49 protein-coding genes and 1 CRISPR repeat array (2 of these 50 cut by a window edge) are annotated in these 57671 nt (G+C 44.4%); of the genes, 10 read left to right on the top strand and 39 right to left on the bottom strand.

Annotated features, from left to right (window positions below; translation table 11 throughout):
* The 5 genes from B6N13_RS17555 to B6N13_RS17535 all read right to left on the bottom strand — a co-directional run.
* Positions 1-350 carry the 5' end (the start) of an ABC transporter permease subunit gene (locus B6N13_RS17555; protein ID WP_100187857.1) on the bottom strand. It extends 469 nt beyond the left edge of the window, so the window shows 350 of its 819 coding nt (coding positions 1-350); it begins with the start codon at positions 348-350; the stop codon falls past the left edge of the window.
* Positions 347-1237 carry an ABC transporter permease subunit gene (locus tag B6N13_RS17550; RefSeq protein ID WP_169460133.1) on the bottom strand — a complete coding sequence of 297 codons (891 nt, stop codon included), beginning with the start codon at positions 1235-1237 and terminating at the stop codon, positions 347-349. The genes B6N13_RS17555 and B6N13_RS17550 overlap by 4 nt, the downstream gene beginning before the upstream one ends.
* On the bottom strand, positions 1234-2388 hold the full coding sequence (locus tag B6N13_RS17545; protein WP_072841106.1) for an ABC transporter ATP-binding protein: 1155 nt from the start codon (positions 2386-2388) through the stop codon (positions 1234-1236). Before B6N13_RS17545 ends, B6N13_RS17550 begins: the two co-directional genes overlap by 4 nt.
* A 68-nt stretch (positions 2389-2456) precedes the next feature.
* Entirely contained in the window at positions 2457-3542 is a 1086-nt protein-coding gene (locus B6N13_RS17540; protein ID WP_169460132.1) for a polyamine ABC transporter substrate-binding protein, read from the bottom strand.
* A 66-nt stretch (positions 3543-3608) separates the two neighbouring features.
* Positions 3609-4943, bottom strand: a complete 1335-nt coding sequence (locus B6N13_RS17535) for a glutamine synthetase family protein (protein ID WP_072841108.1) — start codon at positions 4941-4943, stop codon at positions 3609-3611.
* Positions 4944-5303: 360 nt separating this feature from the next.
* Here B6N13_RS17535 and B6N13_RS17530 point away from each other — a divergent pair, with 360 nt between their 5' ends.
* Positions 5304-6128, top strand: a complete 825-nt coding sequence (locus B6N13_RS17530; RefSeq protein ID WP_169460131.1) for a helix-turn-helix transcriptional regulator — start codon at positions 5304-5306, stop codon at positions 6126-6128.
* A gap of 30 nt (positions 6129-6158) precedes the next feature.
* On the opposite strand, the gene B6N13_RS17525 is transcribed toward B6N13_RS17530, so the two are convergent.
* Complete coding sequence (locus tag B6N13_RS17525) at positions 6159-7442, bottom strand: FAD-binding oxidoreductase (protein ID WP_169460130.1); 1284 nt, start codon at positions 7440-7442, stop codon at positions 6159-6161.
* A gap of 45 nt (positions 7443-7487) precedes the next feature.
* A complete protein-coding gene (locus B6N13_RS17520) occupies positions 7488-8975 on the bottom strand; it encodes an aldehyde dehydrogenase (protein ID WP_169460129.1) in 1488 nt (495 codons plus the stop codon).
* Between the two features lie 329 nt (positions 8976-9304).
* Here B6N13_RS17520 and B6N13_RS17515 point away from each other — a divergent pair, with 329 nt between their 5' ends.
* Entirely contained in the window at positions 9305-10591 is a 1287-nt protein-coding gene (locus B6N13_RS17515) for an MFS transporter (protein WP_169460128.1), read from the top strand.
* A gap of 57 nt (positions 10592-10648) precedes the next feature.
* On the opposite strand, the gene B6N13_RS17510 is transcribed toward B6N13_RS17515, so the two are convergent.
* Complete coding sequence (locus B6N13_RS17510; RefSeq protein WP_169460127.1) at positions 10649-11257, bottom strand: LysE family transporter; 609 nt, start codon at positions 11255-11257, stop codon at positions 10649-10651.
* A gap of 99 nt (positions 11258-11356) precedes the next feature.
* Here B6N13_RS17510 and B6N13_RS17505 point away from each other — a divergent pair, with 99 nt between their 5' ends.
* Together B6N13_RS17505 and galU are read left to right on the top strand one after the other, a co-directional pair.
* Positions 11357-12235, top strand: a complete 879-nt coding sequence (locus B6N13_RS17505; protein WP_012071198.1) for an ArgP/LysG family DNA-binding transcriptional regulator — start codon at positions 11357-11359, stop codon at positions 12233-12235.
* Between the two features lie 86 nt (positions 12236-12321).
* A complete protein-coding gene (gene galU, locus B6N13_RS17500; RefSeq protein ID WP_169460126.1) occupies positions 12322-13158 on the top strand; it encodes a UTP--glucose-1-phosphate uridylyltransferase GalU in 837 nt (278 codons plus the stop codon).
* Positions 13159-13264: 106 nt separating this feature from the next.
* Here the strand turns inward: galU and yjfF are convergent, their stop codons facing one another.
* The 6 genes from yjfF to B6N13_RS17470 form a co-directional block, all read right to left on the bottom strand.
* Positions 13265-14233, bottom strand: a complete 969-nt coding sequence (gene yjfF, locus B6N13_RS17495; protein ID WP_012071200.1) for a galactofuranose ABC transporter, permease protein YjfF — start codon at positions 14231-14233, stop codon at positions 13265-13267.
* Positions 14230-15288, bottom strand: a complete 1059-nt coding sequence (locus B6N13_RS17490; protein WP_169460125.1) for an ABC transporter permease — start codon at positions 15286-15288, stop codon at positions 14230-14232. Before B6N13_RS17490 ends, yjfF begins: the two co-directional genes overlap by 4 nt.
* Positions 15289-15350: 62 nt before the next feature.
* A complete protein-coding gene (locus B6N13_RS17485) occupies positions 15351-16922 on the bottom strand; it encodes a sugar ABC transporter ATP-binding protein (protein ID WP_169460124.1) in 1572 nt (523 codons plus the stop codon).
* A gap of 84 nt (positions 16923-17006) precedes the next feature.
* Positions 17007-17993, bottom strand: coding sequence for an ABC transporter substrate-binding protein (locus tag B6N13_RS17480; protein WP_282434088.1), 987 nt, complete (start codon positions 17991-17993; stop codon positions 17007-17009).
* A gap of 240 nt (positions 17994-18233) precedes the next feature.
* Positions 18234-19181: an AEC family transporter gene (locus B6N13_RS17475; protein WP_012071204.1), complete on the bottom strand. Its 948-nt coding sequence runs from the start codon at positions 19179-19181 to the stop codon at positions 18234-18236.
* A 152-nt stretch (positions 19182-19333) separates the two neighbouring features.
* A complete protein-coding gene (locus B6N13_RS17470) occupies positions 19334-20254 on the bottom strand; it encodes a LysR substrate-binding domain-containing protein (RefSeq protein ID WP_169460123.1) in 921 nt (306 codons plus the stop codon).
* 133 nt (positions 20255-20387) lie between these two features.
* Between B6N13_RS17470 and B6N13_RS17465 the strand changes: the two genes are divergently transcribed.
* A complete protein-coding gene (locus B6N13_RS17465; RefSeq protein WP_169460122.1) occupies positions 20388-21086 on the top strand; it encodes a pirin family protein in 699 nt (232 codons plus the stop codon).
* 76 nt (positions 21087-21162) lie between these two features.
* Here the strand turns inward: B6N13_RS17465 and B6N13_RS17460 are convergent, their stop codons facing one another.
* The 11 genes from B6N13_RS17460 to B6N13_RS17415 form a co-directional block, all read right to left on the bottom strand.
* A complete protein-coding gene (locus B6N13_RS17460; RefSeq protein ID WP_169460121.1) occupies positions 21163-21693 on the bottom strand; it encodes a hypothetical protein in 531 nt (176 codons plus the stop codon).
* 67 nt (positions 21694-21760) lie between these two features.
* Positions 21761-28089: a CRISPR direct-repeat array (repeat unit 28 nt; unit sequence TTTCTAAGCCGCGTGCTCGGCGGCAAAC).
* Positions 28090-28219: 130 nt separating this feature from the next.
* Positions 28220-28819, bottom strand: a complete 600-nt coding sequence (gene cas6f, locus B6N13_RS17455; protein WP_169460120.1) for a type I-F CRISPR-associated endoribonuclease Cas6/Csy4 — start codon at positions 28817-28819, stop codon at positions 28220-28222.
* 10 nt (positions 28820-28829) lie between these two features.
* Positions 28830-29858 (bottom strand): type I-F CRISPR-associated protein Csy3, encoded by a 1029-nt coding sequence (csy3, locus tag B6N13_RS17450; protein WP_169460119.1) that lies wholly within the window; start codon positions 29856-29858, stop codon positions 28830-28832.
* A gap of 27 nt (positions 29859-29885) precedes the next feature.
* Positions 29886-30866, bottom strand: a complete 981-nt coding sequence (gene csy2 / locus B6N13_RS17445; protein ID WP_169460118.1) for a type I-F CRISPR-associated protein Csy2 — start codon at positions 30864-30866, stop codon at positions 29886-29888.
* Positions 30863-32143, bottom strand: a complete 1281-nt coding sequence (csy1, locus tag B6N13_RS17440) for a type I-F CRISPR-associated protein Csy1 (protein ID WP_169460117.1) — start codon at positions 32141-32143, stop codon at positions 30863-30865. Before csy1 ends, csy2 begins: the two co-directional genes overlap by 4 nt.
* A gap of 12 nt (positions 32144-32155) precedes the next feature.
* Positions 32156-35554 (bottom strand): type I-F CRISPR-associated helicase Cas3f, encoded by a 3399-nt coding sequence (gene cas3f / locus B6N13_RS17435; protein ID WP_169460116.1) that lies wholly within the window; start codon positions 35552-35554, stop codon positions 32156-32158.
* Positions 35551-36537 carry a type I-F CRISPR-associated endonuclease Cas1f gene (gene cas1f / locus B6N13_RS17430; RefSeq protein ID WP_169460115.1) on the bottom strand — a complete coding sequence of 329 codons (987 nt, stop codon included), beginning with the start codon at positions 36535-36537 and terminating at the stop codon, positions 35551-35553. The genes cas3f and cas1f overlap by 4 nt, the downstream gene beginning before the upstream one ends.
* A 235-nt stretch (positions 36538-36772) precedes the next feature.
* On the bottom strand, positions 36773-37015 hold the full coding sequence (locus B6N13_RS23220; protein ID WP_211172918.1) for a hypothetical protein: 243 nt from the start codon (positions 37013-37015) through the stop codon (positions 36773-36775).
* Between the two features lie 23 nt (positions 37016-37038).
* Positions 37039-37614: a BRO family protein gene (locus B6N13_RS17425; protein ID WP_211172917.1), complete on the bottom strand. Its 576-nt coding sequence runs from the start codon at positions 37612-37614 to the stop codon at positions 37039-37041.
* A 125-nt stretch (positions 37615-37739) separates the two neighbouring features.
* Positions 37740-38567, bottom strand: coding sequence for a WYL domain-containing protein (locus tag B6N13_RS17420; RefSeq protein ID WP_169460114.1), 828 nt, complete (start codon positions 38565-38567; stop codon positions 37740-37742).
* A gap of 124 nt (positions 38568-38691) precedes the next feature.
* A complete protein-coding gene (locus B6N13_RS17415; RefSeq protein WP_248280378.1) occupies positions 38692-39876 on the bottom strand; it encodes a methyltransferase in 1185 nt (394 codons plus the stop codon).
* A gap of 179 nt (positions 39877-40055) precedes the next feature.
* Here B6N13_RS17415 and B6N13_RS17410 point away from each other — a divergent pair, with 179 nt between their 5' ends.
* Positions 40056-41252 (top strand): amino acid aminotransferase, encoded by a 1197-nt coding sequence (locus tag B6N13_RS17410; RefSeq protein ID WP_169460112.1) that lies wholly within the window; start codon positions 40056-40058, stop codon positions 41250-41252.
* A gap of 146 nt (positions 41253-41398) precedes the next feature.
* On the opposite strand, the gene B6N13_RS17405 is transcribed toward B6N13_RS17410, so the two are convergent.
* The 6 genes from B6N13_RS17405 to B6N13_RS17380 all read right to left on the bottom strand — a co-directional run bounded on the left by B6N13_RS17405 (position 41399) and on the right by B6N13_RS17380 (position 46826).
* The gene (locus tag B6N13_RS17405; protein ID WP_169460111.1) at positions 41399-42013 is read right to left on the bottom strand and encodes a UPF0149 family protein; all 615 of its coding nucleotides are present in this window, start codon (positions 42011-42013) and stop codon (positions 41399-41401) included.
* Between the two features lie 66 nt (positions 42014-42079).
* Complete coding sequence (parE, locus tag B6N13_RS17400; protein ID WP_012071221.1) at positions 42080-43978, bottom strand: DNA topoisomerase IV subunit B; 1899 nt, start codon at positions 43976-43978, stop codon at positions 42080-42082.
* Positions 43979-44110: 132 nt separating this feature from the next.
* Complete coding sequence (locus B6N13_RS17395) at positions 44111-44692, bottom strand: YqiA/YcfP family alpha/beta fold hydrolase (RefSeq protein ID WP_048814107.1); 582 nt, start codon at positions 44690-44692, stop codon at positions 44111-44113.
* Positions 44693-44741: 49 nt separating this feature from the next.
* Positions 44742-45224: a DUF1249 domain-containing protein gene (locus B6N13_RS17390; protein ID WP_012071223.1), complete on the bottom strand. Its 483-nt coding sequence runs from the start codon at positions 45222-45224 to the stop codon at positions 44742-44744.
* Positions 45221-46201 (bottom strand): acyltransferase, encoded by a 981-nt coding sequence (locus B6N13_RS17385; RefSeq protein WP_169460110.1) that lies wholly within the window; start codon positions 46199-46201, stop codon positions 45221-45223. The genes B6N13_RS17390 and B6N13_RS17385 overlap by 4 nt, the downstream gene beginning before the upstream one ends.
* Positions 46202-46205: 4 nt before the next feature.
* Positions 46206-46826: an NUDIX domain-containing protein gene (locus B6N13_RS17380; protein ID WP_012071225.1), complete on the bottom strand. Its 621-nt coding sequence runs from the start codon at positions 46824-46826 to the stop codon at positions 46206-46208.
* A 126-nt stretch (positions 46827-46952) separates the two neighbouring features.
* Between B6N13_RS17380 and B6N13_RS17375 the strand changes: the two genes are divergently transcribed.
* The 4 genes from B6N13_RS17375 to pseF all read left to right on the top strand — a co-directional run bounded on the left by B6N13_RS17375 (position 46953) and on the right by pseF (position 50555).
* Entirely contained in the window at positions 46953-47516 is a 564-nt protein-coding gene (locus tag B6N13_RS17375; protein ID WP_169460109.1) for a DNA-3-methyladenine glycosylase I, read from the top strand.
* Between the two features lie 143 nt (positions 47517-47659).
* On the top strand, positions 47660-48655 hold the full coding sequence (pseB, locus tag B6N13_RS17370; protein ID WP_012071227.1) for a UDP-N-acetylglucosamine 4,6-dehydratase (inverting): 996 nt from the start codon (positions 47660-47662) through the stop codon (positions 48653-48655).
* Positions 48642-49829, top strand: coding sequence for a UDP-4-amino-4,6-dideoxy-N-acetyl-beta-L-altrosamine transaminase (pseC, locus tag B6N13_RS17365; RefSeq protein ID WP_169460108.1), 1188 nt, complete (start codon positions 48642-48644; stop codon positions 49827-49829). The genes pseB and pseC overlap by 14 nt, the downstream gene beginning before the upstream one ends.
* A 3-nt stretch (positions 49830-49832) precedes the next feature.
* Positions 49833-50555, top strand: coding sequence for a pseudaminic acid cytidylyltransferase (gene pseF, locus B6N13_RS17360; protein WP_169460107.1), 723 nt, complete (start codon positions 49833-49835; stop codon positions 50553-50555).
* Here the strand turns inward: pseF and pseG are convergent.
* From pseG to B6N13_RS17320, 8 genes are all read right to left on the bottom strand, one after another.
* A complete protein-coding gene (pseG, locus tag B6N13_RS17355; RefSeq protein ID WP_169460106.1) occupies positions 50530-51528 on the bottom strand; it encodes a UDP-2,4-diacetamido-2,4,6-trideoxy-beta-L-altropyranose hydrolase in 999 nt (332 codons plus the stop codon). The two genes, pseF and pseG, sit on opposite strands and share 26 nt — an antisense overlap.
* Complete coding sequence (gene pseI, locus B6N13_RS17350) at positions 51525-52556, bottom strand: pseudaminic acid synthase (RefSeq protein WP_012071231.1); 1032 nt, start codon at positions 52554-52556, stop codon at positions 51525-51527. The genes pseG and pseI overlap by 4 nt, the downstream gene beginning before the upstream one ends.
* Positions 52557-52558: 2 nt before the next feature.
* A complete protein-coding gene (locus B6N13_RS17345; protein WP_169460105.1) occupies positions 52559-54667 on the bottom strand; it encodes a 6-hydroxymethylpterin diphosphokinase MptE-like protein in 2109 nt (702 codons plus the stop codon).
* The gene (locus B6N13_RS17340; RefSeq protein WP_012071233.1) at positions 54657-54950 is read right to left on the bottom strand and encodes a hypothetical protein; all 294 of its coding nucleotides are present in this window, start codon (positions 54948-54950) and stop codon (positions 54657-54659) included. The genes B6N13_RS17345 and B6N13_RS17340 overlap by 11 nt, the downstream gene beginning before the upstream one ends.
* Positions 54950-55384, bottom strand: a complete 435-nt coding sequence (gene fliS / locus B6N13_RS17335) for a flagellar export chaperone FliS (RefSeq protein WP_012071234.1) — start codon at positions 55382-55384, stop codon at positions 54950-54952. The genes B6N13_RS17340 and fliS overlap by 1 nt, the downstream gene beginning before the upstream one ends.
* 41 nt (positions 55385-55425) lie before the next feature.
* Positions 55426-57066: a flagellar filament capping protein FliD gene (gene fliD / locus B6N13_RS17330; RefSeq protein WP_169460104.1), complete on the bottom strand. Its 1641-nt coding sequence runs from the start codon at positions 57064-57066 to the stop codon at positions 55426-55428.
* A 33-nt stretch (positions 57067-57099) separates the two neighbouring features.
* Positions 57100-57522 (bottom strand): flagellar protein FlaG, encoded by a 423-nt coding sequence (locus B6N13_RS17325; protein ID WP_012071236.1) that lies wholly within the window; start codon positions 57520-57522, stop codon positions 57100-57102.
* Positions 57523-57586: 64 nt separating this feature from the next.
* Positions 57587-57671, bottom strand: partial view of a flagellin gene (locus B6N13_RS17320; protein WP_012071237.1) — the 3' portion only. It continues 800 nt past the right edge of the window; 85 of the gene's 885 nt are visible here — the last part of the coding sequence; the start codon falls outside the window, past its right edge — the gene reads right to left on this strand; the stop codon is at positions 57587-57589.

Here is a 57671-nt window from a genome sequence, read left to right as displayed (position 1 = left end):
GACAAGCCTGTGATCACTTCTGGCATTACCAAAGGTGCCGTCACCCAGCCGGTTAACATAGCTTTGCCTGCGAACTTACGCATTCGACTCAAGACAAAACCCGCCAAGGTGCCCAATATAGACGCCATGGTCGCACTGATAAAAGCGATTTTCAGACTTACCCATGCCGCACTCATAATTTGCTCGTTACGGAACAATTCAACGTACCATTTTAACGACCAACCGCCCCACACTGTGACCAGTTTGGATTCATTAAAACTATACACAATCAAGGCAATAATCGGCGCATACAGAAACACAAAGCCCGCACCAGCCATTACTTTTAAAGCTACTGAACTGCCCTGTTTCATTCGGCCTCCTTATTGCTGTTTCGCATAAACATAATTGGCCCAACCAAAACAATCAGCATGACCACCGCCACGGCAGATGCCAAAGGCCAATCACGATTTAAAAAGAACTCATCCCACAACACACGGCCAATCATCAAGGTATCCGATCCACCCAACAAGGCCGGAATCACATATTCCCCAACCGCTGGAATAAACACTAACAAACAGCCAGCAATAATCCCCGGCTTCACCAATGGCAAGGTCACCAAGAAGAACGACTGATAAGGCTTCGCACCCAAATCTTGCGCAGCATCAAGCAGGTTTAAATCCATTTTTTCTAAAGTGGTGTACAGGGGCAGAATCATAAACGGCAAATAGGTATAAACAATGCCAAGATAAACGGCAAAGTCGGTTTGCAGAATTTGTATTGGCTGATCAATAATGCCCGTAGCCAATAAGAAATCGTTAACCAAGCCATTCTTTTTCAACAACGCCATCCAAGCGTAAACACGCAATAGAAAAGACGTCCAAAAAGGCAAAATAACCAAAGCGAGCAAAATCGTCCGCATGGTGGGACGACTGCGAGCAATCAAATAGGCTATCGGAAAACCAATTAGCAAAGCAAAAAACGTCGATATGGCCGCTATTTTTAACGAGCTTAAATACGCATCCAAATAAAAACGTGATTCAAACAAATACAGGTAGTTGCCAAACGTCACTTTAAAAGTGAGATAAGCATTGCTCGAATCCCATTGCAGCAAAGGTGAATACGGCGGCACCGCAATCATGGCTTCGGCTAGAGATATCTTGAAAACCACCAAAAAAGGAATAAAGAAAAACGCTGCCAACCACAACATTGGCACCAGAATAACCGCCGTTCGCCCCAAACGCAGCTTACTCAACATCATGCTACTAACACAACGCAGCTATCCGCGTCCCAAGAGAGAAAAACGCGATCTTCCCATGTTAAACGGTTGCCCATTTCGCGAGACACATTAGGCTGAGTAATGCGAATTTCTTTACCAGAATTAAGACGAACTTTGAATATCGACTGGCTGCCCATATAGGCCACATCTGAAATCACACCGGTTGTCGCATTTACTTCTAAGTCGATTGGCTCACGGCTAATACGGATTTTTTCGGGACGAATCGCCACGCTCACATCTTGGTTCGGCGCACAGCTGATGCCATGATCAACTTGTAATAACCCATCGATATCGGCACTACGCATCGATGTCGTATCGCGTTCATCATCAATCACAGTGCCATCAAACAAATTAACATTACCGATAAATTCGGCCACAAATCGATTCTGTGGATACTCATACACTTCGTGAGGTTCTGCCGTCTGAACAATATCGCCATTGTTCATCACACCAATACGCGTTGCCAAAGTCATGGCTTCCTCTTGATCATGAGTCACAACAATAAAGGTAATACCTAATTCATCCTGCAAGCGCATTAATTCAAACTGAGTTTCTTCACGCAGTTTTTTATCTAAAGCACCCAAAGGCTCGTCTAACAGCAAGAGTTTTGGACGCTTTACCAAGGAGCGAGCCAAGGCAACACGCTGACGTTGACCACCAGACAACATGTGAGGTTTGCGTTTCGCTAAATGACCTAACTGAACCATGCCTAAGATTTCAGCAACGCGCTTATTCACTTCTGCGCTTTTTAATCCTTCACGCTTCAAACCGAAAGCCACGTTGGCTTCGACCGATAAGTGCGGGAACAAGGCATAAGATTGAAACATCATATTAACCGGTCGTTCCCAAGGTGGAATTCCCGTCATATCAACGCCATCAATGAGAATACGACCGGACGTTGGCTCTTCGAATCCTGCCAACATACGTAACAAGGTACTTTTCCCTGAACCTGAACCACCCAATAAACAAAAAAGTTCATTGCGATAAATATCAAGCGATACCGAATTCACCGCAGTAAACTGGCCAAATTGCTTGGTGATTTGTTCAATTTGCACAAATGGTTTAGCGTCTTTTTGACGCCATGTCGGCACAGATTGCGTCTGTACAGTAGAAGTATTGGGAAAAGCAGACATAACCTACGACCTATCCAAATGATTGAGCGAAAAAATGGCGGAGCAAGAAAGCTCCGCCGATACGTCGATTAACGACCAGTTTTGATATTTGTCCATGCACGAGTCAAAGAACGATCAAAACGCGCCGTATGAGCAACTTGTACATAAAGCTTATCCTTCACCGCTTGCGTAGGATAAATACCCTTGTTGTTAACAACTTCATCGTCCAACAATGGCTCAGCAGCTTTATTCGGCACGGCATAATACACATAGTTAGAAATCGACGCAGCCACTTCTGGGCGCAAGGTATAATTAATAAATGCCAATGCCGCCGCTGGATGTGGTGCATCCGCTGGAATCGCCATCAAATCAAACCACACTAAGGTACCTTCTTTCGGAATCACGAAATTGATATCAACACCTTGATTGGCTTCTTCTGCTCGGCCTTGGGACTGAAGAATGTCGCCGTTATAACCGATAGCAACACAAATCTCGCCATTCGCTAGATCAGAAATATAGGTACTAGAATGGAAATATTTAATAAAAGGACGAGCTTGGCTCATCAATTTTGCCGATGCTTCCAATTCTTTCGTATCTTCAGTGTTTGGATCAACCTGACGGTAATTATTCGCGATAGACATCACTTCGGCTGGTGAATCTAATACTGCAATGCCGCAGTCTTTCAATTTAGCTGCGATCTCAGGATTGAATAAAATATCCCATGAATCAATATCACTGGTGCCCAAACGTTCTTCGATCATTTGCGTGTTGTAACCAATACCGATTGTTCCCCAAGCGTAAGGAATATTATGCTGGTTGCCCGCATCATGTTTTTCGATTTGTTTAAGTAAGGTGCCATCCAAATTACCAATGTTGCTTAACTTACTCTTATCGATAGTCTGATAAACACCCGCTTTTACTTGGCGTTCGAAAAAGGAGTTCGACGGCATAACAACATCGTAACCAGAACCCCCAGCCATCATTTTGGCTTCTAGAGCTTCGTTACTGTCGTACACATCGTAGTTCACTTTAATGCCAGTTTCAGCGGTAAACTGCTCCAAAGTACCTGGTGCCATATAGTCAGACCAGTTGTAAATATTAACGACGTCTTGTGCGTGAAGTGTTGCAGAGCTAGCCGCACATGCGAGCATAAAACCAAGCGTTTTGTTTTTCATTTAGGGATCTCCCACTATTAACTAATAAATAAGCTAATAACATTGGCCAAAGCCAACGTTTAAACTTTATAAGTACGCTTCGTATTCCACATCGGAAATACGCCCATAGATTTTTTCCTGCTCTTGCTCCTTCACCGCACTAAACACTCGGACAAAGGTGTCACCAAGATATTCACACATAAATGCACTGTCTTTAAACGCTTCCGTCGCCAATTCCCAACGATTTGGCAAGGCTTCATAGCGTTCATAAACGGCGTACGCGTCCCCTATAATTGGCTCAGGCGGTGACATTTTGGCTTCTATACCATGCAATGCCGCGCCCAATATTGCCGCCAACACAAGATAAGGGTTCGCATCCGCACCCGCGACTCGATGCTCTATACGACGAGCCTCGCATTCACTTTCCGGTATGCGTACCGCAACCGTGCGGTTCTCATAACCCCAACTTGCAAAAGTTGGCGCATGAGCACCATTTTGAAAACGACGGTAAGAGTTCATATGTGGCGCAAATACCAGCATAGATTCCGGCATGTGATCCAACAAACCTGCCACCGCTTGATGAAGCAGCAAAGAGCCATCTTCATCACCGTTATCAAATACGTTTTTGCCCGTTTCATCCAGCAAACTAAAATGCACATGCATCCCGCTGCCGCTTTTATTGGCGTAAGGTTTCGCCATAAAGGTGGAACCCAAGTCATGACGACGGGCAACACCTTTGACCAAGCGTTTAAAGAGGATCGCATGGTCGGCGGATAATACTGCGTCATTGGTGTGTTGCATATTAATTTCGAACTGTCCTGGGCCTAATTCTGACACTATCGTATCAGCTGGGATTCCTTGGGCTTCGCAAGCCTCACGAACCTCGGTAAAAAAGCCTTCCAAACCATCCATTTCATCGATCGAATAACAGTCTGTTTCGCTCAGTCTTCGGCCATTTCCATCGTTAATAATTGGCTCTTCTGGACGACGTTTAAATTCAGATTCACCATCCAATAAATAAAACTCCAGCTCAGTCGCCACTACTGGCGTTAGACCCAATGCTTTATAACGATCAACAATACGCACAAGAATCTGCCGTGGATCTGGGTAAAAAGGTGTGCCATCCATATTAAACATCATGGCTAACACTTGATCTCGGGGCGATTCCGCCCAAGGCACAGAAGTCGGCTCATCATAAACAGGCATGCAAACGCCGTCGGTATCTCCGGTTTCAAAAACCAAACCATTGGTAAGAACATCATCACCCCAGTTGTCAAAGCCAATAACCGATTGCGGCAATTTAACGCCTTGGGCCATAACAGTGTCTAAACCACTCGCAGGGATGCGCTTACCTCGAAGATTGCCATTCAAATCGGCAATAAATAAATCAAACTCTGTGTTCCCTTCGTTCATTTCCGACATATAAAATACTCTTCTAAAATGGGGCAACAGTTAGAAAGTCGCTGTATAAAAGCTGAACTTTGCGTCGATACCGATCATTTAATGGATTGTTTTTATTCACTCCTGATCACAATAATTTCACATTACCCTAAGCAAATGTTATGAGTAACTATCCCCAAGTGGGTATATGCAAAAATGATGGCAAGTCTTTATAAAATTTAAGTAATTATTCAACTGCTGCATTAGCATGTGATGGAAATCAATTTTTGAAATAAGACTCTCTCAGGAATATAGGCCAACGCATCAAGATGGATCGATAAAAATAAACATGGAAAAAAATCGCCCTAATTTGAAGCAAGAAAAAAATAAATCGAGGCAGGTATGCAAAAAAACATCACCTTAGAACATCCAAACATTTCAGAGCTAATTCGGGACTTGGCCACGCTAACCAACTACGTTCGTGTACCTAGTTTCCCAGCCATGTTAGATGTTTTTTTGAGTAAGCTTTGCCATTTCGACACCATTACCATCATCACTTACAAAAAAGCCCTCAAACCCATATTGATTCACCCACAAGACCCAGCACAACAAAGTGCTGCGCTGCGCTTTTATTTGAGTAAAGCCTATCTTTTAGATCCGGTTTTTAATGGTATTCAAACGGGGATTTCGCCAGGAATTTATCGTCTGGCAGATTTATCCCCTGACTCCTTTGAAGACACAGAGTACTACCAAACTTGTTATCGCGATTTCGACTTGGTAGATGAGATCAATCTGATCATTCCGCTGAATAAAGACACCACGTGCGCGATTTCATTGGGGAGAAAGAAGGCCATTGGCTCAATCCGCCGCACCGAACTGAATCACCTCAAAAGCCTGTTTCCTATGGTTGATGCGCTTGTTAGTCAATTTTGGTTATCCCAAGAAAGCGAATATGTAGAGAAAACCACCAGCTCTGGGCCGCTGAACTACGCATTAAAAACCTTTGCACGTGGTGTGCTCACTAATAGAGAGCAGGAAGTCCTGGAATTGTTGTTGCGTGGCCATTCGTCAAAATCCATTGCAGATCTATTGGAAATAAGTACGGGAACAGTGAAAGTCCATCGCAAGAATATCCACTCCCGACTCAATACTTCGACGCAATCGGAAATTTTCACGTTATTTCTGACTCATCTAGATCATCATGATGAAACTAGACGAGCCTCGTAGCGCTGATCGCTGATCGATAAACGCTAGAGGTTAAATGCCTAACTTATCTCTCAAACTATAATACGCTGCACCCATTGCCGTATAAGGCACACGCAATAAACGGCCACCTGGAAATTGATATTGCGGCATGCTGGCAAACACCTCATAGCGCGAAACATCACCTTCGATAGCGTCTGCCAAAATCTCGCCCATTAAATGAGAGTTTGTTACACCATGACCAGAATAACCTTGAGCGTAATACAGGTTATCGCCGATTTTACCCACTTGCGGCATACGCATCATGGTTAATAGGAAGTTCCCCGTCCAAGCAAAATCGATCTTAACGTCTTTCAACATGGGATAAGTTTTGAGCATTTTACGACCAATAATCGATTCGATTTTTTCCGGTTCACGAGCGCCATAGGTGGTACCACCACCGTAAATCAAACGTCCATCGCCAGATAATCGGTAATAATCCAATAAATAATTACCGTCTTCCACACAATGATCCGTAGGCAATAACCGCTTCTGTAAATCCTTAGAAAGCGGTTCAGTAGCAATGACCTGAGTGCCACAAGGCATGGCTTTTTTCTCCACTTCTGGAATCAAACCAAACACGTACGCATTTCCCGCCACAACAACAGTATCCGCGACAATCGAACCATTTTCCGTAATGATTTTGGCAGGCTTGCCTTGCTCGATCCGAATAACTTTCGAATCTTCATAGATCACACCACCTAAAGACTCGAACGCCCTCGCCTGACCCAAGACCAAATTCAAAGGCTGTATATGGCCGCCATGAATGTCTAGCAAACCACCAACATAACGTTCAGAGCCAATATGGTCTTGAATAGAAGACGCGGACAATAGCGTCAGGCCTTCGTGTCCATGAGCTTCCCAGAGGGCTTTTTTCGCTTTTAACGATTCGAACTGTTTAGAATTGCAAGCTGCGAAAATATTACCCGTTTTTAAATCGCAATCTATGTTGTATTTAGCCACGCGTTGACGAATCAAGGCTTGTCCCGAAAATGCCATCGCGGCCATTTTTTCACCGATAACCTCTCCGTATTGAGCAGTAATGTAGTCAATGTCGCGGTTAAAGCTGTTTACTATCTGACCACCATTACGACCAGAAGCACCAAAGCCAATTCGAGTGCCTTCTAATACCACCACTTTGTGACCCCTTTCAGCCAAACTCAACGCGGTCGAAATCCCCGTAAATCCGGCGCCAATCACACAAACATCAAAACGTTGCTCCTCCGTTAATTTAGGACGCAATACTTTATCGTTTGCAGAATCAGCGTAATACGAGTTCACATGAGTTGGCGAAGACATAAACTAGGTACTCCTCTCGAAAGCAATAGCCTTTAACAATTATGATTAAAGGCGTATCCAGGTGTTTTTGATTTCAGTGTATTTTTCGAGCGCATGCCAAGATTTATCACGGCCATTGCCCGACGCTTTCACGCCGCCAAACGGTACCGTGGTATCACCATCGCCCCAGGTATTTACCCACACCATGCCGGATTCAAGTTTGCGACTAACTCGGTGAGCGCGAGATAAATCATTGGTCCAAATCGCCGCTCCTAAGCCATATTTAGAATCATTGGCAAGCTCAATGGCTTCGTCTTCGGAATCAAAGGTCATCACCGCCAACACAGGGCCAAAAATTTCTTCTTGCACGAAACGCATCGAATGATCGGCATCGGAGAAAATCGTTGGATTCATAAAGAAGCCTTTGCCTTGCTGATATTCAGGCACACCGCCAAGCTCTAGCGTTGCTCCGTCATCGATGGCACTTTGAATAAAACCAGACACATTATCAAACTGAGCTTTGTCGACCATTGGCCCCATTTTCGTCGCTGGATCAAGTGGATCTGCTGGCACATATTCACGGGCTGCTTTTAGTAGCTCGACCATAAATTCTTCTTTGATACTGCGGTGCAAATACAAACGCGAGCAAGCAATACACACCTCACCTTGGTTAGTAAAAATCGCCGTTGCAGCGCCCTTTGCTGCGGCTTCTATGTCTTTGCAATCATCAAAGACCAAGCAAGGCGATTTGCCACCAGCTTCCAGCCAAACACGCTTCATGTTGGATTGACCTGCATACTGCATCAACATGCCAGCTACACGACTAGAACCAGTAAACGCCAAGGTACCAATATCATGATGTAACGCTAGCGCCTTGCCCGCCGTATGACCAAATCCTGGCAGTACATTAAACACACCATCTGGCATACCAGCTTCAGTCGCTAATTGCGCAATGCGTAACGCACTTAATGGTGATTTTTCGGAAGGTTTCAGAATGACGCTATTACCTGCGGCAAGTGCAGGAGCAATTTTCCACATCACCATCATCAATGGATAATTCCACGGCGTAATAATGGCAACCACACCAAGTGGCTCTCGGCTAATTAAGGCAAGGTTCTGTGGATTTGTTGGAGCAATTTCGCCATATAGCTTATCGATGCATTCTGCCGACCAGCGCAAGCAATCAAGTGAATCTGGCACATCAATGCCGACCATCTCAGAAATCGATTTCCCCATGTCGAGGGTATCTATTAAGGCTAACTCATCTTGATGTTGTTCCAACAAATCGGCCCATTTCTGCAAAATACGTTTGCGCTTGCCTGGAGCTAATTCCGACCAAACACCACTTTTGAAGCTCTGTTTTGCTGCAAACACAGCCAAATCTACATCAGCGCTATCGCAGCTGGCCACCTTGGCGAGCAAAGATTCATCGGTTGGATTAATACAGTCGAATGTCTCACCACTTTGCGCAGCAACAAACTGTCCATTGATGTAAGCGTTATGTGGCACCTTAACGTTAGCTCGTAACGCTTGCCATTCTTGATAGGTTTTCATTTTATATCCTTTCTTAAATGGTTTTTTCTCTCAGTGACTTTTGCGCGAAGTCACGAGCGTTGTTATCGTAAACAAGTCTCACTATGTACTCTAAATTAACTGAGCCAAGTAATAAAACACCATATCCCCTAAGAGGTATGTGATTTGCATCAGATATTGTCACCTCATAATCCGTACCACCACAATTTATGAGCTATGATAAAGTTTAGCCGAAGAATACCGGCTTATGATTGCAATAAGAGACTCATTCGGTATAGTCAGCCGAAATAATGATCAACTCAACCATGATGAATTTTATGTTTACTATAGAAATCCCAAAAGGACACTAAATGTTAAAGCAAACCCTGTTTCCAATCTGGAGTCTGCTCATAGGTATTGCCGTTCTCACCATGGCAAGTGCTTTGCAAAGCTCACTGATCGGTATTCGAGCCTCTATTGAGGGGTTTAATACAACGGCGACTGGTTTGATTATGTCCGCCTACTATCTTGGCTTTATCCTTGGTTCGCTTTTAGTACCAAGCTGGGTTAAGAACGTCGGCCACATTCGGGTGTTTGCCGCTGTGGCATCTTTGGCTTCTATTACCATTTTGATGCAATCCGTTGTGGTTAACCCATGGTTCTGGATGTTAATGCGGATGGGCACGGGCTTATGTTACGCAGGTCTATTTATTGTGACAGAAAGCTGGTTAAACGACATCGCGACCAACAAAACTCGCGGCCGTTTATTTTCGATTTATATTATCGAAATCTGGGCAAGCCAAACCATCAGTCAGCTCTTATTGAATCTATCATCTCCTAGCGGTTATGGTTTGTTCATCTTAACTTCGGTATTAATTTCCTTAGCCGTAGTACCACTATTGTTGGTTCGTACACCATCACCTACCATCAACGTACCAGAAAAACTCAACATTCTTGGTTTGATTAAAACCGCACCTCTTGGTGTTACGGGTGTCACCATAGCTGGGGCAACCTCGGGGGCGTTATTGGGGCTAGGCGCGCTCTATGCCAAAACCATCGGATTAAATATTGCTGAAATTTCGATTTTCATTGGTGCCAGCTATGTTGGCGGGATGCTGCTGCAATGGCCAATAGGTAAACTTTCTGATCGTCAAGATCGTCGTGTAACCATACTGTGGGTCGGTGTTGTCGGCGCATTAGCGGCCTTTATTGTGCCGCTAGGTGGCGGCATAAATAGCCAAATACTAATGATGATTGGTATGTTTGCGGTGGGGGCGTTTACCTTCCCTATGTATTCTCTTGCCTCTTCTCATATGAATGACCAATTACGCCCCGAGCAAATCCTCTCTGCTAGTAGTGGCATGATATTGCTGAACGGCATTGGCGGTATGTTAGGGCCTCTAATAGCTGCGGCATTAATGGATACGCTGCAAATAAACGCCTTATTCTGGTTTGTCGCTAGTCTTAATATGACGGTCGCACTAGTTGCGCTGTATCGTATCAACCGCAAGCCAGCTATGATCATCGAAGAGCAAGGGGATCAAATCCCTGTTGCCCTTACGGTATCTTCTGTCGCAACCGCAGAAATGCTTGTCGAGGCTGACTCTTCTAACACAACAGTAGAAGAAAAAAGCCACGAGGTGGAAATCAAGCTTTAACCAGCTAAGCTCTCAAAATAACTAATACTCAAAAACAACCACACAATGCTTGCGCTATTAAGACAAGGATTGTGTGGCGATTTTAAGTGCAATACTCCAGATCAAGATTGCATTAATGCGATTAAACCAACGCCAAAAAGCGGCTTTTTCTAGCCATTTAGCGCACAGCTTTCCTACCAGAGCTAAAGATAAAAACCACACTATTGACGCAAACACGCCACCAAACACAAACTGCCACTTTGCGTCCTGCCATTGATTCGCCAAACTGCCCATCAGGATCATGGTATCTAAATAAAAGTGTGGGTTAAGCCAAGTCACGGCAAAGCCCATCATCACTAAAGGCCACAAGGCAAGTCGCTTGCTATACTGCTCAAGAATCAAATGCTCTTCTTGAAACGACGCCCGCCATTTACCCAGTGCAAACCAGACTAAAAACGCCACGCCAGCCCAACGGGATACAGACAACAGCCAATCGTGGCTTTGCAAGAGCAAGCCTAAACCAAACGCCCCAAGGGCAATAGAAATAGCGTCACTTGCAATAAACAGCAAAGCAATTGGAAAAGCATAATGTCTCTTCAGTGCTTGCTCTAATAAAAAACTGTTCTGTGCGCCAACTGCGACAATCAACCCACCGCCCGTAATCGCTCCACTCAAAAAGGCCAACATAACTATCTCCAACAAGCCCCAAAATAAAAGTGGCTTGATCTTATCTAAGACAAGTTATAAATTTAAATTAATTAAACTAAAGTTATATTAGAAATATTTATGATGGATTATAAAGCGTTATCCTCTCTCCATGCTGTTTTAAAATTCCAAAGCTTTGATAAAGCCGCTGAATATCTGCATCTGACACAATCTGCCGTATCGCAAAATATCAAACGTTTGGAACAAGAATGCGGTCGCCCTTTACTTATTCGCGCAAGACCAGTGGTTGCTACACCGCTTGGTGAACAACTTCTGGCGCATTTCAACAAGGTCACCATGCTCGAAGAAGGCTTACAAGAAGCCATTCAAGGCAATCAGGCGACTCAACCAATCAGCATTGCGGTAAACAACGATACGCTCGCTACTTGGTTTACCGAGGTGGTCAGCCAATTTTCTGCAACCGATTCCACCAAGCTACATATCAAAGCCGCCGACCAAGCCAAAACTCGCGCCTTATTACAAACAGGTGAAGTGGTCGCTTGTATTAGTCAAATTGGTACGCCAGTGTCTGGTGGAGATTCAATATTTCTTGGCAATATGTATTACGAACTGGTTGCAACACCAAGCTTTATTAAAGAGCATTTAAAAGGTGACCTTAGCGCTGAAGCTGTTCTAAAATCCCCCTCTTTGATTTATGACGAACATGATGAACTTTGGGCGCGTTATCAGAATGAATGCTTAGAGGTCAAAACCGATATTAGCCACAGCCATTGGTATCCATCCTCCCATGGCTTTGTTGAGCTGGTAATGGGTGGCACAGTCTGTGCTTTAGTACCTAGTATTCAAATTAAACAGAAAATAAAAAGCAAGAAACTGGTATCCTTGCTGCCAAACAAGCGGCTGGCCTTGCCTCTTTATTGGCATTGGTACAAACTTAATTCACCTGTACTGGATCGGTTAACTAAGGTGATAAAAAGTGTCACACGAGATGCACTATAATGAGTGCATCGCCGAAACAGGCTGGCTATGTCGTATTTTTTAGACAGCCACTTAACAAAGCACAAAGCCATTTTTAAGGAAAAATTATGATTCGCAAATGTCTATTCCCTGTTGCTGGTTATGGCACACGTTTTTTGCCTGCCACTAAATCCATGCCAAAAGAAATGCTTCCGATTGTAAACAAGCCTTTGGTTCAATATGGCGTAGAAGAAGCGGTCAAAGCGGGTTTAGACAATGTTACTTTTGTAACGGGTCGTGGTAAACGTGCTATTGCTGACCATTTCGATATCAGCTACGAGCTTGAGCATCAAATTGCAGGCACCAACAAAGAAAAATACCTAAATGAGATTCGCTATCTAATCGACAACGTTAACTTCTCTTTTACTCGTCAAAACAACATGTTAGGTCTAGGCCATGCCATTTTGACTGGCGAGCCACTTATTGGTGATGAAGCTTTCGGTGTGGTACTAGCAGACGACCTTTGCTTCGGTGAAGACGATGGCGTAATGGCTCAAATGGTCAAGCTTTACAACCAGTTCCGTTGCACCATTGTTGCTATCGAAGAAGTGCCAGAAGACGAAGTACACAAATACGGCGTCATCAAAGGTGAGTCCATGATGGATGGCTTGTACCGAGTTACCGACATGGTAGAAAAACCAGCAAAAGAAGAAGCACCATCGAATCTTGCTATCATTGGCCGTTACATTCTAACGCCAGATATTTTTGACAAGATCCGTAACACACCTGCTGGCCGTAACGGCGAAGTTCAAATCACCGACGCCATTTTGCAACAAGCCAAAGAAGGCTGTGTATTGGCTTATAAATTTAAAGGCAAACGTTTTGACTGCGGTAGTGTTGATGGCTTCGTTGAAGCAACCAACTACTGCTACAAAAACATTTACCAAGATCCTACTGAAGTGTAATTTTCTCCATAACAGAAAATTGCACTAAAATAGAGCAAAAAAAACCAGTACTTCAAAAGTACTGGTTTTTTTATGTCTGATTAAGCCAATCAGCAATCAATAAAATCTAAGAGGCTGATCTCTTTTTCACCCAAACCACAATGCCCTTTTGCAGCAAGATAAAGAACAGCAACAACCCACCAACCGCTAACTTGGTCCACCAGCTATTCAACGAACCATCAAAGGTGATTAAGGTTTGGATAATGCCTTGAATCATTCCTCCCAAGAAAGTACCAAACACATAACCCACACCGCCAGTTAACAAAGTCCCCCCAATAACAACGGCTGCGATGGCATCTAACTCCACCCCAACCGCTGCTAACGGATACGCCGATCCTGTATAAATCGCAAAGATCACCCCAGACATGGCGCTGTAAAAGCCGCTCAACGCATATATTTTAATGATGGTCTTTTTAACGGGTACGCCCAACAAGGCGGCAGAATGACTGTCTCCACCCAAGGCATACACGCTCATGCCAAAACGCGTTCTACGAGCAATTAAAATCCCCAACGCAAGCAATACCAACATAGCCATAGCAATAAAGGTCAAACCACCACGTCCTGGCAGAGGCACATAAATATCGTATAACCCAGCAATAAAAGGATGATCAATCGGCACAGCGTCTAAGTTGATCAAATACGCCAAGCCACGAAACAAAAACATTCCTGCTAAGGTAACGATAAATGCCTGAATCTCGAAAAATGCAATAATTACTCCCATTGCGGCGCCAAAGGCAACACCGACAACCAAGGCAATACCAATAGCAAACAAAGGATGCATGCCCGTATTGGAAATCAGATACGCCATCAGCACGCCGATAAAGGCGATCATTGACCCAACCGATAAATCGATACCACCAGACAAGATAACAAATGTCATACCAATCGCAGTAATAATCAAAAACGCGTTATCAGTTAATAAATTTGAAAATACCAAGGTGTCACGAAAGCCTTGATATTGGTACATGCCAAAACCGTACAGCATGATGAAAACCAGTAAGGTTGCCAATATCGGCAAATTACGTTCGTTAATCATGGTTTTGCACTCCTCTTATCAGTACTCGCTTTACCAGTACTGCTTTTGCCTGCATTCTTATTCTTCGAGAAGAAGCCTGACAACCATTGACGTGTTTTAGGCGATTGAATCAACAATACCGCAAGAATAATGGTCGCTTTCACCACTAAATTATATTGAGCTGGCAAACCACTAGTGAGAATCGCTGTGGTTAAAGTTTGAATAATTAGCACACCAACAATCGTCAGTAACAAATAAATACGCCCGCCCGCTAACGATGCACCGGCCAAAACCACAGCTAAGATAGCATCCAGCTCTAACCACAATCCGGCGTTATTGGCATCCGCGCCACGGATGTCTGCCGCGAGAATAATACCGCTCATCGCCGCACAAAAACCCGAAAAGACATAAGCCGACAACACCAGCAGGCGCGCCTCAATACCAACCAAACGACTGGCTCGCACGTTGGCGCCAACCGCTTCAATAAACAAACCAAGCGCGGTTTTTCGCATCACTAGAACCGTCAGTACAATCATACCTATCGCAATCCATACACGAATAGGGAATGCTAAGAAATAGCCATTACCAATGGCATCCAAAACATCAGAATGAAAAGTGACGATTTGTCCTTCAGTAATCATCTGTGCGATACCGCGACCTGCCACCATCAAAATTAACGTGGCAACAATTGGCTGAATATTGAAAATTGACACCAAGATGCCATTCCATAAACCACACACAACACCAGTGCCCAGAGCACATAGAATGACTAGCCAGACAGGGAAGTCCGTATTCACCGTTAATACTGCCGTTACAGCACCGGAAATTGCAATCACCGCGCCTACGGACAAATCAATACCGCGAGTACCAATGACCACCGCCATGCCTAATGCCACCAAAGCTGTTGGCGTGGCGCGATGTAAAATATCCAACAGGCTACCAAACAAATGCCCATCAACGATTTTAATACTCAAAAAACCAGGCGTTATCGATGCGGTGACCAAAATAATCAGCACCAGCGACAACAAGGGCGCGAGTGTTTTTTGATGTTTATGCAGAAAATTATTCTTTTTCATAGAAACGGCTACTTTGAATACTTACTTATAAAAGAGACTAATCGAGAGGTTTTTATCGCGCTTTAACTCGCAATCGTGCGCAATATCGCTTGCTCTGAAACCTCATCCCCATCAAGCTCCGATATCTTATGATGGTCTTTCATTACCACCACCCGATGAGCAAACATAACCAACTCTTCCAACTCAGAAGATGCCACTAGTAAACCCATGCCTTGCTCACACAACTCTTTAATGATCTGGATGATTTCATGGTGAGCCCCAATATCGATACCACGGGTCGGCTCATCCAAAATCAGCAATTTCGGATGCGTAATCAACCAGCGGGCAAGAATCACTTTTTGCTGATTGCCACCGCTTAACTCGCCAATAGGTTTGTCCATATCTGGGGTTTTGATCGCCAAACGCTTAATCATTTCTTCAACAAGCTTTTGCTGCTCTGCCATGGAAATAGGCGACCACCAACCTTTGCTCGCTTGCAGCGCAAGAATCATATTTTCCCTAACACTCAGCTCCGCCACTATGCCGTCTTGCTTGCGGTCTTCTGGGCAATACCCCATGCCAACTTGGATCGCACGACGCAAAGAAGACTTAGCCAATGAATGCTTACCAAGCGTGACATCGCCTTGATCCGGCTTCACCGAGCCATAAGCCAGCTCACAAAGCTCAGTACGACCAGATCCCAACAAGCCCGCCACACCGACAATTTCCCCTGCTGCAATACTTAAATTTAACGGCTGAAGATAGCGTTGCTTGCCGACATTATTTAACTGCAAAAGCTCAGTACGCTCGCGTTTAATGGAGTGATCATGAGCCGTTGGTGCTAGATCTTCTAAGGATTTACCCACCATATGACTCACCAAATCGGAACGCGTCAGCTCGGCGGTTTTAAAAGTACCGATGCACTCGCCATTACGTAGCACAGTGATGCTATCGGTAATACTGTAAACTTGATCTAGGAAATGCGTTACAAAGATGATGCCTAACCCTTCGGATTTCAAACGTTCCATCAGATCAAACAACTGCTTGATTTCATCACTGTCTAAACTGGCCGTGGGCTCATCTAATATCAGCATTTTGGCTTGTGTACTTAAGGCACGAGCAATCGCCACTAATTGCTGAATCGCAATCGAATAAGTGTCTAACTGGCGCAATGGATCTATCTCTAAACCCACTTGTGCTAGTAACTCTCTGGCACGTATTTCAGCTTTCTTCCAGCTAATCAGACCAAAGGTTTTTTCTTGATGCTGTAATGTCAGGTTTTCCATCACAGACATGGTAGGAATAAGATTAACTTCTTGATAAACCGTACTGATACCTAAACGCTGCGCATGACCACTATCTGACGCATTGATCAAGCTACCATCTAATAGAATCTCACCACCATCTCGCGGATAAACACCGGTCAGTACTTTAATTAGGGTGGATTTACCGGCACCATTTTCGCCCAGCAAGGCGCGAATTTCCCCCTGTTGAATCTGCAAAGACACATCATTAAGAGCTTGAACACCGGTAAAAGATTTAGAGAGATTTTTGATTTCCAGTAAAGGACGAACCGCGCTTTGCGCTTCTTTGCCCCTTTCTTCAACTATCAAGGTTTCTTTGACTTGCACATTTTCTTTGACTAAATGCGACATGAACTGCAGTCTCCATTTTGACGAACATAAATAAGCAAAAACAAAACGTACCTAGACAGCTATAAGCCTAGGTACGTCGCTATATTATTTACGCTTCGCGTATTCCGCAGCAGCTGTATCAGGAAGGTACAATGGGCCGTTTGCTTTAATCCATTTATCTACTTTCTCACCTTTTTGAGAAGCTAGAATCGCATCAAATGCTGGACCACCAAGATGAGGATTCAACTCAATAGTCGCGTTCGCTTCGCCATCAGCCATAGCTTTAAAGATATCTGGAACCGCATCAATAGAAACTACTAAAATGTCTTGGGTTGGTTTCACGCCCGCTTCTTTCATCGCCAAAATTGCGCCCAATGCCATGTCATCATTGTGAGCAAACAGCGCGCAAATATTCTTCGCACCACCTTCCGCTTTCAAGAAACTTTCCATGACTTCTTTACCGCCAGCACGCGTAAACGAACCAGACTGAGAACGAATAATCGTCATATTCGGAAAGTTACTGATGATAGAGTCAAAGCCCGTCTTACGATCAATCGCAGCAGATGAACCAACTGAACCTTGCAACTCAACAATGTTACAACGACCATTGGTTTTAGCTGCCAACCAAGATGCCGCTAATGAACCTTCTTCTTTAAAGTCAGAAGCCACTTTCGTTAAGTACAAACTTGGATCTGCTGCTACACCACGATCAATCAACACAACAGGGATTTTAGCGCGTTGCGCTTCTTTCAATACCTGATCCCAGCCAGTTTCCACCACAGGAGCAAGCAAAATACCATCAACACCTTGCGCGATAAATGAACGCACGGCTTTAATTTGGTTTTCTTGCTTTTGTTGTGCATCAGAGAATTTTAGATCATAGCCACGGCGTTCAGCCTCAGCTTTAATGGATTCGGTTTCAGACGTCCGCCAGCCACTTTCAGAGCCAATTTGCGAGAAACCTATCGTAAGATCTGCTGCCATCGCCGAAGCAGACAACACAGGAAGTAATACAGAAAAAGTTGTCAACATAGCCTTGCGTTTGAATGCACCCAGCCATGGCAACGAAGAACGAACGGAGAGAGATTGCATACTAGATTCCTTTTTGTTTTTGTTGTGATCTATTCTGAGCGCCACACACCCGTCATTAAAGACAAGCCAACACCCTGAGATTCACAATATATCCCTAACAATTACCTTTCAAATGCAAGTTACAGCAAACCTCATATCAATATTGATATGAAAGAACACCGTAACATGACTTTTTCATCCACAAAGTAGCATCTTTCAGCCACCACACAAAATGGCACTTTTCAGACATTAAAGAGGACGTTACATCAAATACAACTGACTCAACCAAACGCTCACTGGCAAGGTAATAATAGACAACAAAGTCTGCATCGTAATATAAGCCGACATTCTATCCGCATCACCGCCCAACTGACGTGCCAAGGCGTAAGCCGATGTTGCGGTCGGTACCACACCAAATAACACCGCCACCAAAGCAGGTAAACCACGAACATCCAGCCACCAGCACATCAAGCCAATCACCAAAGGAAACACCACAAAACGTGCGAGCGAAGACATCACAAAGGTCATGCCGACAGAGCGAATCGTCTCAAAGCGCACACTAGCGCCAACCGCCAACAACACCAATGGCAAGGCAGCTTGAGACAACATCCCCAGCACATCAGAGACCAAAATAATCGGCGTCAGTCCGAGCAAATTCAAACTACTGCCAAGCAAGATCGACACAATCAAAGGATTGCGAATCAAAGCTCCACTTAACAAACGTGGTAAAGATGTTGAAGACGAACTATCCGTCGAAGACGGCCCATGCATCAAGGTCATAGACACCACTAAAAACACATTAATAGAAGGAATCAACACCGATGCACCCAACGCTGCCAATACCAAACCATCATTACCATACAAACTCCCCGCCAACGCCAACATAACAAAGGTGTTAAAACGCACACCCGCTTGCAGCATAGACGACGCCGTCGGCGCAACCACCTTCATCAGCCAAGTACTGATAAATACAAAAACAGCAGTCACCAACAAAGCAAACAACAAAATAAAAGCATACTTTGGCAACATGGGGTTACTGAAATCGATTTGCGAGGTTTTGCTGAACAACAAAGCAGGAAACAGCACCCAATAGGACAACTTATCAACGCCAGACCAAAAGCCTTCCATCGGAAAACGCCAACGCTGACACACAGCACCAGCCATCAACAGCAAAAATACCGGCAACACTGAAAGAGAGAGAGAAAACACGATTACCCCTTAAAAAAATAGCCCAAATGCCCCTGCCCGAAAGCACGAGGTAATCACCTGTAGGTCGGCCTTTAGGCCGTCAAAAGCCCGATAACACCAAACCAAAAACCTTGACGCGCTAATGCACGACCTACAAGATCGACGGAATTCGTTTAACGAAAGCCTCCTTCGCGAGAATGACAAAGCTGCCAATCCTGAATTGCCAATTGCTCTACAAACCACGACAAACCTTTGCCCGGATCATCTTTACGCCATGCCAAGTACGCCATCTGATTCGGCCTTGGCAACTCACACTGACGCAATACTAAACGCCCAGAACTCAGCTCATCAGCAATGCGATGTTTCGGCAAATACCCCACGCCTAAACCCAAACATTGCGCTTGAATTTTACTGCGCATGGTATCGACCCTAAGCACTTGCCGACTCTCAAAAATCCCACTGCTGCGGGCTGGCAAAATTTTTGAACTATCAGCAACAACAATAGAAGGATATTGACGCAATTGCGCGGCGGTAATCGTCCCATCGGTCAACGCCAACGGATGCGTTGGTGACACAGCGAACACAAACTCTATCTCACCAATGGCTCTAATATGGACATTCCCCTTGGGCAACTCACCCGTCGCACCAATAACCAAATCCGCCCTATCGTCTTGCAATGCATCCCAACCTCCGCCGACAGCTTCTTCAGATAAGCTCAACTCCACCGGTCGATTCTGCGATAAGAAATCCCCAACCACCGACATCAAAGGCGACTCTAACAGCACTGTATCGCGAGCGATTCTTAGCTTAGGCTCCCAACCTGACTCGAACTGCTTGATCGAATCTTCTAATCGTATCGCGGCTTCCAAAATAACTCGACCTTGCTCCAACACCAAATGCCCCGCTGGCGTTAGTACCGCTTTTTGTCGAGACCGATCAAACAACGCCACGCCCAAATCGTCTTCCAGCTTCTTCACCGTATACGTTAACGCCGAAGGCACCTTAAACAACGCCTCCGCTGCCGCCGCAAAGCTGCCCAACTGATGAATCGCCTCCAACACCCGTAATGCTTCCAATGTCACCGCGTAGGCCATAGCTCAACCTTTGTTCAATTTTTTTGAAATACTAGCTCAAAACCTTCCAATTTTCTTTCTTTTTCCCACCCACTACACTCACTTCATACCCGCACGTCATTATGACCTGCGAGAAAAAATCAGGAGAAAAACAATGATCACACTTCGCAACGCACAAGACCGTGGACACGCAAACTTTGGCTGGCTAAACAGCTACCATACATTTTCTTTTGGCAGCTACTACGACCCACAACAAATGGGCTTCTCTCACCTACGGGTAATCAACGACGACACCGTCACCCCAGGTGCCGGTTTCGAAACCCACGGCCACCGCGACATGGAAATATTCAGCCTAGTATTAGAAGGCACCATCGCCCATAAAGACAGCGCAGGCAACATAAAAGAACTGCCCGCAGGCGAATACCAACTCATGTCCGCAGGCAAAGGGGTTTACCACAGCGAATTCAACGCCTCTAAAAAAGACATGCTGAAATTTCTACAAATTTGGATTCAACCCAACCAACTAGGTGGAGAACCCGGCTACCAACAGAAAGCCTTTAGCCAAGCGCAAGGCTTCACCACCGTCATCACACCAGATGGCGCAAATGGCACCTTGCAAGTTAAGCAAGACATGCAACTGATTCAACTGATCCTTGAAGATCAACAAAAAGCCACATGGCAAGCAGACAACAATCGCCACTACTATGTGCACCTGATCGAAGGCGAACTGTCCCTAGGCGACGGCATCACCATACAACCTGGCGACGGCGCGAAAATTGAAAACGTGTCAGAAATTAACTTCGAAAGACTAAGCGAGCAACGCGTTAAAGCACTGCTTTTTGACCTGGTTTAATTTGATTTAATCAGATTGGATGGATCACTGTTTAAAACCTATAAAAAAATGCTAATTAGACAGTGATCTACTACTCTTATTCTGTAAAAAAGGGTTGGATAAGAAGTCTATATCTGTACCCTACACCACCCGATACTGCTACTTTATCTAAAAGTGTCGTCTCACTATTCTCTTTGTCATAAAATAAGTAAGCATTATTAAATTTAACGGATTCGTTACCATATTTTTCCATTAAAAAATCAAGCAATACATTAAAACTATTATCTGACATACTTTTCCAAGAGATAGTTATATCAAACAATTCACCTGCAGGATCAAAAGCATAAGCAATAGTAGCACTCGGATCGATATAACTTGGCTGCCAGTCTTCATCGACAAATAAGAACTGATTTTTCACATAGTTTTCTTGATTTAATTTTGGAGGAACTTCATATGAAAACAACAGGTTCTCGCAATTAAGATATGCCTTCACATCATCAATGTCACTCCCCAAATAAGCTCCAAACCACTTAGAATGATTGGGCTCAACTTTCACCTCACAGCTTTGAGCGAATGATATAGTACTTAAAAAACAACACACAAAACCAAAAATATAACGCATAAACATCACATAGCTCCCTTTAATAGGATGAATAATCTCGTGCATTCTACCCTATTAATTTATTTATCTACATTTTCTAAACCGCCTGTTCGGCGGTGAACATGTAATGCTTGCGCTTGGTGAGTTTCAATTTTTTCTAAGCCGCTTGCTCGGCGGCGAACTCGGTGCGGTATTGAGCTTCTTCTTTTTTGTCTTTCTAAGCCGCGTGCTCGGCGGCGAACTTATTGATGTGGTAACTAAGGCATCGCTAAACTTTCTAAGCCGCGTGCTCAGCGGCGAACTTCACTTGCTGAGAATAAATAGGATTGGTCTTTTTCTAAGCCGCGTGCTCGGCGGCGAACCTCGTGATGTTGTCTTGGTGTGTCCATGTTGCTTTCTAAGCCGCGTGCTCGGCGATGAAGATTTCATTTCCTGATGTTTTTTGAACATCTATTTTCTAAGCCGCCTGTTCGGCGGTGAAGTCGAAATCAAAAACCGCAGGGCAACTGCATGTTTTCTAAGCCGCCTGTTCGGCGGTGAAGTCTTTTGTTTAGGTGTGTTTTTTCTGTATAGCTTTCTAAGCCGCCTGTTCGGCGGTGAAGTGGCAGAAGGATTTAAGCGGGAAGGTTAAGCATTTCTAAGCCGCCTGTTCGGCGGTGAAGTCACACTGTCCCGAACGGACGACGATAGCGAATTTCTAAGCCGCCTGTTCGGCGGCGAACATAATGTTTTGCGCGGTGGAGATGCTGGTATCTTTCTAAGCCGCGTGCTCGGCGGCGAACTCATGCAATGGACGTTCCATCCAGTAACTAACTTTCTAAGCCGCGTGCTCGGCGGCGAACCGCGATCGAAACCGACCCTATCAAGTCATTGATTTCTAAGCCGCGTGCTCGGCGGCGAACGGAAGAAGTACTACAACACTATTCATGGTGCACTTCTAAGCCGCGTGCTCGGCGGCGAACCGCCCACAGTCACAATAGAGCTTCTACCTAACTTTCTAAGCCGCGTGCTCGGCGGCGAACAAATATATGATTCTGCAAATTTTTCTACAGATTTTCTAAGCCGCGTGCTCGGCGGCGAACAAGAAGCAACATACCAAAGCGGCGCAAACAAGTTTCTAAGCCGCGTGCTCGGCGGCGAACATCCCTGAACATTTGCGCGACGATTCCGAATTTTTCTAAGCCGCGTGCTCGGCGGCGAACAAACACGGTCTTCTAACTCAAAGTCGGTTTCTTTTCTAAGCCGCGTGCTCGGCGGCGAACTTGTGGTTCAGTCTGCTGAGGTTGTTTCTTATTTTCTAAGCCGCGTGCTCGGCGGCGAACGCTTTTGATGATGCGGAGTTTTCTCAACTGGTTTTCTAAGCCGCGTGCTCGGCGGCGAACAAAATATCTTATTGAGTAGCATTCTTGAATAATTTCTAAGCCGCGTGCTCGGCGGCGAACTGGCTAGTTGGTTAGGCAAGATTTCAGACTTATTTCTAAGCTGCGTGCTCGGCGGCGAACTAACCAATATTAACGCCTACATCACTGACCAATTTCTAAGCCGCGTGCTCGGCGGCGAACTGCACAACAACTTAGAAACCTTTGCTCAATGGTTTCTAAGCCGCGTGCTCGGCGGCGAACACCGGAACGAGGTGCAATCCGACAAACTCGCGTTTCTAAGCCGCGTGCTCGGCGGCAAACAACGGTGAGTCTCATTATTTGAGCTTAACCGATTTCTAAGCCGCGTGCTCGGCGGCAAACGGTCTTCCGTGGTGCGAAGCCCTGCGTATTCATTTCTAAGCCGCGTGCTCGGCGGCAAACGAAATCTTGTTACAAGAATATTAGACGCTCATTTTCTAAGCCGCGTGCTCGGCGGCAAACTGATTTCGGCGCTATGCGTGGGTTTAGTTTAGTTTCTAAGCCGCGTGCTCGGCGGCAAACCAGAATCAAACATAGACTGGATTGGGTTGCTTTTTCTAAGCCGCGTGCTCGGCGGCAAACAAGGCGAACATAAATAGGCGCGTACGTTGGGCTTTCTAAGCCGCGTGCTCGGCGGCAAACAGCCTCGTGAAGGCTGGGTACGGTGACTTTGATTTCTAAGCCGCGTGCTCGGCGGCAAACAGTGCGGGCGAGACTTCGACGGCGCTCGGGTTTTTCTAAGCCGCGTGCTCGGCGGCAAACATACCCTAACGCCGCCGCCATGTTTAGAACACTTTCTAAGCCGCGTGCTCGGCGGCAAACATGAAAACACTGTGAGCAATGTAGAGGTTTCATTTCTAAGCCGCGTGCTCGGCGGCAAACATCCGGCTTTTTTTTGTTTGTGGGGTGGTGATTTTCTAAGCCGCGTGCTCGGCGGCAAACTAAGTTCGAATAAGTCGCAAGTGTCCCAATATTTTCTAAGCCGCGTGCTCGGCGGCAAACATTCGACGTTTCTTTCTGCACTTGCTGATGCCTTTCTAAGCCGCGTGCTCGGCGGCAAACATATTCAACGTTCTACTTTTGATCGTTCGCACTTTCTAAGCCGCGTGCTCGGCGGCAAACAATGATGTATAAGCCCGTTTTTGGAGCGTTATTTTCTAAGCCGCGTGCTCGGCGGCAAACTTTTCAAAATCAGCAACTTCACGAGCATGAGCTTTCTAAGCCGCGTGCTCGGCGGCAAACATTCGACGTTTCTTTCTGCACTTGCTGATGCCTTTCTAAGCCGCGTGCTCGGCGGCAAACATATTCAACGTTCTACTTTTGATCGTTCGCACTTTCTAAGCCGCGTGCTCGGCGGCAAACAAAAACGAAGCAGCAAGCGACGCTCTGGATACTTTCTAAGCCGCGTGCTCGGCGGCAAACTAGCAATGTACTAAAAAACGTTTATCTCGATTTTCTAAGCCGCGTGCTCGGCGGCAAACCCATGACACCTGTCGCGTAACTTCCACAATTGTTTCTAAGCCGCGTGCTCGGCGGCAAACGTGTCTGTGTCTGGCTCTGATCTTGTCATGATTTTCTAAGCCGCGTGCTCGGCGGCAAACAAATCGAACAATCGTTTCGGCTTTATCGTGTGTTTCTAAGCCGCGTGCTCGGCGGCAAACTTTCCCACCATTTACACACAGCATCTACGTACTTTCTAAGCCGCGTGCTCGGCGGCAAACCCAAAATTCGATAATCAAATAATACTCATTAATTTCTAAGCCGCGTGCTCGGCGGCAAACACCCTTATGACGACATGGAAAAACACGTCAATTTTCTAAGCCGCGTGCTCGGCGGCAAACTAAAACCATTGCAGTTTTACAGAATTTCGAACTTTCTAAGCCGCGTGCTCGGCGGCAAACCGAATGATCAGCACTATGTAAAACGACATACATTTCTAAGCCGCGTGCTCGGCGGCAAACCGTGGAACGATGATAAGAATGATTTTGTTGTTTTTCTAAGCCGCGTGCTCGGCGGCAAACTTACATATTCGCTGGTTGGGTTGTTGTCGCTTTTTCTAAGCCGCGTGCTCGGCGGCAAACGTACGGATTATGGCTCAATTGGGGCGGCTATTTTTCTAAGCCGCGTGCTCGGCGGCAAACAAATTGCAAAACAATCAAAAAAACACTAAAAATTTCTAAGCCGCGTGCTCGGCGGCAAACTATCGCGACATACTGCAAGCCGACTTTAACAATTTCTAAGCCGCGTGCTCGGCGGCAAACAAGCCATCTATAAACCAACAATAACACTAGACTTTCTAAGCCGCGTGCTCGGCGGCAAACACATCATTTTCTTGGCAGCAAAGACGCCTACATTTCTAAGCCGCGTGCTCGGCGGCAAACTCAAGGATCGGAAAAGAAAAAGAACGCTAAAATTTCTAAGCCGCGTGCTCGGCGGCAAACCATTTACACTTGCTAGGTTCCTGCACTGCTTCTTTCTAAGCCGCGTGCTCGGCGGCAAACCGGGCAAAGTATGGCGCCGCGCTCGTAAATATTTTCTAAGCCGCGTGCTCGGCGGCAAACTAGGTTTTCACGAAAAACATCAAACTGCTTTTTTTCTAAGCCGCGTGCTCGGCGGCAAACCGGTGTTCGGTAATTACACCGCACCGTCTAACTTTCTAAGCCGCGTGCTCGGCGGCAAACATTTTGCAGCGGAAGCGTTGGGGTCTTGAATATTTCTAAGCCGCGTGCTCGGCGGCAAACGTTGCAAACTGCATTCTCTCGCTTTAGATCATTTTCTAAGCCGCGTGCTCGGCGGCAAACCATTCTAAAGGTTTGACTTCCTCGCTGTATGCTTTCTAAGCCGCGTGCTCGGCGGCAAACTAGACGTGATTGTTGAGGAAGCGGCGGACGTATTTCTAAGCCGCGTGCTCGGCGGCAAACCCACGAATACGGGCGGCACAAATACCGTAGGCTTTCTAAGCCGCGTGCTCGGCGGCAAACCTGAACAAGAACACGGTGAAGACGGTGAAGACTTTCTAAGCCGCGTGCTCGGCGGCAAACAAAGCCAATCACTCTTGCGGTCTTTCCATTCATTTCTAAGCCGCGTGCTCGGCGGCAAACATCATTACCAAGCACTATTGCACTTTCCATTGTTTCTAAGCCGCGTGCTCGGCGGCAAACCGGGCCCATTCAACCGCCGTTTTTAGTTTGCTGTTTCTAAGCCGCGTGCTCGGCGGCAAACGTTACTGGCGACTTGGTCGACGGATACAAAGATTTCTAAGCCGCGTGCTCGGCGGCAAACGAGTGAAGAACTAAAACTTTATGGTGTTGGGCTTTCTAAGCCGCGTGCTCGGCGGCAAACTTGATTTGTTCAATTTCTTTGTCGGGCTTTGATTTCTAAGCCGCGTGCTCGGCGGCAAACTCATAACTCACTGCGATAGACTGCACACGCTCTTTCTAAGCCGCGTGCTCGGCGGCAAACTTGGATCAAGCTTGTCAGCTACTGGGGCGGTATTTCTAAGCCGCGTGCTCGGCGGCAAACCAGAGTCAAACATAGACTGGATTGGGCTGCTTTTTCTAAGCCGCGTGCTCGGCGGCAAACTTAAAGAGTTTGGCGCTTACGTGCTAAGCCTTTTTCTAAGCCGCGTGCTCGGCGGCAAACTAATGGCACGAGTTAGAGCGCTAGACGCGTCATTTCTAAGCCGCGTGCTCGGCGGCAAACCGCCAACATTACCATCTATCGTAATCGTGATATTTCTAAGCCGCGTGCTCGGCGGCAAACTTGGCTTAGCTGGTGCTGTGTGGGTACTTAACTTTCTAAGCCGCGTGCTCGGCGGCAAACTTTTTCTTCTACAATTTCTTTTGGTGTTATATTTTCTAAGCCGCGTGCTCGGCGGCAAACGTTGGAACCGTTGCCGAGGAGGTGCTTTCTATTTTCTAAGCCGCGTGCTCGGCGGCAAACATCATTGCGGCGGCTTTCTTTGTAGTGGAGTATTTCTAAGCCGCGTGCTCGGCGGCAAACACCACAAGATATATATTACCCGCATTTTGGGATTTCTAAGCCGCGTGCTCGGCGGCAAACACCTCTCCAAGATACTCTAAAGTGCTGGCGTCTTTCTAAGCCGCGTGCTCGGCGGCAAACAGATACTGTGGGCGTGTTGTGGGCGTGTTGTGTTTCTAAGCCGCGTGCTCGGCGGCAAACTTCTTGAGCTGTTCTTTTTATTTTTTCCGTAGTTTCTAAGCCGCGTGCTCGGCGGCAAACGATCATTACCAAAGCGTTTACGAAGAGCAGAATTTCTAAGCCGCGTGCTCGGCGGCAAACTAATAAATCGGTAATTAAATGTTATCGGTCTCTTTCTAAGCCGCGTGCTCGGCGGCAAACTATAAACACAACATCTGGATGATGATCTTCAATTTCTAAGCCGCGTGCTCGGCGGCAAACCGGACGCCTCAGATTTTGGAATTACCGCAGGAGTTTCTAAGCCGCGTGCTCGGCGGCAAACCAAAGCTGCTTGTTAATTACGAGGCACTTTATTTTCTAAGCCGCGTGCTCGGCGGCAAACGTAGGCCGTTGCCGTCAAGTTTTAAAGTCATATTTCTAAGCCGCGTGCTCGGCGGCAAACATTTTTTTTATGAGTGCGACTTGCGCCCTTACTTTCTAAGCCGCGTGCTCGGCGGCAAACGCGCATTACCATGATTTAAGGCTTTTTCATGATTTCTAAGCCGCGTGCTCGGCGGCAAACAGAAAGTTTCCATACGGAGATTGTCCATAATATTTCTAAGCCGCGTGCTCGGCGGCAAACGCTTCGAGATTTTTAAGTTGCATAGCAGTAGCTTTCTAAGCCGCGTGCTCGGCGGCAAACGATAGGCGTAGCCATACGAGAGAAACCAGTAATTTCTAAGCCGCGTGCTCGGCGGCAAACGAATGTTAGTAGAGAGGTCATTACCATAGATATTTCTAAGCCGCGTGCTCGGCGGCAAACGCGTTCATACCGCCTCTTCTATCTCCTTTGAATTTCTAAGCCGCGTGCTCGGCGGCAAACTATAGTTTATTCGCAAAAAAATAAGTTACAACATGCAGTTAGGCAAAAATAAGCGTTTTTACCTATGTTTTTTCTGCATATTGTAACTTGCTGTTTTTAAAGTATATTTTTAAAGAGCAAATTTTATTGGTTAAAACTTAGGTAAAACACCTTTTGCACTTAACCCATAAGTATTGAACATGACACTACTGTTCGATGGTACGGCCTCTTTTCGAATGATACTCATACAAAACTCATTGTCGCTGTGTAGGCTTTTCATTCTGATAAAGGGTAAGGCTTTATCTTCTCTTGCCATGTTATAACCTTTAAAAAATTCTGCCGCTTGCTCCAGTGTTTCGTTGTGGCGTTGCATGCGGCGTTTTATGTGTTTATCAGGCGCGCCTGATTTACGGCGACGGTTAAACGACTCATAGCCCACGACGTCACTCGGTACCTCAGCAATGCTTTTTATGTGAACATAGTCTTCAAGACGGTTTAGCCATTTCCCAAGATTCAAACGCTCAAGGTCGTTTTTATCATTCGCAAACAGTCTAAGCTTGTTGCCAACAAAACCGAGTTTTTCATTTCCACTTGTTTGGTATTTGGGAAAGCTCACGGCAACAGGCACTTGCTTTTGGTCATCTTGAATTTCCACGAGAGCAAGGTGCACTTGCATCATGAGCTTGGACCACAAAAAGTGAACGCCGATGTCGTCACTAGGTAGCAAGGTTATGTCTATGTAATGCTTCATAACCTGCTCCTTATTTATCGCTCTCTCCGAATACACCACCACGAACCAATGTTGCCATGACGTAGTGCTCATCTTCTGGTCGGTTTAATGTTTCACCGCGAGCCCATCCATCAAAGAAGGTATAAAAGTCTTGTTTGTCTTTTGGTGTACGGAAGGCTTTACCAAGGTTGGTGACGGCGCCGTAAGGCTCAACGGCGATAGGGCCAACGGACAGTTCTGGATCATTATGCTCAGGATACCAAGTATCGATGGTACGCAAAGCATTGCCCAGTTTTTGAGAGTGCATTGCCGCTACATCATTCACGTGATATAGAATTTTGCTCTTTTGGCCTTTGCCTTTATCCAAGACTAGCTCTTCACTTGGGTACACTTCTTGAGCGCGGCCCATCAGTGCAAAGCAGCTAATTTCCAGCAAGATAAAGTCATCTTCACTGGCTAAGGCTTGGGCAATGACGTTGGCAAGTTGATCGATTTTTGCGTCTTGGGTGTCAAAATGACGAGTGCTGATTTGAGTGGCATCAAATGTCCATGACTCATTTACTGTGCTATTTTTTGCGATGACATTCACTTCAATTTTTTCAGCGCCAACACGGTTACGCCATAAGAAACGAGCATTGGCGATGTTCGTGGCGTAGCGACGCGCCAATTCGTTGAATCCGTGCTTTTCTATATAAGCATTGGCCGCTTCGCTATAACTTTTCTTAAAATTCGCATTGTTACAAGCCGATGGTTTGGCGATGCCACCCAGCACTTTTACACTGAATTGTAAGTTCAATGTGTCTTGGTCTAGATCCAATGAACATACATCCACTCGTTGTAGGTTAGCTTTTTCCACTTCGGCATTGAGCTTGGCAGGATCATTTTTAACCGCTGCTTTTAATCGATTAGAAATAGTGCCTCGTACCGATTTTTCCTTTAATGCTAACGGCGAGATTTGACTACGATCAGCCCAGGTTGCGCCATACATGTAGCCATCGCTTAGTACTAGTTTTTTCTCAAATGCCAATACGGAAGCCGTGTTGTTATCATTTTTAGCCATGTTAAATATCCTTTTTGAGTGGTTTGATTAAAATTCTGAATCGTCGTCTTCATCGGCAACCAATGCTGCCGATGATAAATGTGCATGAGACGTTTGATGACAAAGGTATGAATCGCCCTCTGTGTGATAACGCCATAACATGTCTTCTATTCTTTTCAGTCGATGGGGCATTTTGAACTCCCCTAAGGTGACCATGCTTTCCGCGAAACGGTGTGGCACGTCTGGGTCTCGCTGGTTTTTCGCTTCGCCTAGCTCGCTAATGGCATAAAAGCCTGTCGCGATGGGAACAAGCCACCCTGCGGGTTTGTCATTGACCAGTTTGCGATGTCTACGCCATTCGATGGTTTCTTTGTTTTCCTCGTCTATTAGACGATCACAAGAGTGGTGAATCGCTAAATAATCAATAAGCGCTTCGATGGCATCTACTCCATTTTCCATGGCGTCTACCATCAGTTCTCGCCGTTCAATCAAGACATAACCCGGCATCAAGGCACGCTTTACTTTGTTCATGTCTTCATCATTACCTTCTTCACACACAAGGCAAAATGGTTTCTTAAAGCCTTGTATGTCGCCACCCGCTATTTTCATGTGAGCGTTAAGCAACTGGGTGACGGCGGCAAGAAAGCCTTCTTGTTCGTCAATGCTAATCTTGTCGAACTGAATGACCAAGCTGACATCAAGGTGGCAACGAGCCTCTTCGATAAAAGACGATCTCGCGCCTGTTTTATCCAGCGGGTTGCCCGTACCAATAATGGAGTGGACGAAGTCATTTTCACCTTTGTGGGTTTGCAGATTAAGTTCATGGCAGACAACACCTGTCGAGATAAAATCGACTGACATGCTTTTCCCATTAAACTGCCTTCCATTAAGTTGTCGTTGCAGTGCGTGAACGGCCCCAAGCCATGCGGTCATAGCGGGAAAGCCTATGGTAAATGGGCTGGATAAGGCATTGGCGTTGTGTACGCGCAAGTGCGGGATAATTAATAGCTTCTTGATTTCTCCACTCATCGCAGCGCCTCCTTGTTATTTGCGGCTACTTTTTCCATCTGGCGATACTCCGCGTTACCTAATTTGATGGCTTTTTTACCAAGCATTTTTTCGTAGCCATAGAATAAGTAAGTGGTAATCGATGCGACGATTTCATCTAGCCAATCGTCTGTGGTTTCTCTTAGCATTTTGGTGTGTTCACACAACCAAGTGGTTTGCGCTTTGCTTAGCTGGCTTGCTGTTTCTATGTACTGCTCGCTTGCTATCGCTCTTACTTGCCACATTTTTTCAATAAGGTGATCAATAATCTGTTGATACAGTTCGTCTCGATCCGCCCGAACATGCATGTTGTTCTCGTTGTGTTTATAGAGTGAATGCAGTTGCTGAAACTGTTCTTTACATTGGAAGTAATTCACACTTTGCTGAAAAAAATCGACTTTGGGGAAATGCGTATGACGATTTTTTATCGTCGGAGGCACAGACATTAATAGATGCGCCTTACCCCCATTTTGATTATTCAATACGCTGATATTTTGCGGTTTAGTACCGCCGTAGCCGATGGTGGTTAAATCGTATATTTCACGAAAACCACTGTGGTATTCACCGTCTTTTTTCTTAGTTCGCGCTGCTTTTATTTCCTCACCAAAACGCATGTTATCGAGACGCTGACGCAGCTCGAAGACAATCCCTGATGCGGTTAATAACGATAACTGATGATAGTCCGTTTCGCCTTGCTGTTTTGACACAGGAAAGTAGACTTGTTTGATTTTGGAGCTGGTAATCACCTCATCATCGGTGGCCGACATGGCTAAAAAGCCTTGTTTTAATGCCTGATAACTGTGTTCTTCGTCGACATTTGGCAAGGTAAGTAAGACTTGTGCTAACTCTGAATCTTGCTCCAAATGTTGTAGCACGCTTTGTCCATCGTCGGTGATGAGTGTTAGAAACTTGTACACGTCAAGAGCGGCAGCATTACCAAGGGCATCCGCCGCCACGGCGACATTGCCTGTTCGTAAAAAACCATCATTTTTTGATTCGCTCGACGCAATGACGGCGCTGGCATAGCCATTTTTATTTTTACGAGCACTTGGGTGACTAAAAGTACAAGGGTGTGTCGAGATAGACATTTGCCCTGCTCTTTTTGCCGCATTCGGCAACCAGTTTTTTAGCGCAAACACGCTATCGCATTCGTGCTCTTTCTCTTTGACTTCCAGTTCTGACATGGATGTGCTCAGGTTTTTCTTTAGCCAAGCGGCTTTTCTTTCTTCAAAGAAAGCGTCTATCGCTGAATCCTGCATATTCTCCCTCCATTAAATTTTGACCAATCCCAATTGGTCGTTGTAGACATAATGCTTTTTCTCGTCATGAGGAAAGTTCAGCTCTCCATAACGCATAGAAGCAATTCTCTGGCTTAACTCTTTTTCTACCGCTAACTCAGCACAACTTTGATCAAAGTTGCGTGTTAGCCAAAGCCTTGCCATGGATGAACCGTCTAACGATTCTCGTCGAATATTGAGTATGGCTTCTCGATTAATCGCATGGCCTTCTTCGTCTTTCTCGCAGAAGAAGCTCGCTTGGTGCGGTTCACTAAATACCAGATAGGTATTTACGCTGGCTTGGCTTTGACGAAATGGTGTCAGCACTTGCGGCAAGGCGGTCAAAAACCAATGATGATTCAACCAACCCTGTAAGGTATGAGGGCCTGTCTGGGCATCATTGCCTGTGCTTTTATAGTTTGCCAACCATCGCCAAGTGGCAATGTGTTCGAGTTCCGACAAGCTATCGGTTTCTATTAAACTGCGCATGTATTTGGCGGTTAAGTGGTCAGGCTGCTGAATCCTTGGTATCGCATCCAGACGTTTGCCAATTTGTTGAACATCAAGCAGAGCATCAAGGTTATGATGTTTAAGGGTAATGTTTTCCTCAAAGCCTGGACGGTTAAACACCTTTTGACCTTCTTGCTGCGCATCACGAATGCCCTTCCAGTTGTATTGCATCAGGGCAACATTAGCTTGATCCACTTCGCCTTCTCGGTGACGTTTTACACGCCCTGCCAGCTGAATAATAGCGCGATAGGAAGAAGGCTCAATCACCGCCCAATCGAAATCATGATCTCGCCCTACTTCTTCGACTGGCGTCGCGACTAGAATAAAGAGCACATTATTCACTTCTGGTTGGTTTTGTTGTACCCGATTCAAGTGTTTTCTAATGACCGGATTTTTTAAAGCATCCGGTAATTCGCCCGGTTTTTCTTTGCGTTTTAGCACAACATCTAGATGATGCTCTTGCTCAGAACGCAGCAGCATGACTTGTTGGCTGTGATAAGCCATGACACGCACTTCGGTATTATTGGGTAATGCTTTAGCGAGTAGATATTTGGTCAGAGCGACGCAAGGCGAGATGTTCGCCATACGAACCACGCCAAAAGACACTTTTATCTGAGTTTCTGGGTCTTTAAAAGAATGGGCTTTATGCTTAAACCATGCTTGTTGAAAAATACTATCAAAGTAGGCTGTTTGCTTGTTCTCAACAACCTCCACATCGTGCTGTTTTTGCGTCTTATATTGCTCAATAATGGCTTGGCAAGAGGCAATATCTGCTTTGCGTTTTGCTGGCTGCTTGGTTAACTTTTCTACCCGTTTTTTAATGAAACCTGCATGATGTTCTCGGTAAACGGGAATGGCGTCTTCGAGGTTTTCTGCACTATTGCTATGCACATTGGTAGCGAATTCATCAACCCAAGCGCAGCCGATAACAGGGCTAGCGTCACGTGTTTTGCAATATAAACGCCAACCATCCCGATAGGCTTTAAAGTAGCCTTCAGCCATATGAGGCGGAATCGTGGCGGAAGAAATCATGACCTTTCGTCCTAACATGCCCGCTAAGTGGATCAATCGACCGATAGCGATTAAATCGTCTCCGGTGAAGTCGTCAATTTCATCGATCACGAGATCTGAGGACATAAGGCGTAAGGTCGGTAGTATGTAACGTCCGCCCCGCTTGGTTTCCGTGGCCGACATAAGATGATCTATCGTACAGGCAAGCACGGGCGCATAAAGAAACTGTTTGTCTCGTTGCTTGGTCAACACGGTCGTTAATGTATGCTCTGGAATGGCACAATCAAAGTCTATGTCTTCGTTTAACAGCGACTCTTGTGACTCTGAGCCTCGGCTCTCATGGTTTTCTTGATCTTGGCTGAGCGCATGGTTTCTCTGATCTAATTCCATGACCGCTTTAGAACCGATCAGTACGGCCAATTCGCTGTCGTCTAATCCAACTCGTTCTCGATACTCTCGGCCTGTTTGTATCGTTAAGGTACGTAACCCTAACGCCAATACAAAACGTAAGCTTTTCTGATCCAAAGATAAGGCTCGCATGACTTTCGCGTTGGCAAAGGTTTTGCCACAGCCTGTGCTGGCCATATTGACGGCAAAAAAACCTTGTTTGAGCTTATTGGGTTCAATGCTTCGGTAGTATTCCGTTATTTTGTTGACTGCCTTATCTTGCCACTGGAACCCTTTAGGGCTGGGTTTTCGTAACGCCTGAATATCTTCGGCAATAGGCGGCTCTTTTTCAAAAGCAGGGAGCAAGTGGGCAATTTTGGCCGCATGGCTTGCAACGCCAACGAGATGTTCATCCAATTTTTGCTTGAATGTTTGAGTGGTTTTGTCTGTATTGGCAAACAACCCTGTGGTGTCTTTCCAGCCTTTAGCGGCGTCTTGGGAAGAGTAATAATGATCACCCAACATTAAACACAAACGAGCATGATTCAATACCAAGCGATAACTGCCATTTTCGATACTTTGCAGCGCATAGGTTTTATTTTCGATGAGATGCTTGGACCAACGTTTTATGTTTTTCAGCCATTGACTAGAGTTACTTAACAGTCCATTTGGAAAACTAAAACAACCTTTTAAACGCTTTTGATACTCTGCTTCGTCTTGGCGATTTTCGTAGCCCCATTGTTGGGAAATACGTTGCAACATGGCGTTCATGGATTCTGCTTTTTCGCCCTTGTAGTCCCTTGATTGATCTTTTGATAAAGACGGTAAGCGATGATGAGAAACAATTAACCACGCGACCAGTTGGGCAATCGGCGGTAGGTTTGCCAAGGGGGTTAATGCTGAGCTTTGAATCAGTATCTTTAGTTGCGCTTCGTCAATATTCCCTTGGTTAAGCTTTTCCAACCATTCGTCATCCGTTGCGCTATTGGTTGTTTGGACAAAAGCGCGCAGCAATAAGAGCGAGATCCATTCGTGTCGGATTGGGTCACCTTTGAACTTATTTTTGCTCTTTGGCGATAGCTTTTCCTGAAAGAGCTTAGTCGCCTTCCCCCAGTCGTGTAAAAGCGCTGCTAAGCTTGTTAATGCTTTAATCAATGGCAAATAATACCAATCGTTTTCTATTTCGCTTTTTAGTAAATTTCTACGTGTTGTATTAACCGGCACAATGCCCTGCTCGTTAAATTTCAATCGATTTCCCACTATCCACAACAATTCACTTCTGGCACGGCTACGAATCCAGTGACAACTCACAGCGGTGTTTTTGCTGGCGGTTTTACGCAGCATTTTTTTAACGGTGAGTAGCCCGTCCTCGGTAATCAGGGTTTGCCATGTGTTATCGCCAATGCGATTAGCAAAGGCATCTAAAACTCGACGTGTCTTTTTGAGAGAGTTTTTTTCGCACTGGCTGACAAAGGTCACCATCATAGTTCGGCACCCTCGTCATTTTGCTTACTTGATAAATCACCAAGGTTTAATGCCATGTTTTTGACCGTATCAAACATAAAATCTAAGGCTTTATGGTCAGTGAATTTTTGTAGAATTTGCTGGCGAAATTCTTGTTCTGTGGCGTTTTCTTTAGCGCAGACAAATGCCCAAGGCAAAACGATGGCGTCTTTGATCAAATCAGCCACATCAAATACCAAGGCCCCACGACGCGTTTTGCCATGCATAACGGCAAAACCATGAGGAATGCCGAGCACCCACAAACAACAAGCGGCTAAGCCGTAGGCGAGATAGTTACCATGGTTTAGAAAGTCGTTGGCTTTGTCGCTTGAGTCATGCTGACGTTTGAAATCCTCAATGCGTACGGCATTAGCGGCGTACTTGTAAAGGGATTTGGTGAGTTGCGCTTCGGTCAGTAATAAATCGGATTGTTTCGTCGCGGCATCGGTTCGGTTATGAAAAGTCTCGAAAGACGATTGTAATACCACATCTTGCAGGGCGAAGCCTTCGCCTTTTAAGTCTTTGTCTTTTGTCCAAGTACGTTCAAGGTAATCAAGACGCGCTTTCTGGAAAGTTTTCGCTGCATCAAGGCGTTTGTCGTTATCAAACCAAAATTGCAACCAACCATGAAGGTATTCGGTAGGTCGATATTCGCTTTGCGGGGTAAACCATTCTACTTCGCACGCCATATACAGAGGCGTGCCACCGCCACCACAAAACCCAACTAACACACCAGCTTGAGCAAGCATACGCATGGCGGCTTGGGTGATCGACGTGCCGTTGCCAAGCAAAATCACCGTGGTATTGGCAATGGGGATATTAAAATACTGGTTTTCTTTCTGCGCCTCGGTAAGGTACAGCACACGACCATCTTTTTGCATGACTCGGCAATATTCGAGGTAATACATATTGGCACGCTTGGAGTGCAATATGGTTTTCATGTCTGATGGTGAGAACTGTTCCATTGTCTGTCCCTTTTATTTTTATCTATTTTGCTCTGGTTTATCCGGCTTGCTTCCACTGTGCCGTGCTTTTTCTTACCCCACAACCCTGTCGTTTTACACAGGTAAAGTTATTTGACAGGTTTTGCTCTATGTCAGCGTTTTATGGTGTTTATCAATCAAATAACCATTGTTTTATGTCGGTATAGTTAACACACACCAGTTGTTGGGCTTGGGGGGTGGCTGACAAAAGTGGTCATTACTCTGTGTCACCGTCATCTTTCTTAATGCGTTTATTTTTTGAAGGTGGCAGGTAGTTATCGGAGGTAATCACCTTTTTTCCTGTTTTAGCTTCCAGATCCTTTCGGGCATTTTTGGCAATAGAACCACCCGCCAGGGCTGCAGTTTTGTTTTCATCCATCCCTGTGGCCTCTTCGGTTTCGGCAATCTGTCGAGTGGATAATTCTGCAAGAGCAGTAAAAATTAACTCCGCCTCACTCATGTGATCACGCAGATTCTGGCTTTTCAGACCTTTAAGGTTTTTATGCGCCTTGATACTGGTATCTGCCCATTCTTGGTGAGAATGGCAAATTCTTCACCTTGTTTGATATCGTGATCAGCCCAATAATCAGTTAATTTATTACGGGTCTCTTGCCCTGTCATACGCTGCTGAATCCATTTTTCACTGCGACCATGCTTTTGCCAAGTCTCCCGAGCTCGGTCAAGCGAGCGGGAAGGGTCTGCCATTTCTTGCATGCGTTCATAACCCACCTTAGCCAACCAAAGCTTTATAGGCTCGGCCTTGGGACTGGGTACAGATTGCACTAGGCGCAACAAGGTTTCAGCAGTAGCAACATCGGTTAGATATTTTTTGCCATCCGCTGCAGGAAGTTTCAGTCGGTGACAATCTGTCACCGACTGACTTCCCTCCTTAGTAAGTCGTTGTTTTAGTTTGTTCCAATATTTTCTGGCGGTTTGATAATCAGCCTGTTGAGTCAGCACTTGTATGATATCAATTACCGAAAACCACCAGATTTCAGCCTCTTCATCATATACACGGCGGATTTGGTAATCCTCAAATAGGGTCATATCATTTTTCATTAACATCACTCCTTAATGTTGATTTGATCTGATAAAAATTAAACATAATCATACTTTGGTCTTTTTAACTAGATGGTAAGAAGGGTTTCATTGTCTGCCCCTGTGTCCATATTTGACGATGTTTATCAATCAAATAACCATTGTTTTATGTCGGCGTAGTTAACACATACCAGTTGTTGGGCTTGCGGATTGGCTTCAAGCATTTTGGTTTTGATCTGTAAGTCGTCGAGGGTGTATTTGACGAGGGCGGCGCGGGTGGCGATGTGAAGCTGGCTATCAGTCATGCCGTAGTCGTTTTCAAGCACCCTTTTTTGCTTGTCTGTGAGGCGGGAATCTGGGGCAAGAATCAGTGAAACTTGGGTGTTCCACAGGGTGTCTTGTTGCTCGGTGTGTTCGCTGGCTTTGCCATCGTAATCGACGCTCTGAAAGCGGCTTAGTACAAAGTCGAGGAATTGCTTTCGCATGTCGCAGTAAGCACGAACATGCCAGCGTCCGGCGGTTTTAACAAAGCTATGGGGATAAATTAGTCGGCCTTGCGGGTCGCTACTGGAAACGGATAGATATTCGCAATCCACTGCGGTTTTGTCTTTAACGGCTTTTAATAAGGGTCGCATGACTTGCGGTGAAACAAAACGCGCAAGGGCTTCGATTCTGTGCTGGGTGGATTCACTAGTGGTATTAGAAAACGTAGGGATTTTGCCATAGTTTAGCCAATCAAAGTATTCATCCACGGTTTGGTCAATATAGTGCGGCTTGAAGTGGTCTGTTATTTGGTAGGCTTTTCGTTTGGCGTCATAGTCTAACGAGTTTGGAAAATCGGTCTGATATTGTTTAAGCAGCTGACTGACACTTTGCCTCGTGATACCTAAAGCACTCATTAGTGGTTTGGTATTTATTTGCCCTTCCCAAAAGGCGATCAATTCTAACATCCAATAACGCTGCGCGACTTCCATGCTGACCATTCCTTTACACTTTATAGTCTAGCAATGTAACGCAGTTTTCTAAGATAACCAAATCACAATTGATGTGTTTTTGTAGTTAGATCAATGAATTTGTCGCAGTGTACTTACTTATTGACTAACGCTCAGCCCTGATCATCCAGTTTCTTGGGGTTAAGCTTTTATCACAAAATTTTCCTATCTCGACTTGGTAGCCGTTTTCTTCTAGATAGATGGCGCGGTCGAGGACGAGCCAATATTCCAATGCGGGGCGAAACAGCTGGCTGATGGCTTCAAGTTTTTGTATTTTTTGATAACGAGTTTGGCCGATGGCTTCGAAGCCTTCAAAAGGCAATTGGGCTTGTAAATGTAACAGACCTTTTTGTTCTGCCGCCCACTGGCAAAACGCCGCAAAACCTTGCTTCAATATGGCTTTTTGGATAGAAGGAACGAGCAGGTATTCATCTTGCTGACGAGCAATGCGTTGCCATGAATCAAAACCCAATCGGTAAGTGAGTTCGAGCTGTTTAAGACGTTGTTCACGAGCTCCAGCGGTGGCAACCTCTTTGACGGCAAGTTTAAGGTCTGCTTGGCGTAAATTAAGTTGGGATTGTTTTGCACATTGGGATAGTGGGCGATAAAACTCATCTTTCGTCAGGTGGTAGCAGCATGGGGAAAGGCAAAGCTTGTCAGTGTTTGCAACAATCGCTTGCTGGATGAGTTCACGATGCAAGTCACCACAAGCATGCAGTGCTACGGCGCAGTGAGCATTCGCTAACGCCAATTGCCCTTCGCCTTTTAATACATCAGCATGAATAAAGGTCTGTGGCAGTTTTAATTTATTGGCTTCTTGTTCACCGGCTTCGCACAGCGTCTTTTGCCATTCTAGGCTGTGGACTGGTTTGTTATCTTGAAAAGCTAATAATTTACCTAAGTGGCCTTTGCCTGCGCACCATTCTAGGTAGTTGTCGGCATTGGGAGTGTGAGCGACGAACGCTTGGATTTGTGACCATTTACGCCCTTTTATTCCTGCTGAGACATAACTTGGCACATCATTAGTAAGTGCTCGCTGCGGCAATTCATCAAGAAAATCAGGCTTTGAAAAGTTAAGTGCAGTTTTTAGTTCTGGGCAGAGTCGAAATACTTCCACATAAAAAGCCTCGCTTTCTATTTCTAGGTTTTCTCCTGCCAAGTGTGAAGCCAATTCAGGATAGGCATTTTCCCAAGGATTACCCAAGCGAGCAAAAGTATCAAATTGCCAGAGCTGTGTATGTGTTTTTAACCAAGTATCGAGAACTTGAAAACGCTGTTGAAAAGAGGTCATAAACTGGCTCGCTGAGGGGGAAAAACTAGGTGTCTTTTTTTCTTTACAGTATTGAGGAAATTTCCCTCTCACTTGCATTGTATTTTGTCATAAAAACGGCAAAATGAAGAGGCTACTCAAGCAACAATTATATTCACAGTGATTTTCCTGTGACATAAAATAAGGACCCCGTAACTATCATGTTCAAGCATCTTAAAGCCGTTTCAGGCGACCCTCTTTTAGCTCTTATTATGGCTCACAAACAAGATCCAAATCCGAAAAAAATCGATTTGGGTGTAGGTGTTTATAAAGACGATAATGGCCATACACCGATTTTAAATACGGTAAAAAAAGCCGAATCCATTTTGCTTGAACAAGAAGACTCTAAAAGTTATCTAGGTATTTACGGTGCCACCGAGTTTGAAGCCATTATTAAGGATTTGATTCTAGGTGAAGGCAATCCATTAATCGCCTCTGGTCGTATCCGCTCTACACAAACACCTGGCGGTACAGGCGCATTAAAAGTTGCAGCGGACTTTATCAGCGCAAACTTAAAAGGCGCTCGTCTTTGGGTAAGCGATCCTACTTGGGGTAACCACAAGTCTATTTTTGACTCTGCAGGTGTAGAAGTAAAAGACTACCCATATTACGACCCAGCTACAAATGGCCTACGCTTTGACGACATGATGGCGAAGCTAGAAGCCGAAGTAAAAGAAGGCGATGTGTTGTTACTTCATGCTTGCTGCCACAACCCAACAGGTATCGACTTACAATTCGATCACTGGAAAGTCCTAACAGATTTCGTTAACAAGCGCGGTCTGCTGGCATTAGTTGATGCCGCGTACCAAGGTTTTGGCGACGGCTTAGATGAAGATTTAGCTGGCTTGCGTTATATGGCTGCCAATGTTCAAGATATGTTGATCGCGAACTCTTTCTCGAAAAATTTCGGTATTTACCGTGAACGTTGTGGTGGTTTGAGCGTTATTGCTGCGTCTGCTGATGAAGCAAATGCTGCATTCTCTATTATTGGTCAAGCTATTCGTGCGAACTACTCTATGCCACCTGCTCACGGTGCGGCAGTAGTTTATACCATCATGAGCAACCCAGAACTAAAAGCTGAGTGGATTTTAGAAGTTGCTGCTATGCGAGATCGTATTAACGGTTTGCGTGAAAAGCTAGTAGCTAAATTGGCTGCATCTGGCGTGAGCAAAGACTTTAGCTTCATCAAGGATCAGCGCGGCATGTTCTCTTACTCTGGTTTGACACTAGAACAAGTTCGTAAATTGCGCAGCGAATACGCGATTTACATTGCCGACACTGGCCGCATGAGCATTGCTGGTGTGAGTGATAACAACATAGATTATTTGTGCGAAAGCATTGCGAAAGTTGTTGGTTAATTTAAAAACAGAGCTCTAAAACAAAAAACCGTGATCGATTAAATCACGGTTTTTTTATACCTGCCTATATAAACAACTTGCCTATAAAACAGCGTTTAGTCTCTTTGAGGTTAATTCCCAACCACTGGTGACATAAATAACTAAACTTAATGCAGTACGCGAGTTTCTTTGTTTTTTGTGCCTGTTTGCATTTCAGGGTGATAATGCTGCACCAAGCGCAATATAGAAGGCTCTAAGGTTTCTCGCCAGAAGGTAACTTCTGCCGTCACCATAGTTTCAAGCTTGTCCCAACCGGCTTCAGTACCAAATAAACGCACTGGCGCTAGGACTTCATCGAAAAACTCTCGATCACCACCGATCCCTAAACCGATCAGTTTAGCACCGCGAATGAAACCAACACACCATTCTTCTACCATTATGGTGTATTCGCCATCCACTTCTTGTTCAAGATAGACAGGATAAAAATCCCCAAACAACAAGCTGTTCATGGTTTCCATATACATGATAAGCACAAGGCTCAGAAACTCATCCTCTTGTTCGGTTGATTCCCAGACAGGTTGATCTTCGTCCGCGCCCCAAATAGCATTCAACCAAACATCTGGTTCTAACTCTTGTACAGAGCAACCTAATGCCGTTAAAAAGCCATCTAACTCTGATACACACATCAGTGAGCGGTCTGTCCCGAACGTCAATAAATAGTGATCTATCTTTTCATAAAGAACTTCTTCGCTGATGACATCATCGTCTTTTTCTTCAGACATTCATTCGTTTCCATTTAGTTGAGCTATACATATATTTTAGCTTGCCTGGGCAAAAGCGATATTTTATTAATCAATAATCGCCAAGTTACCGTAAGTTTCTAGCCAGCTTTTACGATCCCCTGCACGCTTTTTCGACAGTAGTTTGTCTAGAAGCTCATTAGTATCCGGCTTGTCTTCCATGGTGAGCTGAATTAAGCGACGAGTATCTGGCGCCATGGTAGTTTCGCGTAGTTGCGATGGGTTCATCTCACCCAAGCCTTTAAATCGTTGTACGTTTGGTGTACCACGTTTATTTTCAGCGGCAATCTTGTGTAAGGTAATGTCTTTTTCTTCGTCGTCTAGGGCGTAGTAAACTTCTTTACCGATGTCGATTCGATACAAAGGCGGCATAGCAACAAACACATGCCCGCTGTTTACCAAGGCAGGGAAATGGCGAACAAACAAGGCGCAAATCAGGGTAGCAATGTGCAAACCATCCGAGTCGGCATCAGCCAAAATACAAACTTTACCGTAACGTAAGCCACTTAGATCTTCGTCACCAGGATCGACACCAAGTGCTACAGAAATGTCATGGATCTCCTGAGATGCAAGTACTTGATTGGAATCCACCTCCCAAGTATTTAATATTTTACCTCGTAACGGCAAAATAGCTTGGAAGTCTTTCTCGCGAGCTTGTTTGGCAGAACCACCTGCAGAGTCCCCTTCCACGAGGAAAAGTTCGCTTCGAGAGGAATCTTGCCCTGAACAATCTGCCAATTTTCCTGGCAATGCTGGGCCTTGAGTCACTCGTTTACGCACTACTTTTTTACTGTCTTTTAAGCGTTTTTGCGCGCTGTTAATCACGATGTCGGCGATTTTTTTACCGTCTTCAACATGGGAGTTCAACCAAAGGCTGAAAGAATCTTTTACCGTCGCGGAAATAAAGGCAACGATCTGACGAGATGATAAACGCTCTTTGGTTTGTCCTGAAAATTGTGGTTCTTGAATTTTTGCTGACAACACGTAGCTACAACGATCCCACACGTCTTCCGCGGTTAACTTAACACCGCGGGGTAACAAGTTGTGGAAATCACAGAATTCACGAATGGCTTCTAACAAACCTGTTCGCAACCCATTGACATGTGTTCCTCCTTGCGCTGTTGGGATCAAGTTGACATAACTTTCTGTTACCAACTCACCACCTTCAGGCAACCACTGTACTGCCCAATCAACCCCTTGCGTTTTTTCTGTCAAACCGCCAATGAAAGGCTCATCTGGAAGGAGTACAAAGCCGTCATTGGCTTGCGCTAAGTAATCTTTTAAACCATCTTGGAAAAACCATTCTTCACGGGCTTCTTCACTACCCGTTTGGTCAATAAAGACAACATGCAAGCCCGAGCAAAGTACCGCTTTGGCTTTTAATAAATGTTTAAGGCGAGAAATAGAAAATTTCGGGTTATCAAAGTATTTGCTATCTGCGGTAAATTTAACTTTGGTACCTGTGTTCTTTTTGCCAACTGTGCCGATTTCTTTTAGCTCAGAGGTCTTAAAACCGTTTTCAAAGCCAATATGGTATTGAATACCGTTACGTCTTACCCATACTTCTAATGACGTAGATAAAGCGTTAACAACGGATACCCCTACACCGTGCAAACCACCAGAGAACTGATAGTTATCACCCGAGAATTTACCACCAGCATGAAGTTTGGTCAGGATCAACTCAACACCCGAGATCCCCTCTTCTGGGTGAATATCGACTGGCATGCCTCGACCGTTGTCTTCTACGCTCAAAGAACCGTCTTTATACAGAATGACTTCTATGCGATCCGCATGACTAGCCAAAGCTTCATCGACTGAGTTATCAATGACTTCTTGCGCTAGATGATTTGGCCGTGAGGTATCCGTATACATTCCTGGGCGTTTTTGTACTGGTTCTAAGCCACTAAGAACTTCTATCGATCCGGCGTTATATTCTTTTGCAGACATGCGTGTTTTTACTTCCAAGTTGATCGTGCGTCATAGTGTCAAAATACTACAGCGCGTGCGAGTGTAAATTAGATTGGCTAGAGTCTATCACTGGTTTTACTTAGTGTGAAATAGTCCAACAAAAGCAGTAGCTTACTCGGTTAATATTTCAGCAAAACGAAGAATTTCTGCGGAAAACCGTTCAAATTCAGTAAAACTATGGTCGCCTTTTTCTTCGTGAGTAAGTCGTGCTGTTTTGGGAAAGGCTTTAAGTGCTTCTTTATAATCCAACACTTCATCGCCTTCTTGAATCATCAGCCAGTATAAATCGGCTGTCGGTTCTGTAATTACCAATTGCTCAAGCTCTATCATGTGGGCTTGAGTTAATTCGTATTCTTCATTGGTATAAGGGTTAAGCTGAGGTCCCAAAAAATCTTGTAGCAATACGGGAGCTTGCACCGCAGGATTCACTAAAATAGCCTTCAAATGGTATTTTTCGGCAAGATATGCCGCATAAAATCCCCCTAGAGAACTACCGATTAACGTAATGCCCTGATGCTGATTGGCTTCAATTATTGCTTCCAACTGTTTAATCGCTTGCGCTGGTTGCCAAGATAAGCGCGGAGAAATAATCGCATCAGGCAGGCCCATTTCTTTCGCCGCCTCCCCTAAAACAGTCGCCTTATGGGAACGTTCCGAGCTATTAAAACCATGGATATACAATAAAGCAGTCAAAGGATCTCGTCTCTTTACTTAGGTTAAGTTATAAAGATAAATCTTAGGATTAGGCAAACTGAAAAGACAAGGTGTTATTCAATCTATGACCATGCTTCAAACACAGCTCCAACAAATCAGCCAGTTGCTGATTTAAACGAAATTTCTCGTCTCGATGCAGCATGGCATCATTTGGATAAGGGTACGTGCCGCTGTATTGTCGATGACCATCAGTAATCTCAGCAATGCCCACATCATGATACAAGCGCACTGTCATAGATAGTGTTGTCTTGAACAGAAGTTTCTTAGGAATTTCTGGGCCAAACTCTAATAAAATTTCAGAGGTGAATCGGCTTTCTTTACCAAGCGTCAAACATAAACGACTCTCTTGATCACCCGCACTATGAACGGAAAAATTCCAAGAATCCATCTCTTCTTGACCGCGCATGAGTTTACCTAAGCGGCGGTAATTCAACTCACCTAGCAGCTGTAAACTCACCAAATCTGGTACATATTGTTTCGATGTTTTCTGTGTCTTCATAATGTCTGTCATTCTTGCGACGTATTTCCTTTTGAAAATTCTTGCTCTGAACCAATCATAACACTCTGTTTTAAAGCGTCTAACTGATGGCTCATACGTGTGTCTTTATCGTGCCAGTATAGATTAAACCAAGTAAAGAAGTGTTCTCTATCCTTTCCAGACGCTTGGTATTCTGGCATTAACATGGTGTCAGGAATGGCTACTTCTCGCACCATGACTTTCACTTTGCCGATTCTACCGCACAGAAGGTCCCACCCCGTTACTGTCTTTTGCTCATATAAAACATTGATGTCTGTAATGCTTTTTATGGCTTCTGGCATAGTTTGCAATATGAAACTAACGCCTCCAGCCTTAGGTTTTAATAAGCAATGATAAGGCGATGCCTGTTGTTTGTGCTTAGCTTCAGTGAAACGTGTGCCTTCCACAAAACTCATTATAGAGTTTGGACGTTTCAAAAGACGTACACAAGACCGTTTGGTCGTCGCTAAATCTTTACCGGCTAACTTGGGGTTCTTTTGAATTTGCTCTTTAGTATAGCGCTTCATAAAAGGAAACCCCATTATATAAGCGGCTGACCCAACAAACGGCAACCAAATCAGAGCTTGCTTCATAAATACTCTTGGTAAAGGGCGACGGCCTTTGAGCTGAGCAAAGATCACGAACACATCGGCCCAAGATCGATGATTCGCAATGATCAGATGCCAATAGTCAAAATCTACTTTCATTGTTTCATCAAGTTCCCATCTTATTCCTAAGATGTTTTGAAACCACCACTCACAAGAAGCCACCCAGCCATCATATAAACGATTAAAACAGTGCTCGGCAAAGTTTTCATAGCGGGTGTTTTTTAGCAATAATAACGGCGCAACAAGATGAACCAACAAGGTCCAGAAAAATACATTGCTACACATAAAGGCAAAAGAAATAAGGCCAATAACTGGCTGCAATAGCGTCTTCTTATTTATCAAAACAGATGTATCTGATTTCATCAACTTAAGCGCACCAACGTTTTATCAGATCGTTTTTATTTAGCGCAAACCACTGCAATCCCATGATAGTGCTGGCGTTTTCTACATCATTCTTAAGCAAGGCAATGGCGTCATCAGAAGATACCAGATGCAATTTGATGTCTTCATTTTCTTCGTCCAAGCCATGAACTTTCGTGGTATCTACTAAGTTTGAATCAAATTCTCCGGCATACATGCGTAAGTACTCCACTAATCCGCCCGGCGACGGCACAAACTTAAACATGTATTCAAGACGCTTTACCGTCACTCCCGCTTCTTCTAAAGATTCACGGCGCACTACGTCTTCATCGCTTTCACCTTCTTCCACCATTCCAGCCACTAATTCCAGCAACCATGGTGATTCACTTTTAAATACAGCAGGACGAAACTGTTCAATTAATAGGATTTTGTCCTCAATAGGGTCAAACAGCAACACGCATACAGCATCGTTACGCACCATCATTTCTCGGGTCATGGGCTGGCTCCATTCACCGTTAAACTTTTTATGTTTCAAGGTCAGTTTACGCATTTCAAAGAAGCCTTTGTAAAGACATTCGTCAGCTAATACCTCAACATCTTTTTTGCTGTACGTCGGTTTAAACTTCATATTATCTCGTCCTAAACAGGCCACTATTTGGAATGTGGTCTGATATGATTAATTCGCAACTCAGGCAATCACTGTTACAAAAGCCACGATGACAAAAGTCGCGATTATAAATTTGGAGTATCGCAAATGGAAAATATACGTTGCGCTTGGTGTTTAGGATCTCCTGAATACATTCATTATCATGATAATGAATGGGGTATCCCTATTTATGACGACCAAACGTTATTTGAATGCATTGTACTAGAAAGCGCTCAAGCAGGTCTAAGCTGGATTACTATTTTACGCAAGCGAGAAGGTTATCGAGCGCTTTTTCATGGTTTTGATCCAGTTAAAGTCGCAAAAATGACCGAAGCTGACGTAGAACGCTTATTACTGGATGAACGTATCGTTCGCCATCGCGCTAAAATTGAAGCCACCATTAACAATGCCAAAGCCTTTTTAAAAATTGTCGACGAATTTGGTTCATTTAGCCAATATTACTGGGCATTTAGTGATAATAAAGTCATTGATAATTCAATCAGCCATCACGCAGAAGCACCTGCGGTAACCGAACTTTCCACTCGTTTTGCCAAAGACTTAAAGAAAAGAGGCTTTAAATTTCTTGGCGCAACGACCTGTTATGCTTTTATGCAGGCCACGGGCATGGTTAATGATCATATTGCAGACTGTATATCACGAAAGAAAAAATAAATTGATTATGCAGTTATAATCAATAGCAGTTCCTTGATTTCATTAATGTTTAGCCTAAAGTAGTCGATATAGTAAAAAGACTCTTTGTACAATGGCCATGCTCATTGGGCTTTCAAATTCCATTATTTAGTTTGGTAAAAAACATGTTTAACAACAAAAGCATTCTTATTACTGGCGGCACCGGCTCCTTCGGTCGCCAGTATGTGAAAACACTCTTGGCCAACTACCAACCTAAACGACTGGTTATTTATTCTCGTGATGAGTTGAAGCAATACGAAATGCAGCAAGATTTTGATGCTTCTTGCATGCGCTATTTTATCGGTGATGTTCGAGACAAAGATCGTTTAACTCAAGCCATGCGAGATGTAGATTTTGTCATTCATGCTGCGGCACTAAAACAAGTTCCAGCCGCTGAATACAACCCGATGGAATGTATCAAAACCAACATTCATGGTGCTGAAAATGTCATTGCGGCGGCAATTGCTAATAATGTTGAAAAAGTCATCGCCTTATCCACTGACAAAGCGGCTGCGCCAATCAACCTTTACGGCGCGACCAAGCTCGCTTCTGACAAATTATTTGTCGCCGCCAACAATATGGTCGGTCAGGGTCGCACGCGTTTCTCTGTGGTCCGTTACGGCAATGTAGTTGGATCACGCGGCTCTGTTGTACCTTTTTTCCAAAAGCTGGTTGCTGATGGCGCAGAATCCATTCCTATTACCCACCCAGACATGACACGTTTTTGGATCACTTTGCCAATGGGTGTGGATTTTGTATTGAAGAACTTCCAACGCATGCACGGTGGTGAGATTTTTATTCCTAAAATCCCTTCTGTTAGGATCTTAGATTTAGCCGCGGCTTATGCTCCTAATATCCCCACCCGTGACGTGGGTATTCGTCCGGGTGAAAAACTTCATGAAGTTATGTGTCCTGCAGATGATTCTTATCATACCTATGAGTTCAAGGACCATTATGTCATTTCACCAAGCATCAAGTTTTATCAAGACGATATGGATTTTGCTCACAACCGTTTAGGCGAAACGGGCGAGTTGGTTGAACCAGGATATGAGTATCAATCTGGCAGCAACCCACATTTTTTAAGTATTGAAGAGATTTTGACCTTCGATGACGCACACTGATTTTATTCCCTACGGCCGTCAATCTATTAGCGAAGACGACATTGCGGCCGTCGTAAAATCGCTACGTTCTGACTTTTTGACTCAAGGCCCTTGTGTCAGTGAGTTTGAACAAGCTATTTGTACAAAAGTCGGCGCTCGTTATGGTGTAGCAGCAAACAGCGCCACATCGGCCTTGCACCTAGCCTGCTTGGCGTTAGGAGTTGGAGCAAACGACACGGTTTGGACATCACCTAATACCTTTATCGCTTCTGCTAATTGCGCACGTTATTGCGGCGCCAACGTAAGTTTTGTCGACATTGATCCTCGTACATACAACATGTGTGCGAATAAATTGGCTGAAAAATTAGCCATAGCAAAAGCACATGATCAATTACCAAAAGTCGTGATTCCGGTGCATTTCGCAGGTCAATCTTGCGATATGGAAGCTATTCACGCTTTATCAGAAGAATATGGTTTTCGTATTATAGAAGACGCTTCCCATGCAATTGGTGCGAAATACCAAGACAACTACGTGGGCAACGGAGCATTCAGCGACATTTGTATTTTCAGCTTTCATCCAGTGAAGATCATCACCTCGGCTGAAGGCGGCATGGCAATTACTAATGACGAACAACTCGCCAAACACATGCGTACTCATTCTCAGCAAGGCACAACCAAATCACCTGATGAATTAACGCAAATGCCTGGTGATTGGTACTATGAGCAACACACGCTGGGCTTTAATTACCGCATGACGGAACTACAGGCTGCTCTTGGTTTATCGCAATTATCGCGTTTGGATGACTTTATCGAGCGTCGCCATCAGCAATTTGCTAACTATAAGGCCTTGTTAAAAAACCTGCCTATTACCTTACCTTATCAAGCGGATGATAATTACTCAGCACTGCATTTATTTCCAATTTTATTGCCAGAACATAACATGGCGGCAAGAAAAGGAGTGTATGATATTTTACGTCAAGCAGGCATTGGCACTCAGGTGCATTACATTCCTGTGCACACCCAACCTTATTATCAAGAATTAGGATTTAAACAAGGTGACTTCCCTATTGCAGAAGATTACTACGCTCGCACACTGAGTTTGCCGCTTTTTGCCGACTTAACTTATGCTCAACAAGAGCGAGTGGCACTGATCTTAAAACATGCCTTAATTGCTAATCGTGTAATGAGAGCCTAAACAATGAAAAACAGCGCTCTTTCACAAGAAAACCCAAAAAACTATCGAGTTGCGGTGATTCCAGCCCGTGGTGGATCACAGCGTATTCCTAGAAAAAACATTCGCTTTTTAGATGGCAAACCTTTGATCGCTTATTCCATCGAAACGGCGATTGCTTCAGGGCTATTCGATCGCGTTATTGTCTCTACCGATGATATAGAAATTGCAGAAGTCGCACGCAAATTTGGCGCAGAGACTCCGTTTTTTCGCCCTGCCGATTTGGCCGATCATATGACAGGTACAACACCGGTAATGCAGCATGCGCTGCGCCATTTGATTGATGAAGGCAAAATACCAGACCAAGCGTGTTTGATTTATGCCACTTGCCCAATGCTGACGCCAGAAGATTTACAGCAAGGTTTGGTACAACTAAACCAAAACACAGCATTTTGCTTTTCAGCCACTACCTTTGCCTTCCCGATTCAAAGAGCACTTCACCTCAAAGAAAACGGCGAATTAGCGCCCATGTTCCCTGAACACATTGGCAAACGCTCACAAGATTTAGTCGAAGCTATTCATGATGCGGGGCAGTTCTATTGGGCGAGCACTCAAGACTGGTTTGATGAAGAAATATTTGGCCCTAAATCCAAGCCTTTATTATTACCAAGACATCGAATTCAGGATTTAGACACGGAAGAAGATTGGTTGCGCTTAACGCAAATCATGAAGCTGAAAAATATGAGTTAATGGTTTTTGCTACGCGGTTTGCACCGTCACCATCGACTAAACCACGAGCCGTTTTACGAGCATTTTCTTGCCACTCAATATCTAACCAGTAACGATTAATCACTTCAACCAACTGTTCAATACGTTGCTGCCGCACTTCTTCCGGCACATTATCAAAACGAATAGAACGACACCAATCTAATGGCACATGTTGCTCCAAAGAGCGAGTTTGATTGTCAGCCACTTGGGCAAAGACGGTCGGCACGCCCATGCAAGCCAATTCAAACAAGGTACCACCAGCGGCAGAAATTGCCATCTTGGCTTGCTTCATCAAATAAGTGACATCCGCTAAACCTTGTTCAAAAGCGATACTATTGTGGTGACAAAAACTGATCACTTTATCGGCATTTTTGGCATTAGCGCCCAATAGAACCTGAATGTCTTTCGTAGGAAAACCTGACGCCAACAAGGCGTTTAAAATAGGCAAAGTTAGAGTAAGCGGGTCGGTTCCGCCAAGGGTAATAAGCAATTGCTGTGGTAAAATTTGATTTAATTCGAGCTTTTGGAAAGCTGGTCTTAATAACGCGTATCGGCTTCCCGTTAATGGGAATTCAATTTGCTTGGAGTAACCTTGCTGCAAAGGATTCAGAAGCCATTTGGCAGGAAAGTCACCTCTGTCATTCATATCATCCAACACCAGTAAATTTGGCTGATGTTGATGCAATACCGTAATATCTTCGGCACTGTAGCCGTAATGATCTAAGATCACTAAATCAGCTTGTTCTGCTAGAGATAGAAACTCTGTCTTACACTCTTTTTCAGATTGGCCACCGATAAAACAATCTTCAGGGGAAGCAAAGGCTTGGTAACGACGATCCACCACAAACTGACATTGCCAGCCGTATTGTGTAAAAGCATGAATCAAGGCTTGGCAGCGAACTCTGTGCCCCATACCGATCTCGACAGAAGCATCAGCTCGCACCAAGAGTTTCACGCCATCATATCCCAAGCAAGCGGCTGACCTTTTTGCGCATCTTCCATTAATGTTTTACCTAACACTTCTGGCCAATATTTCGGCGCAAGACCGAACGATGGGCGAATTATTTTTAGGTGCTCTTCGGTCAATATGGTGCCAGCGGGTAAATCTACTGCCACATAAATAGAGCGGCGGTATTTCTTCGCAGCTTGCTCGGCATCTGAGCCACCATAAGTCACTGTACCAAGCGCCGCTTTTGCCGCACGACAAGCGACAACTAGCGCTTTCATCTCTTCGGGCTCCATAGAGAATTCAGCATCAACCCCGCCAGCACTACGATCTAAAACAAAGTGCTTTTCGATGACAGTCGCACCTAGCGCCGTTGCAGCTACAGCCGCCCCCAAGCCTTGGGTATGGTCAGATAATCCAACTGGGCAACCTGTTTTTGCTGCTAAATCGGCCATAGTGACTAGGTTGGAATCTTCTATTTTGGAAGGGTAAGTGCTGGTGCATTTGAGCAGTGTTAACGGATTATCACCAATGGCTCTAATAGTTGCTACGGCTTCTGCTATTTCTTCTTCACTTGCCATGCCAGTGGACATGATAATCGGCTTACCGGTTCTTGCTACCGCTTGAATTAACGGAATGTCGGTCATCTCAAAAGAAGCGATTTTATACAAAGGCACATCGATAGATTCTAAAAATGCCACTGCGCTTAAATCGAAAGGCGAGCTAAAGGCGACTAATCCTAGCGACTCAGCCAATTCGAACAACGGCTTATGCCACTCCCAAGGCGTTGAGGCTTTTTTGTATAGATCATACAAGTTGGAGCCACGCCACAAGCTATCACTTTCAGACACCATAAACTCGCCATGGCGCACGTCTAATGTCATGGTATCTGGTGTATAGGTTTGCAGTTTAATAGCATCCACGCCTGCCTCTGCCGCAGCATGAATCATGGCTTTAGCAAGCTCAAAATCTTGGTCATGATTGCCCGATAACTCAGCAATAATAAAAGGCATTTTTTCAAACATAGGTTCGAACATAATTAACCATTATAAAAAGTGATGAGATGATCATTACCTTGATCTACATATTCAGACGCTTGCTGAAGCATGCTTGGCATTTCTTCAAGGAATTCACACCAAGGCGTAAATAAATGACGGGCCCGAGCCACGGTTTCAGCTTCGTCCTGATACTTAAACAAAAACTGCACGATTAGGAATGCAGAGTAAGTGAAGGAACCAATTAATAGATCATAAATATGACGATGAATACTGCCCTTCAAAAAATAAATCTGACGATGATGAGACCAAAATAAATCACACACTTGCTCACGTGTTGTTATCGATTCATCCCAGCCCTGTTGCAGAACCCGACTAATCTTGCAGAAGTCATCGACAGAAATAAGCGCATTGGCAGACTGATCAATTAACGACTCTGGCGGTTCTGTAAAAAATACGCTTTCTAGAATATCGATAACTTTAGCGTGATCGATTTTAGGATCCATGATGAGAACATCTTCAAAACGTAAGGGCGTTACACCTTCAATTTTTGCGCCATCGGATAAATTAAAACTGGCAAAATTACGGCGTTTATTCAATTGTCGAGTGAGAGATTCCAACTGAACACGTGAAGTATCCATAATCCCTGTTGCGTAAATTGTGCCACCGAAGTTTCCTTCGCGTTCTACTAATTTTGCTTCCTGGAAAGTTTGAAAGCCAGACTCTTTGCCGTCTTTATAATATCCACTGTGAACAGAGTGATGACTGCCTTTATCTTTGAAACCATTGTCTACACCAAGGTAATAAACATTGTTAAAGCCAAAGAGATGAACATAAGACAGTGCCAGGTTAGCAACCACGGGATTACAGTAATTCAGCTGTACGTACTCTTTGCTATCACCATGGGAGCGCGCTTGATTTAACATTAAAGAGGTTATGGCTTCGCCTGGTTTCATCGCCATGCCCGAGCGCTTAAAACAATCAAACAAGCCGGGGTGCATAACATTTACCGACAACCCCCAAATTTTATCGAGATAGTCTTGATCTAAAAATTGAAACTTATCAACCGTTTGTTTAAGACGTTCAATATCGACATGGATATCAGGTGTCACACCTAGCTTTTTTAAGGTGTTGATAGTCGAGCCACAGCAAATCAGCAGAACTTGATCTCGCACTTCTTTGACTAATTCAATCCCTTGATCAAGAGATGGGCCATTACCTAGAATAAAAACAGGAATATTACTCACCCATTTGGGCAAAACATCACGGCCTTGAAAATGGGCGATTTTAGTTTTAGGTAAGGATTTCAAGCCTTGCGCAATACCGATTAAAGCATCATCGAAAAAACCCCAACCCATGACCTGACGTGCATACTGCTTTTTAAAATACTCAATTGCTAGATCATTTTCAGGGCTACCATAACCAACATAAAGAAAGGTTTCTGGTGCCATGAAGAAGCCATTCTCTTCTAATTGGCGAAGGTACTTTTCGGTAAATTCTTCAGGACTCACACCTAAAAAGAAATGAATGGTACGACCATCACGGTTACAGATTTCTAAAATGTTCTGCCACTCAATAGCAAACAATGAGTAATAGAAAAAATCCAAGTCACATTCATACAGATAAAGGTGTTTTATCTCGCGTTCAGCAAGAATCATTTCAAGCTGATAACCAAACTCCACGCCAAACAATATTGCCGATCCAACAAACTCGGGCCAACCACTTTGTGGCTCTAGCCCTGCTGACTGTTGCTCAACTTGATCTAGTATTTTATTACTGTAGTACACATGGCGGCTTGGATGATTTGCCGTACGTTCTAGATTTAATACCGTTTTATTAGGCTTGATAAAAGCTCGATTTACTCTTTCGGCAGACTGAGCTCTTGGGGTTTTCGAAAAAAGTGGCACGCCAACATCTTCACGGTAAAGATTAAGCTCACCGCTTTCTTCCATATAAATATGACGTTTTTTAGGTTGGTAATCTTGAAAGGATTCGAAGATGTGAGGCATTACCTGAGAAAACACAGTCATGTTTCTGAGGTATCGCTCTGTCAACTCTTGGTCATGCTCTTTGAGGCGTAATGCACCTCTTTCAAACAACGAAGCAAATGCTTCAGCCTGATCAAGAGAGGATAAATTTTCCTCATTTTGCATTTTTCACGCCTTTGTACTTATTGACACTCTTACGAGTTTTATTAGTTTGGTAAAGTTGTTTTTGCATTTCCGTATGTACATCACGAATAAATTGAATGGCAGATTGATGTACCAATATAAAATGCTTTATCCGCTCATTATCCTTCGGAGTAGAAAGTGGTTTAATGGAGCGAATAAATTCATCATTCTCTTCACATAATAGTTGTATTTTTTCTACATCTTTATCAATAACACTTTGTTCTAATGCGGCACTCAACTCAGTTAAGTGAGACATATCAAACATTAAACCGCTCCAACTCGAGCTTCGATCTGACCTTCATAAGCAGCTTGCTTATCAGCTGTAGATATTTGATCCCAGGCACCTTTAATTTGCAAAATAAGGCCCATTACCTGGTCAATAATACTAGTGTCTTTAGCAATACTAGCTTCAGTGATACGAATTATCATATATTCGTAAAGCGACTCAAGATTATCAACAAGTTCTGGATTAACATCACGGTCTAATGCATCTCTTAACGCATTAATAATTTCACTAGCGCGAGTTAATGCTGCTGCTTTTCCTTCCCAGTCTGAACGTTCGATACAACCTTTGCCTAACGCTAGCTTTTCAAGCGCACCTTGCATTAAGAGCTGAATGACGCGATGAGGGTCAGCCGACGCTAAATCAGACTTGATTGAGTCCTTTCTGTAAGCTTGGATCCCTTTACTCTTGTACATAGACAACCCCATTTAATACGTGTATTACAATTTAAAACAATTTACATTTTTGCCAATACAGAATTCAAATAGCCACCTTGTGCATTCATATTCGCAAGACGAGAATCTAAACTTGTAAACTTAGAACGGAGAGATTCTTCATATTTGACCATGCGGTCTTCATAAGATTCTAACGCTCCTTCTGTACTATCTATCGACCGACGAACCGAATCCTTTAATGAATTTGTCATTCCGCTTGAGCCCGTATAGTTATCAAGTAGATTTTCTAATGACTGGGCTAAACCATTATCTCCAGCAATCAATGGCGCTATATCGCTATAGCCTTTTTTCATAGCGTTATCAAACTTAGCATTATCAAAACTAAGCTTACCTTTGTTATCCATTTTCACACCGAGATCGAAAATAGAAGTAAAGACTCCAGAATTGCCATGACTACTCATTAATTGAGTAGATAAAGAGGACTGCAAATTCCGAACCACGCTATTGCCATTTAAAACAGCGCCTTTATCTGAACTAGCTTGTAACACCCCAATAACATCATTGTAAGAAGCAATAAACTCTTCTATGGTTTCTTGCACTGTTTTTTGATCAAAGCTGATCTCAACCTTTGTGGTCTTATCTGTTGGCGCTAATGCTTCAATCGACAATCCAGCAACTGCGTTATCAAACGTATTAGTATCATTTCTAATTTGAATGCCATCTACGGTAATAATCGCATCGCGTGCTTCATCTCCCAAAGGCGTATATAAACCAGCTGATATACCTTCAGTCGAAATACGATCCAAACCAATAACGGCACTGTTTGCGATAGTAGAGGCCTGTTTTTTATCGGCAATATCTGCTGCATCTTTATCATCAACAGACACAGGATCACTTTCTGACTCTACTATATCTTTTTCTTCATCTGCAGGAATTGGCCCATCATTGGCAAAATCGACATCATCTCCCGCTAGATCCAGCTCATCTTTCTCATCAACAATTGGCTCGGATTGTTCCTCAATTGGAGCATCCTCAACCGTGTTATCTACATTTTCTTCTATAGGATTATCGATAATGTTGCCATTCTCGTCTCTCACAATAGAAGTATTGATAATTTTAAGTGTATTTGCAGCACCCTGAATTGCAGATGTAGCCGTGAAGAATAAGTTACCGTTACCATCGTCAACTAAATTAGCAGACACACCGAAGTTATCTTCTGATGTATTAATTTGATTACGAAGTTCGGATAAAGTAGTGCCAGCATCAACGGTAATAGAAAACTCGTTGCTACCAGCTTTAAAGGTAAGACGCGAATCTTGTTTAGTAACAACATCATCCGCAGAGGAAAAAGTACCAGGCGCCGACATGACTCGACTGCCCTTTGCTAGCTGATTTACATCAATAGCATAAGAACCATTAGAAGCAGTATTATCTGTCGTAATGGCAATAACTTCTTCACCTTCTGTTTGGGCGATTTTTGCATCACGCCCAGTAAAAAGCTCATCATCATTTAGAGCTTTAACAGAAGATTTAAAAGTATCAATAGCAGAGCCAACTCTGCCTAATGCAGACAATTCAGCTTCGTAGCCATCAATTCTATCTTGATAAAGTTTTACTTTAGCATCTTTTTGAGCACTCACCATTTGCTTAACAAGGGATTCTAGATCAATACCAGACCCCGCACCCAATGAGCCTACCGACATAACTTTATCTCCTGACACCTACATTATCTATTATCAAACCTCACTGTTTACCAAGGTTCCCTTGATATCACTTAGTTGGCTCATAATAGCATCTATTCTATCAGACATTTTAAGAAACTCTTCTGTAGGTATTTGGCGTACCACATCCCCCGTTGTCTGATCTAATACTTTTACGATATTTTGCGCTCTGTCTTCTGTAATTTCAAAGGTTAAATGCACATTTAATTGAGACATTTTTTGATTCATGATCTCAACATCATGTGGTTCGATCTTGGTAGACGAATTAAAGTTTTGCGAATTTCGATTATCTTTATCTGCTCTGCTTATGTCGGCCGTATTTTGTACAACTTTAGCATTGGCTTGGCGTAGTGCGGCAAAATCTTCTGCGGCACGCTGTTCTGGCTTCAAAGAGTAATTGAGACCCTGCTTAGAAAAATCACTGGCATTAATAGACATATCAGAGTTCCCCCAAATAGACAAAAGCCGGGACTAGGTCCCAGCTTTCCGCTACCAATAATACTTAACCCAATAGAGACAAAGCAGTTTGTGGACGCTGATTTGCTTGAGCCAAGATAGATGAACTTGCTTGCTGAAGAATCTGAGAG

Source organism: Marinomonas sp. UCMA 3892 (assembly GCF_012726345.1).
Lineage (GTDB): Bacteria > Pseudomonadota > Gammaproteobacteria > Pseudomonadales > Marinomonadaceae > Marinomonas.
This window is presented reverse-complemented; position numbering and strand designations above follow the sequence as displayed.

Excerpts from the sequence above, each read along its gene's own strand:
- B6N13_RS17550 (WP_169460133.1), bottom strand. The coding sequence starts at position 1,237 with ATGATGTTGAGTAAGCTGCGTTTGGGGCGAACGGCGGTTATTCTGGTG.
- B6N13_RS17545 (WP_072841106.1), bottom strand. The coding sequence starts at position 2,388 with ATGTCTGCTTTTCCCAATACTTCTACTGTACAGACGCAATCTGTGCCG.
- B6N13_RS17540 (WP_169460132.1), bottom strand. The coding sequence starts at position 3,542 with ATGAAAAACAAAACGCTTGGTTTTATGCTCGCATGTGCGGCTAGCTCT.
- B6N13_RS17535 (WP_072841108.1), bottom strand. The coding sequence starts at position 4,943 with ATGTCGGAAATGAACGAAGGGAACACAGAGTTTGATTTATTTATTGCC.
- B6N13_RS17530 (WP_169460131.1), top strand. The coding sequence starts at position 5,304 with ATGCAAAAAAACATCACCTTAGAACATCCAAACATTTCAGAGCTAATT.
- B6N13_RS17525 (WP_169460130.1), bottom strand. The coding sequence starts at position 7,442 with ATGTCTTCGCCAACTCATGTGAACTCGTATTACGCTGATTCTGCAAAC.
- B6N13_RS17520 (WP_169460129.1), bottom strand. The coding sequence starts at position 8,975 with ATGAAAACCTATCAAGAATGGCAAGCGTTACGAGCTAACGTTAAGGTG.
- B6N13_RS17515 (WP_169460128.1), top strand. The coding sequence starts at position 9,305 with ATGTTAAAGCAAACCCTGTTTCCAATCTGGAGTCTGCTCATAGGTATT.
- B6N13_RS17510 (WP_169460127.1), bottom strand. The coding sequence starts at position 11,257 with ATGTTGGCCTTTTTGAGTGGAGCGATTACGGGCGGTGGGTTGATTGTC.
- B6N13_RS17505 (WP_012071198.1), top strand. The coding sequence starts at position 11,357 with ATGATGGATTATAAAGCGTTATCCTCTCTCCATGCTGTTTTAAAATTC.
- galU (WP_169460126.1), top strand. The coding sequence starts at position 12,322 with ATGATTCGCAAATGTCTATTCCCTGTTGCTGGTTATGGCACACGTTTT.
- yjfF (WP_012071200.1), bottom strand. The coding sequence starts at position 14,233 with ATGATTAACGAACGTAATTTGCCGATATTGGCAACCTTACTGGTTTTC.
- B6N13_RS17490 (WP_169460125.1), bottom strand. The coding sequence starts at position 15,288 with ATGAAAAAGAATAATTTTCTGCATAAACATCAAAAAACACTCGCGCCC.
- B6N13_RS17485 (WP_169460124.1), bottom strand. The coding sequence starts at position 16,922 with ATGTCGCATTTAGTCAAAGAAAATGTGCAAGTCAAAGAAACCTTGATA.
- B6N13_RS17480 (WP_282434088.1), bottom strand. The coding sequence starts at position 17,993 with ATGCAATCTCTCTCCGTTCGTTCTTCGTTGCCATGGCTGGGTGCATTC.
- B6N13_RS17470 (WP_169460123.1), bottom strand. The coding sequence starts at position 20,254 with ATGGCCTACGCGGTGACATTGGAAGCATTACGGGTGTTGGAGGCGATT.
- B6N13_RS17465 (WP_169460122.1), top strand. The coding sequence starts at position 20,388 with ATGATCACACTTCGCAACGCACAAGACCGTGGACACGCAAACTTTGGC.
- B6N13_RS17460 (WP_169460121.1), bottom strand. The coding sequence starts at position 21,693 with ATGTTTATGCGTTATATTTTTGGTTTTGTGTGTTGTTTTTTAAGTACT.
- cas6f (WP_169460120.1), bottom strand. The coding sequence starts at position 28,819 with ATGAAGCATTACATAGACATAACCTTGCTACCTAGTGACGACATCGGC.
- csy3 (WP_169460119.1), bottom strand. The coding sequence starts at position 29,858 with ATGGCTAAAAATGATAACAACACGGCTTCCGTATTGGCATTTGAGAAA.
- csy2 (WP_169460118.1), bottom strand. The coding sequence starts at position 30,866 with ATGAGTGGAGAAATCAAGAAGCTATTAATTATCCCGCACTTGCGCGTA.
- csy1 (WP_169460117.1), bottom strand. The coding sequence starts at position 32,143 with ATGCAGGATTCAGCGATAGACGCTTTCTTTGAAGAAAGAAAAGCCGCT.
- cas3f (WP_169460116.1), bottom strand. The coding sequence starts at position 35,554 with ATGATGGTGACCTTTGTCAGCCAGTGCGAAAAAAACTCTCTCAAAAAG.
- cas1f (WP_169460115.1), bottom strand. The coding sequence starts at position 36,537 with ATGGAACAGTTCTCACCATCAGACATGAAAACCATATTGCACTCCAAG.
- B6N13_RS23220 (WP_211172918.1), bottom strand. The coding sequence starts at position 37,015 with ATGAGTGAGGCGGAGTTAATTTTTACTGCTCTTGCAGAATTATCCACT.
- B6N13_RS17425 (WP_211172917.1), bottom strand. The coding sequence starts at position 37,614 with ATGAAAAATGATATGACCCTATTTGAGGATTACCAAATCCGCCGTGTA.
- B6N13_RS17420 (WP_169460114.1), bottom strand. The coding sequence starts at position 38,567 with ATGGAAGTCGCGCAGCGTTATTGGATGTTAGAATTGATCGCCTTTTGG.
- B6N13_RS17415 (WP_248280378.1), bottom strand. The coding sequence starts at position 39,876 with ATGACCTCTTTTCAACAGCGTTTTCAAGTTCTCGATACTTGGTTAAAA.
- B6N13_RS17410 (WP_169460112.1), top strand. The coding sequence starts at position 40,056 with ATGTTCAAGCATCTTAAAGCCGTTTCAGGCGACCCTCTTTTAGCTCTT.
- B6N13_RS17405 (WP_169460111.1), bottom strand. The coding sequence starts at position 42,013 with ATGTCTGAAGAAAAAGACGATGATGTCATCAGCGAAGAAGTTCTTTAT.
- parE (WP_012071221.1), bottom strand. The coding sequence starts at position 43,978 with ATGTCTGCAAAAGAATATAACGCCGGATCGATAGAAGTTCTTAGTGGC.
- B6N13_RS17390 (WP_012071223.1), bottom strand. The coding sequence starts at position 45,224 with ATGACAGACATTATGAAGACACAGAAAACATCGAAACAATATGTACCA.
- B6N13_RS17385 (WP_169460110.1), bottom strand. The coding sequence starts at position 46,201 with ATGAAATCAGATACATCTGTTTTGATAAATAAGAAGACGCTATTGCAG.
- B6N13_RS17380 (WP_012071225.1), bottom strand. The coding sequence starts at position 46,826 with ATGAAGTTTAAACCGACGTACAGCAAAAAAGATGTTGAGGTATTAGCT.
- B6N13_RS17375 (WP_169460109.1), top strand. The coding sequence starts at position 46,953 with ATGGAAAATATACGTTGCGCTTGGTGTTTAGGATCTCCTGAATACATT.
- pseB (WP_012071227.1), top strand. The coding sequence starts at position 47,660 with ATGTTTAACAACAAAAGCATTCTTATTACTGGCGGCACCGGCTCCTTC.
- pseC (WP_169460108.1), top strand. The coding sequence starts at position 48,642 with ATGACGCACACTGATTTTATTCCCTACGGCCGTCAATCTATTAGCGAA.
- pseF (WP_169460107.1), top strand. The coding sequence starts at position 49,833 with ATGAAAAACAGCGCTCTTTCACAAGAAAACCCAAAAAACTATCGAGTT.
- pseI (WP_012071231.1), bottom strand. The coding sequence starts at position 52,556 with ATGTTCGAACCTATGTTTGAAAAAATGCCTTTTATTATTGCTGAGTTA.
- B6N13_RS17345 (WP_169460105.1), bottom strand. The coding sequence starts at position 54,667 with ATGCAAAATGAGGAAAATTTATCCTCTCTTGATCAGGCTGAAGCATTT.
- B6N13_RS17340 (WP_012071233.1), bottom strand. The coding sequence starts at position 54,950 with ATGTTTGATATGTCTCACTTAACTGAGTTGAGTGCCGCATTAGAACAA.
- fliS (WP_012071234.1), bottom strand. The coding sequence starts at position 55,384 with ATGTACAAGAGTAAAGGGATCCAAGCTTACAGAAAGGACTCAATCAAG.
- fliD (WP_169460104.1), bottom strand. The coding sequence starts at position 57,066 with ATGTCGGTAGGCTCATTGGGTGCGGGGTCTGGTATTGATCTAGAATCC.
- B6N13_RS17325 (WP_012071236.1), bottom strand. The coding sequence starts at position 57,522 with ATGTCTATTAATGCCAGTGATTTTTCTAAGCAGGGTCTCAATTACTCT.